41 protein-coding genes and 4 pseudogenes are annotated in these 45,119 nt (G+C 64.1%); 30 read left to right on the forward strand and 15 right to left on the reverse strand.

All coding sequences use genetic code 11. The features are described from left to right. Positions 1-115: 115 nt before the first annotated feature. The 17 genes from ACTIF6_RS25455 (at position 116) to ACTIF6_RS25535 (ending at position 13,713) form a co-directional block, all read left to right on the forward strand. A complete protein-coding gene (locus ACTIF6_RS25455) occupies positions 116-457 on the forward strand; it encodes a hypothetical protein (protein ID WP_439590526.1) in 342 nt (113 codons plus the stop codon). After that, positions 454-3,294, forward strand: coding sequence for a monovalent cation/H+ antiporter subunit A (locus ACTIF6_RS25460; RefSeq protein WP_204735639.1), 2,841 nt, complete (start codon positions 454-456; stop codon positions 3,292-3,294). The genes ACTIF6_RS25455 and ACTIF6_RS25460 overlap by 4 nt, the downstream gene beginning before the upstream one ends. Beyond that, positions 3,294-3,668, forward strand: a complete 375-nt coding sequence (locus ACTIF6_RS25465) for a Na+/H+ antiporter subunit C (RefSeq protein WP_204735650.1) — start codon at positions 3,294-3,296, stop codon at positions 3,666-3,668. The genes ACTIF6_RS25460 and ACTIF6_RS25465 overlap by 1 nt, the downstream gene beginning before the upstream one ends. Then, a complete protein-coding gene (locus ACTIF6_RS25470) occupies positions 3,665-5,248 on the forward strand; it encodes a monovalent cation/H+ antiporter subunit D (RefSeq protein ID WP_439590527.1) in 1,584 nt (527 codons plus the stop codon). Before ACTIF6_RS25465 ends, ACTIF6_RS25470 begins: the two co-directional genes overlap by 4 nt. Continuing rightward, positions 5,245-5,742 carry a Na+/H+ antiporter subunit E gene (locus ACTIF6_RS25475; protein ID WP_439590528.1) on the forward strand — a complete coding sequence of 166 codons (498 nt, stop codon included), beginning with the start codon at positions 5,245-5,247 and terminating at the stop codon, positions 5,740-5,742. The genes ACTIF6_RS25470 and ACTIF6_RS25475 overlap by 4 nt, the downstream gene beginning before the upstream one ends. A 2-nt stretch (positions 5,743-5,744) precedes the next feature. Further along, a complete protein-coding gene (locus tag ACTIF6_RS25480; protein WP_289509296.1) occupies positions 5,745-6,014 on the forward strand; it encodes a K+/H+ antiporter subunit F in 270 nt (89 codons plus the stop codon). Positions 6,015-6,018: 4 nt separating this feature from the next. Further along, positions 6,019-6,369 carry a Na+/H+ antiporter subunit G gene (locus ACTIF6_RS25485; RefSeq protein WP_439590529.1) on the forward strand — a complete coding sequence of 117 codons (351 nt, stop codon included), beginning with the start codon at positions 6,019-6,021 and terminating at the stop codon, positions 6,367-6,369. A 450-nt stretch (positions 6,370-6,819) separates the two neighbouring features. Further along, the gene (locus tag ACTIF6_RS25490; protein ID WP_439590530.1) at positions 6,820-7,218 is read left to right on the forward strand and encodes an HPF/RaiA family ribosome-associated protein; all 399 of its coding nucleotides are present in this window, start codon (positions 6,820-6,822) and stop codon (positions 7,216-7,218) included. After that, positions 7,215-7,895, forward strand: a complete 681-nt coding sequence (locus tag ACTIF6_RS25495; protein ID WP_439590531.1) for a Bax inhibitor-1/YccA family protein — start codon at positions 7,215-7,217, stop codon at positions 7,893-7,895. Before ACTIF6_RS25490 ends, ACTIF6_RS25495 begins: the two co-directional genes overlap by 4 nt. A 10-nt stretch (positions 7,896-7,905) precedes the next feature. Further along, a complete protein-coding gene (locus ACTIF6_RS25500; RefSeq protein ID WP_322275992.1) occupies positions 7,906-8,172 on the forward strand; it encodes a zf-TFIIB domain-containing protein in 267 nt (88 codons plus the stop codon). Positions 8,173-8,205: 33 nt separating this feature from the next. Continuing rightward, positions 8,206-8,733: a TerB family tellurite resistance protein gene (locus ACTIF6_RS25505; RefSeq protein ID WP_439590532.1), complete on the forward strand. Its 528-nt coding sequence runs from the start codon at positions 8,206-8,208 to the stop codon at positions 8,731-8,733. A gap of 248 nt (positions 8,734-8,981) precedes the next feature. Beyond that, entirely contained in the window at positions 8,982-9,242 is a 261-nt protein-coding gene (locus ACTIF6_RS25510; protein ID WP_439590533.1) for a hypothetical protein, read from the forward strand. A gap of 69 nt (positions 9,243-9,311) precedes the next feature. Continuing rightward, positions 9,312-9,791 carry a TerB family tellurite resistance protein gene (locus tag ACTIF6_RS25515; RefSeq protein WP_322275986.1) on the forward strand — a complete coding sequence of 160 codons (480 nt, stop codon included), beginning with the start codon at positions 9,312-9,314 and terminating at the stop codon, positions 9,789-9,791. 56 nt (positions 9,792-9,847) lie between these two features. Further along, positions 9,848-10,720 carry a Crp/Fnr family transcriptional regulator gene (locus ACTIF6_RS25520; RefSeq protein ID WP_439590534.1) on the forward strand — a complete coding sequence of 291 codons (873 nt, stop codon included), beginning with the start codon at positions 9,848-9,850 and terminating at the stop codon, positions 10,718-10,720. A gap of 240 nt (positions 10,721-10,960) precedes the next feature. Then, on the forward strand, positions 10,961-11,923 hold the full coding sequence (locus ACTIF6_RS25525; protein ID WP_439590535.1) for an IS5 family transposase: 963 nt from the start codon (positions 10,961-10,963) through the stop codon (positions 11,921-11,923). Between the two features lie 860 nt (positions 11,924-12,783). Then, the gene (locus tag ACTIF6_RS25530; RefSeq protein ID WP_204735907.1) at positions 12,784-13,056 is read left to right on the forward strand and encodes a double zinc ribbon domain-containing protein; all 273 of its coding nucleotides are present in this window, start codon (positions 12,784-12,786) and stop codon (positions 13,054-13,056) included. Positions 13,057-13,149: 93 nt separating this feature from the next. Beyond that, a complete protein-coding gene (locus tag ACTIF6_RS25535) occupies positions 13,150-13,713 on the forward strand; it encodes a mechanosensitive ion channel family protein (RefSeq protein WP_204735908.1) in 564 nt (187 codons plus the stop codon). A gap of 206 nt (positions 13,714-13,919) precedes the next feature. Here the strand turns inward: ACTIF6_RS25535 and ACTIF6_RS25540 are convergent. Then, positions 13,920-14,679: pseudogene (locus ACTIF6_RS25540) on the reverse strand (IS5 family transposase); the annotation flags it as partial. 161 nt (positions 14,680-14,840) lie between these two features. Here ACTIF6_RS25540 and ACTIF6_RS25545 point away from each other — a divergent pair. Together ACTIF6_RS25545 and ACTIF6_RS25550 are read left to right on the forward strand one after the other, a co-directional pair. Beyond that, complete coding sequence (locus tag ACTIF6_RS25545; protein WP_439590536.1) at positions 14,841-17,780, forward strand: Tn3 family transposase; 2,940 nt, start codon at positions 14,841-14,843, stop codon at positions 17,778-17,780. 268 nt (positions 17,781-18,048) lie between these two features. Continuing rightward, positions 18,049-18,255, forward strand: coding sequence for a hypothetical protein (locus ACTIF6_RS25550; protein WP_204735910.1), 207 nt, complete (start codon positions 18,049-18,051; stop codon positions 18,253-18,255). Here the strand turns inward: ACTIF6_RS25550 and ACTIF6_RS25555 are convergent. The 9 genes and pseudogenes from ACTIF6_RS25555 to ACTIF6_RS25595 all read right to left on the reverse strand — a co-directional run bounded on the left by ACTIF6_RS25555 (position 18,250) and on the right by ACTIF6_RS25595 (position 27,974). Further along, positions 18,250-19,973: pseudogene (locus ACTIF6_RS25555) on the reverse strand (phage integrase family protein). The gene ACTIF6_RS25550 and the pseudogene ACTIF6_RS25555 overlap by 6 nt on opposite strands. 528 nt (positions 19,974-20,501) lie before the next feature. After that, the gene (locus ACTIF6_RS25560; protein ID WP_439590537.1) at positions 20,502-22,931 is read right to left on the reverse strand and encodes a heavy metal translocating P-type ATPase; all 2,430 of its coding nucleotides are present in this window, start codon (positions 22,929-22,931) and stop codon (positions 20,502-20,504) included. A 76-nt stretch (positions 22,932-23,007) separates the two neighbouring features. Continuing rightward, the gene (locus ACTIF6_RS25565) at positions 23,008-23,199 is read right to left on the reverse strand and encodes a heavy-metal-associated domain-containing protein (RefSeq protein ID WP_439590538.1); all 192 of its coding nucleotides are present in this window, start codon (positions 23,197-23,199) and stop codon (positions 23,008-23,010) included. Positions 23,200-23,239: 40 nt separating this feature from the next. After that, positions 23,240-23,614 carry a copper-binding protein gene (locus tag ACTIF6_RS25570; RefSeq protein WP_439590539.1) on the reverse strand — a complete coding sequence of 125 codons (375 nt, stop codon included), beginning with the start codon at positions 23,612-23,614 and terminating at the stop codon, positions 23,240-23,242. A gap of 75 nt (positions 23,615-23,689) precedes the next feature. Beyond that, the gene (locus ACTIF6_RS25575) at positions 23,690-24,181 is read right to left on the reverse strand and encodes a cupredoxin domain-containing protein (RefSeq protein ID WP_439590540.1); all 492 of its coding nucleotides are present in this window, start codon (positions 24,179-24,181) and stop codon (positions 23,690-23,692) included. 38 nt (positions 24,182-24,219) lie between these two features. Then, positions 24,220-25,635: a multicopper oxidase family protein gene (locus ACTIF6_RS25580; protein ID WP_439590541.1), complete on the reverse strand. Its 1,416-nt coding sequence runs from the start codon at positions 25,633-25,635 to the stop codon at positions 24,220-24,222. A 22-nt stretch (positions 25,636-25,657) separates the two neighbouring features. After that, on the reverse strand, positions 25,658-27,082 hold the full coding sequence (locus ACTIF6_RS25585; protein WP_439590542.1) for a TolC family protein: 1,425 nt from the start codon (positions 27,080-27,082) through the stop codon (positions 25,658-25,660). Continuing rightward, entirely contained in the window at positions 27,079-27,432 is a 354-nt protein-coding gene (locus ACTIF6_RS25590) for a hypothetical protein (RefSeq protein ID WP_439590543.1), read from the reverse strand. Before ACTIF6_RS25590 ends, ACTIF6_RS25585 begins: the two co-directional genes overlap by 4 nt. Positions 27,433-27,548: 116 nt before the next feature. Then, the gene (locus ACTIF6_RS25595; RefSeq protein ID WP_439590544.1) at positions 27,549-27,974 is read right to left on the reverse strand and encodes a hypothetical protein; all 426 of its coding nucleotides are present in this window, start codon (positions 27,972-27,974) and stop codon (positions 27,549-27,551) included. Between the two features lie 339 nt (positions 27,975-28,313). On the opposite strand from ACTIF6_RS25595, the gene ACTIF6_RS25600 reads away from it, so the two are divergent. From ACTIF6_RS25600 to ACTIF6_RS25620, 5 genes are all read left to right on the forward strand, one after another. Then, entirely contained in the window at positions 28,314-28,757 is a 444-nt protein-coding gene (locus ACTIF6_RS25600) for a hypothetical protein (protein WP_439590545.1), read from the forward strand. Between the two features lie 59 nt (positions 28,758-28,816). Further along, on the forward strand, positions 28,817-30,250 hold the full coding sequence (locus tag ACTIF6_RS25605) for a TolC family protein (protein WP_439590546.1): 1,434 nt from the start codon (positions 28,817-28,819) through the stop codon (positions 30,248-30,250). Beyond that, a complete protein-coding gene (locus tag ACTIF6_RS25610) occupies positions 30,247-31,926 on the forward strand; it encodes an efflux RND transporter periplasmic adaptor subunit (protein WP_439590547.1) in 1,680 nt (559 codons plus the stop codon). The genes ACTIF6_RS25605 and ACTIF6_RS25610 overlap by 4 nt, the downstream gene beginning before the upstream one ends. Next, positions 31,923-35,093: an efflux RND transporter permease subunit gene (locus ACTIF6_RS25615; protein WP_439590548.1), complete on the forward strand. Its 3,171-nt coding sequence runs from the start codon at positions 31,923-31,925 to the stop codon at positions 35,091-35,093. Before ACTIF6_RS25610 ends, ACTIF6_RS25615 begins: the two co-directional genes overlap by 4 nt. Before the next feature lie 421 nt (positions 35,094-35,514). Next, on the forward strand, positions 35,515-35,820 hold the full coding sequence (locus ACTIF6_RS25620; protein ID WP_439590549.1) for a hypothetical protein: 306 nt from the start codon (positions 35,515-35,517) through the stop codon (positions 35,818-35,820). Between the two features lie 81 nt (positions 35,821-35,901). On the opposite strand, the gene ACTIF6_RS25625 is transcribed toward ACTIF6_RS25620, so the two are convergent. The 5 genes and pseudogenes from ACTIF6_RS25625 to ACTIF6_RS25645 all read right to left on the reverse strand — a co-directional run. Further along, positions 35,902-36,594 carry a TolC family protein gene (locus ACTIF6_RS25625; RefSeq protein WP_439590550.1) on the reverse strand — a complete coding sequence of 231 codons (693 nt, stop codon included), beginning with the start codon at positions 36,592-36,594 and terminating at the stop codon, positions 35,902-35,904. 4 nt (positions 36,595-36,598) lie between these two features. Then, positions 36,599-36,760, reverse strand: a pseudogene (locus tag ACTIF6_RS25630) (hypothetical protein); the annotation flags it as partial. Between the two features lie 6 nt (positions 36,761-36,766). Then, positions 36,767-37,147 carry a hypothetical protein gene (locus ACTIF6_RS25635; protein WP_439590551.1) on the reverse strand — a complete coding sequence of 127 codons (381 nt, stop codon included), beginning with the start codon at positions 37,145-37,147 and terminating at the stop codon, positions 36,767-36,769. After that, positions 37,148-37,291, reverse strand: coding sequence for a DUF3240 family protein (locus tag ACTIF6_RS25640; RefSeq protein ID WP_439590552.1), 144 nt, complete (start codon positions 37,289-37,291; stop codon positions 37,148-37,150). Between the two features lie 7 nt (positions 37,292-37,298). Next, positions 37,299-38,075, reverse strand: a pseudogene (locus tag ACTIF6_RS25645) (efflux RND transporter permease subunit); the annotation flags it as partial. Between the two features lie 112 nt (positions 38,076-38,187). Between ACTIF6_RS25645 and ACTIF6_RS25650 the strand changes: the two are divergent. The 6 genes from ACTIF6_RS25650 (at position 38,188) to ACTIF6_RS25675 (ending at position 43,976) form a co-directional block, all read left to right on the forward strand. Further along, positions 38,188-38,340 carry a hypothetical protein gene (locus ACTIF6_RS25650; RefSeq protein ID WP_439590556.1) on the forward strand — a complete coding sequence of 51 codons (153 nt, stop codon included), beginning with the start codon at positions 38,188-38,190 and terminating at the stop codon, positions 38,338-38,340. Between the two features lie 177 nt (positions 38,341-38,517). After that, positions 38,518-38,796 carry a metal-sensing transcriptional repressor gene (locus ACTIF6_RS25655; RefSeq protein ID WP_439590553.1) on the forward strand — a complete coding sequence of 93 codons (279 nt, stop codon included), beginning with the start codon at positions 38,518-38,520 and terminating at the stop codon, positions 38,794-38,796. Positions 38,797-38,805: 9 nt separating this feature from the next. Further along, entirely contained in the window at positions 38,806-40,122 is a 1,317-nt protein-coding gene (locus tag ACTIF6_RS25660; protein WP_439590554.1) for an MFS transporter, read from the forward strand. A gap of 331 nt (positions 40,123-40,453) precedes the next feature. Continuing rightward, the gene (locus ACTIF6_RS25665; RefSeq protein ID WP_439590555.1) at positions 40,454-41,437 is read left to right on the forward strand and encodes an IS5 family transposase; all 984 of its coding nucleotides are present in this window, start codon (positions 40,454-40,456) and stop codon (positions 41,435-41,437) included. A gap of 511 nt (positions 41,438-41,948) precedes the next feature. Further along, a complete protein-coding gene (locus tag ACTIF6_RS25670) occupies positions 41,949-42,956 on the forward strand; it encodes a porin (protein WP_204735911.1) in 1,008 nt (335 codons plus the stop codon). A 372-nt stretch (positions 42,957-43,328) separates the two neighbouring features. Next, positions 43,329-43,976: a cation transporter gene (locus ACTIF6_RS25675; RefSeq protein WP_305688145.1), complete on the forward strand. Its 648-nt coding sequence runs from the start codon at positions 43,329-43,331 to the stop codon at positions 43,974-43,976. Positions 43,977-45,119: the final 1,143 nt, after the last annotated feature.

The raw sequence follows: 45,119 nt of genomic DNA on the forward strand, positions 1-45,119 counted from the left end.
CTCGACCTCATGTTCCTAGGCTTCATCAGCTTCGTGCTCGTCGCTGATGGTCTGCGGTTGTGTTAACAGGCCCTAGAGACGGACGCTCCGAGCGGCGTCAGCCTATCGCTTCAACATGATGATCCAGATTCAGATTTTCTTCGGCGGGCTGGCGGCGCTGGTGGCCGGCGCCGACCTTCTGGTGCGCGGTTTGTCGCGACTGGTGCTCTCGTTCGGAATCTCGCAGCTGGTGGTGGTGGGCCTGACCATCGTCGCCCTGGACACCAGCGGGCCAAGACTCCCAGTGTCGTTCGGCACTGCGATGGAGGGGCGCACCGACATCGCCACCGGCAATGTGATCGGCAGCAACACCCTCGACAGCTGGGTCATGCTGAGTTTCATGCTGCCGCTCGCCGTAGTGACCTTGGTCCTGGAGATGCTGCAGCCGGCCCCGCCTGCGGTCACTTGTAGCCCATGAGCAGCGGCGCGCTGCTGCCCTGGCTGGCGCTGACACCCTTTGCGGGCGCCGCGCTGATCGCCGGCGTCGACAACCGCCAGCGGCGAACGGCCGCGTGGCTGGCGGGCGCCGTGACCTTGCTCGTGTTCATTGCGATGCTCGCGGCCGCGCCGGCCGTGTTCGGCGGCGAGGTGCTGCGCTGGTCCGTCGACTGGCTGCCGACGCTGGGCCTTAAGTTCGGCTTTCGCATGGACGGGCTGGCGTGGCTGTTCACGCTGTTGATCACCGGCATCGGTGCGCTGGTGGTGCTGTACGCCGCCTACTACCTCGCCGCGGAAGATCCCCCGGCCCGATTCTTTCTGTTCCTGATGTTGTTCATGGGCTCCATGCTGGGCGTGGTGCTGGCCGACAACCTGATCCTGCTGGTGGTGTTCTGGGAACTGACGAGCCTGTCGTCGTTCCTGCTGATCGGCTACTGGCAGCATCGCGCCGACGCCCGCGAAGGCGCGCGCATGGCGCTGACCGTGACCGGTGCAGGTGGGCTGTGCCTGCTGGCCGGCGTGCTGCTGATCGGGCACATCGTCGGCTCGACCGATCTCGACGTGGTACTGAAGTCCGGCGACCTGCTGCGCGCGCACCCGATGTACCTGCCAGCGCTGGTGCTGGTGCTGCTGGGCTGCTTCACGAAGAGCGCGCAGTTCCCGTTCCATTTCTGGCTGCCGCACGCGATGGCCGCACCGACGCCGGTGTCGGCCTACCTGCATTCGGCCACGATGGTAAAGGCCGGCGTGTTCCTGCTGGCTCGCCTGTACCCGGCACTGGGCGACAGCGAGCCGTGGTTCTGGATCGTTTCGCTGACGGGCCTGGCCACGCTGCTGCTGGGCGCCTACCTGGCACTGTTCCAGCACGACCTGAAGGGGCTGCTGGCCTATTCCACGATAAGCCACCTCGGCCTGATCACGTTGCTGTTCGGACTGGACGAGCCGCTGGCCGTTGTGGCGGGTGTGTTCCACATCCTCAACCACGCCACCTTCAAGGCCTCGCTGTTCATGGCTGCTGGCATCATCGACCACGAGACCGGCACCCGCGACATGCGCCGGCTCAACGGCCTGTGGAAGAGCATGCCGTGGACCGGCGCGCTGGCCATGGTCGCTGCGGGGGCGATGGCCGGCGTGCCGCTGCTCAACGGCTTCCTGAGCAAGGAGATGTTCTTCGCCGAAGCGGCGGCCAAACAGAGCACACCGCTCATGCAATGGCTGCTGCCGGCCGGCGCGACGCTGGCGGCGATGTTCAGCGTGGCCTACAGCCTGCGTTTCATCCATGACGTGTTCTTCAACGGCGATCCGGTGGGCTTGCCGAAGACGCCGCACGAGCCGCCGCGTTTCATGCGCGTGCCCGTCGAGGTATTGGTCGTGCTGTGCCTGGTGGTCGGCCTGATGCCCGCGCTGTCGATCGGCCCGCTGCTGGCCGTCGGCGCCAAGGCCACCCTGTTCGGCGGCTTCGAGGGCACGCTGCCGGCCTACACGCTGGCGATCTGGCATGGCCTGAATCTCGCGCTGGGCATGAGCGCGCTGGCGCTGGTGGGCGGTGTGGCGCTGTACTTCGTGCTGCAGCGGCGCGTCAACCTGCACACGCTGGAGCGAGCGCCCGCGACTCCGAAGACCGGCGGGCGCGATCTGTTTGCGCTGGCGCTGGACCGCGGCCGGGCGCTGGCACGGCGCGTCACCGGCGAGCTGCAGAACGACGCATTGCAGCGCTACCTGCTGGTGCTGGTCGTTTTTGCACTCATCGCGGGCGCGCTTCCCTTCGCGCTGGGCGGCACGCAGACGGCCGTGGACATGCCCGACGGCCCACCGGTGAGCTTCGGCTTCATCGTCGCCTGGGTCATCGGCCTGGCGACAACGTTGGCCACGGTGCGGTTCCACCGCCAGCGGCTGCTGGCGCTGTTGCTGCTGGGCGCGGTGGGGCTGGTGGTGAGCCTGGCCTTCGTGTATTTCTCGGCGCCCGATCTGGCGCTGACGCAGTTGCTGGTGGAGGTGGCGACCATCATTCTGATGATGCTGGCGCTGCACTGGCTGCCGGCCGAGTCGCCTGCGGCGCCGCGCGGCCAAGGGCTGCGGCGCGCTCGCGATGCGCTGGTCGCGCTGGCGGCCGGCGGCGGCGTCGCGGCGCTGGTGTGGGCGGTGCTGGCGCGGCCGTTCGAGCCGATCTCGCCGTACTTCCTGGCGACCACCCAGTCGCTGGGCGGCGGCGCCAACACGGTGAACGTGATCCTGGTCGACTACCGCGGCTACGACACGCTGGGCGAGATCACCGTGCTGGGCGTGGCGGGGCTGATCATCCAGGCGCTGCTGTCCGGTTGGCGCCCGACCCACCTCGCCGCCGTGCCGCCGCGGGCCCTGCGCGCGGAAGACCGCCACCCGCTGATGCTGGCGCTGATCGTGCGCCTGTTGCTGCCGCTGGCGGCCATGGTCTCCGCGTACCTGTTCCTGCGTGGGCACAACCTGCCGGGCGGCGGTTTCATCGCTGGTCTGGTGCTGGCGATCGCCCTGGTGATGCAGTTCGTCGCCAATGGCCAGGGTTTCGTGTCCGGGCGCATGAACACCGACTACCAGCCCTGGATCGGCGCCGGGCTGCTGGTGGCCGGGGCCACCGGCCTGGGCAGCTGGTTCTTCGGCGCGCCGTTCCTGACCAGCAGCTACGACTACCCGCTGTGGCCGCTGGTCGGTGCGGTGCCGCTCGCCAGCGCGGCCTTGTTCGACCTGGGGGTCTTTCTCACCGTGGTCGGCGCGACGATGACAGCATTGGTGGCGCTGGGAAACCTGAGCGCGGCCGGTGCTGCGGGGGTGAAGCCATGATGGCCGCGATGCTGGCCATCCTGGTGGGTACGCTCACCGCCGGCGGCGTCTACCTGATGCTGCGCGCGCGCACCTTCGACCTGATCCTGGGCCTGACCTTGCTCGGCTATGCGGTCAACCTGTTCATCTTCCTGATGGGGCGCATCAGGATCAATGCCGCGCCCATCGTCGATGGCCAGCGCGCCGCCACGCTGGCCACCTACGCCGACCCCTTGCCGCAGGCCCTGGTGCTGACCGCCATCGTGATCGGCTTTGCGTTGACGGCGGTGATGCTGGTGATCGCGCTGCGCACGCGGGCCCTGACCGATTCGGACCACGTCGATGGTGCCGAGCCGCAAGCGGACGAGCCGGCAGCACAAGGAGGGCGGCCATGAACCACTGGATCATCGCGCCGGTCGTCTTGCCGCTGATGTGCGGCGCCACTCTGGTGCTGATCGGCGGCCGTGCCCCGGCGCTGGCTGCACGCATCGGCGTCGTCGCCACCGCCGCCCTGCTGGCCGTAGCGATCGCCCTGCTGGTGCAGGCCGATCGCGGCGGTGTCCAGGCCTACCTGGTGGGCAACTGGGCGGCGCCCTTCGGCATCTCGCTGGTGCTGGACCGGCTGTCGGCGCTGATGCTGACGCTGACCGCCGGCGTCGCACTGGCAGCCCTGCTCTACGCCTGCGGCGGTGATGACCGGCGCGGTCCGCACTTCCACGCCCTGTTCCAGTTCCAGCTGATGGGCCTGAACGGCGCTTTCCTGACCGCCGACCTGTTCAACCTGTTCGTGTTCTTCGAAGTCCTGCTGATCTCGTCCTATGGCCTGTTGCTGCACGGGGCGGGCTTGGCGCGGCTGAGGGCGTCGCTGCACTATGTCGGCTTCAACCTCGCCGGCGCGGCGCTGTTCCTGATCGCCGTGAGCCTGCTGTACGGACTGACCGGCACGCTGAACATGGCCGACATGGCACAGCGCATGGCCCATCTGCCGGCGGATCGGGGGCTGCTGCTGCAGAGCGCTGCCTTGCTGCTGCTGGTGGTGTTCTTCGTCAAGGCCGCGCTGCTGCCGCTGTACTTCTGGCTGCCGGCGACCTACGGCGCGGCGTGTGCCCCGGCAGCGGCGCTGTTCGCCGTGATGACCAAGGTGGGCGTGTACAGCGTGTTGCGCGTCAGCACGCTGATCTTCGGCGAGGACGGTGGCCCGACGGCCGGGGTGGCCGGGCCGTGGCTGCCTGCGCTGGCGCTGGCGACCATCGCGCTGGCAGCGATCGGCGCGCTGGCGGCGCAGCAACTGCGCACGCAGATCGGCTACCTGGTCATCGGCTCGGCCGGCACGCTGCTGCTGGCGGTGGGCCTGGCGCAGCCCGACACCGTGGCGGCTGGGCTGTTCTACATGGTCAACAGCACGCTGGTGGCGGCGACCCTGTTTCTGCTGGTCGACCGCATCGCCTACGCGCGCGGACAGTCGGCCGACACCTTGCGCGCCGGGCCGTTCGACGGCTCCCGCCATCGCCTGGGCGTGACGTTCCTCGTCTGCGCCGTGGCTGCTGCCGGCATGCCGCCTCTGGCCGGTTTCATGGGCAAGGCGCTGCTGCTGCAGGCCGCTGGCCCGACCGTCTGGGGGGCCTGGACCATCGCCGTCGTGCTGGCCGGCAGCTTGTTGGTGATGGTGGCCCTGGCGCGCAGCGGCTCGGTGCTGTTCTGGAGCCCGGCGCCGGCGACGCCGGCGCCGGCATCATCCTCCATCGAAACCGGCGCGCTGCCGCCGCGCGCGGGCCACGGCCTGGCCCTGGTGCTGCTGCTCGCGGCCATGCTCGCCTGCAGTCTGGCCGCAGGGCCCTTGTCGCGCTACACGCAAGCCACGGCGGCACAGTTGTTCGAACGCCAGGCCTATCTGCGCGCCGTGCTCGGGGCGCAGCCGGTGCCCGCTGCGATCGACGTGCGGCGCGAGATGCGCGAGCGCGGGGGCAAGCCATGAAGCGACTGCTCCCCGCCCCGCTGCTCAGCGTCATGCTGTTCCTCGTCTGGCCGCTGCTGAACCAGTCGTGGTCGCTCGGCCAGCTGGCGCTCGGCGCCCTGCTGGCCCTGGTGATTCCCTGGTTCACCGAGGCCTTGCGTCCCAACAAGGGCTCACTGCGGCACCCGTTGAAGATCGTCCGGCTGGGCGGGGTCGTGTTGTGGGACATCGTCACCTCCAACATCGAAGTCGCCCGACGCATCCTGGGCCCCGAGGCGGCGATCCAGCCGGCCTTCGTCTGGCTGCCCTTGTCGATCACCGACCCGCACGGCATCGTGGCGCTGGCCGGCATCATCACGATGACCCCGGGCACGTTGTCGTCGGAGCTGACAGAAGACCAGCGTCACCTGTTGATCCATGTGCTCAACGTCGACGACGAAGCGGCGCTGATCGCCGGTATCAAGGCGCGTTACGAAGCGCCGCTGCAAGACATCTTCGAAGGGAGTGCCCGATGAACCTGCTCGCCACCGTCCTGCCCTGGGCCATGGCGGCCTTCGTCTTCGCAATGGCATTGAACGCCTGGCGGCTGCTGAAAGGGCCGTCGCTGGTCGACCGCATCCTGGCGCTCGACACGCTGTACATCAACACGATCGCGCTGCTTGTGCTGCTCGGCATTCAACGCGACACGCCGCTGTACTTTGAAGCCGCGCTGCTCATCGCAATGCTGGGCTTCGCCAGCACCGTCGTGCTGTCCAAGTACTTGTTGCGTGGCGATATCGTGGAGTGAAGCCGTGACCAACCTGCCTCTGTGGCTCGATGGGCTACTGGCCGCCCTGGTGGTGATCGGCGCAGCATTTGCGCTGATCGGCTCCTGGGGACTGGCCAAGTTGTCCGACTTTCTGAAGCGCCTGCACGGCCCCACCAAGGCGACGACGCTGGGCGTGGGCTGCGTGCTGATCGCCTCGTCGATGTGGTTCAGCGCGGCGCAGGGCACGGCCAGCCTGCATGAGTTGCTGATCGCCCTTTTCCTCTTCATGACCGCTCCGGTGTCAGCCCACCTGTTGATCAAGGCGGCGCTGAAGCTGGACCCCTCACTGCGGCCACCGGCGCCGCCCTCGGGGCCAGTTGATCCAAGGGTATGAGGCCCGGAACATGATCCGCTGACTGCGCTTCATCGCCGCTCCCGGGGTTGTTCCATGAAGGATCGACAACCATTCTGACGCGGGGGGCCGGCCGCCCCACCGGGAAGCGGGCCCCTGCGCTGACGGACCCGGTTCGCTCCGGGGTGTCCACACGTCGTCACGACTGTTACTTTGCACGCGAGCCCGCTGCCGAACCGGTTGCTTGCGAGAAATGCGGGCTCACTGGTTTCGCCGCCGCCCACCTGCCGACTACTGCAGAGGTCACCACGGGGTTGCCACCCAAGCGGCCGGCCTGTCCCAACCCGCTTGCGCGGTGCAAAACGGGCCAGTCCGGCGCTTCAACCATCCGACTTTTACGAATAAACATTCTAGATCTATCTGCTTTTTCTTTCTTCGACAGGCCCCTACATTCTCCATGTCGCCCCATCGGGTGACCGGAAAAGGAAACGCATGAACATCGATATCCACAGCCAGGGATTCCCGCTGACCAGCGCACTGGCCGATCACGCCAAGCGTCGGTTGCGCTTCGTGCTGACTCGGCACAGCGACCGAATCCAGCGCGTCGTGGTACGTGTCGGCGACGAGAACGGCCCACGAGGCGGCGTCGACAAGTTCTGCCGCATTCAGGTGCACTTGCTGGACGCACCGGTGGCGGTCATCGACGACATCGGAGCCGACCTCTACGCCGTCATCGATCGCGCGGCGGACCGCGTGGGTCGCGTGGTCGTCAAGCATCTCGACCGCTCACGCATCGATCGGCGGCCCGCTCGTGCCAACGCCCACCTCATCGCGCCCGAGGAACTTGCCCCGACACCCCACCCCGCACATCCAGAAGGAGAACGAGCATGACAACCGAGCGGACCTTGCCGATGGTGGTTGCCCAGACCGGCGCACCCAGCACGCTGAGCACCAACCGCGTCCTGCGCAACACCTACGGCCTGTTGTCGGCGACGCTGTTCTTCAGTGCCGCCATCGCGGCCACCAGTGCCGCGCTGAAGTTGCCGCATCCCGGCATCGTGCTCACCCTGCTCGGCTTCTTCGGCCTGCTGTACGCCACCACGAAACTGCGCAACAGCGCCTGGGGACTGGCGGCCGTCTTCGGGCTCACCGGCTTCATGGGATACACGCTGGGCCCCATCGTCAGCCAGTACCTGGCCATGCCCAACGGACACCAGGTGGTGATGATGGCCATGGGCGGCACGGCCACCATCTTCGTCGGCCTTTCCGCCTACGCTCTGACCACCCGCAAGGACTTCAGCTTCATGAGCGGGTTCCTGCTGGCCGGCATCCTCGTCGCCTTCTTGGCCGGGCTGGGCGCAATCTTCTTCCAGGTGCCTGCACTGTCGCTCACCGTCTCGGCGGCGTTCGTTTTGCTCATGGGTGGCCTGATCCTGTTCGAAACCAGCCGTATCGTCAACGGCGGCGAGACGAACTACATCATGGCCACGGTCGGCCTGTACGTGTCGATCTACAACCTGTTCAGCAGCCTGCTGGCGTTGATCGGCTTCGGCAACAACAACGATTGAGGTGCACACCATGAAATGCCCGAACTGCCCCGACTCCACCCTCGTGATGACCGACCGCCAAGGCGTCGAGATCGACTACTGCCCGCAGTGCCGGGGCGTGTGGCTCGATCGCGGCGAGCTCGACAAGCTGATCGAACGCGCCACGACAGCGGCGCCCGCAGCGGATCCGATCGGCGCCGGGCGATCGCGGCCCGACTTTGCCGATTCCGACCAACACCGTGGTCGAGACCCACGCAGCAACCGCAAGAAATCGTGGTTGAGCGAGATCTTCGACTGACCGCAGCAACGCCAATCCAAGGAACATTGGGCCATGCAACCCTACCCGACCAACAGCCCGCAGGCGGCTGCCCGCATCGTCGCGCTGGCCATGCTGGCCGACGGTGACATTTGCATGGCCGAAGTCGGCGTGCTCGATCGACTCGACGCGCACGCGCAACTCGGGCTTGGAACCGAGCAGTTCCATGTCGTCGTGCATGACTGCTGGAAGGAATTGCTTTCGGCGGCGCAGCTGACCTGGGCGGACGCGTGTCAGGTCGACCCTCGTTCGCTGGCCGAGCGGGTGGCCGAGATCACCGATCCCGGGCTGCGCCGCACGGTGCTGTGCCTTTGCGTCGCAGTGATCGAGGCAGACGGCCGCGTTGCAAAGGGCGAGTCGGTGGTTCTAGGGGCGGCGCTCGCGCTGTGGGGCATGCAGCCCGCGTCGCTGAGTTCAAGGCGCGGCGGCCCCGGGGGTCTCAGCTGCCCGAGGACGAGCACCTGGGATGATGAACATCAACCACCGGACTTGCTGATCGGCGCCTCACCGAGACAGATGGTCCGGCATTGTCCGAAAGGATGAACACCATGCCGGGAGTCCTTGTCCTATCCGACGGATCGCCCAGTTCGCAATACAGCGTGCGTCACGTCGCCAGCGAGTTCAGCGACTCCGCCCCCCCCCGACTCCGGAGGCACAACGCGACACGAACTCAGGCGACTTGCCCGCGAGGTCGGGCCGGGGCCCACGCAGCCCCCCAGGATTCCTCGCCACCGGATATCTATCCTCGACAGCATCTTCAGTTTCTTCTCTGCAACCCCAAGGAAATTTCAATGAAAGCCCAAACCTCGGTCCGCTCGCTCCGAAAGCCCGTCCTGTACACCGCCGGCTGGCTGCTCCTGGCCATCACCATCTGGCTATTCGGCTCGATCGCGAGCGCCCAGGCACAGACCCAAGCACTGGCCCAACAGGCGATGCCTGCGCTGTTCCTGGAAGACACCGGTCCCAAACCCCTGTTGCCCACGACCGAGACGTTCCGCGAGGCGGCCAAGGCCGCGGGCATCCAGGCCACGCTGAAAAAAATCGGCTCGTGACTGACTCCGTGCCAAGCACGCCCGGCCATAGGGCAGGGAGCCAACTCTGATCAACCAGAAGGGTCAACCATGAACAAGCATTCTTCCTCGACGCGCCGTTATCCCCGCAACAGCCCACAGGCCGCGGCCAACATCGTTGCCTTGGCACTCATCTCGAACGGCGAGGTCAAGCCTTCCGAGGTGGCCGTGCTCGAAGCGATGCGGGTCCACGAACAACTGGGCCTGACGCGCCTGGAATGGCACGACGTCGTCCACGAGTTGTGCATCGACCTGCTGTGGTCGGCCGCTCATGGCACAGACTGCCGGATCGACGGCCGGATGATCGAACAGATGCTCGCCGTTATCGACGACGTGGCACTGCAACGCCTGGTGCTGCGCCTGTGTACGGCGGTCGTCAATGCGGACGGCAGGGTCGACGACAGTGAGTCCATCGTCGTGCTGGCCGCCATCGACCATTGGGGTCTGCACCCCGATGAGCATGAATTGCTGGAACCCTTGCTGTACGGCCTCGACTTCCAGGTGACGGCCCGCAGCACCCGCCGGGTCTGACGGCCCATACAAGGGCAGTTCGCAAGGCCGTCAATTGAAACTTCGGGAGATGAATGATGAACCCCTGTAAACAAGCGCGCGAGGAGCACCTGACGAGCGACGCGTTCGCCTTGCCTGGTTACGCGGGCATGGGCGGGCGAAGCACCGTGGCCGACATGCTGAGACTGCTGGGTGATGAACCCAGCAACTCGAGAGCCGCGGAGTCAACTCCGGTCCTGATGCGTCAGCTGCACGCCGGCCACACGCTGTTTCACGAGGGTGCACGTGCGGAATCGATCTATGTCGTGTACACCGGCCACTTCAAGAGCCACCGCATCGCCGAAGACGGCGCCGAGCATGTGCTCGGGTTCGCTGGCCGTGCCGAACTGCTCGGCTTCGATGCCCTTTGCGTGGGTGCACATCCGACCTCTGCGGTCGCGCTCGAGGATGCGACCGTCTACGCGGTACCGGTTCGGGATCTGTCCGCGCTCGGTCAACGCATCAGAGGGTTCGATCGCGCCTTGCACTTCGCGCTCAGCCGCCAGTTGTCACGGCGCGACGAACAGATCGCGCTGATGGCTCCCATGGCTGCCGAGGTGCGCATGGCCCGCTTTCTCATGCAGCAGTCGCTGCACATGGCCGCCCGGGGGCAATCACCGCGCCTCTTCCACCTGCCCATGGGTCGGCGTGACATCGCCCGCTACCTGGGCATCGCGCATGAGACGGTCAGTCGCTCCTTCGGTTCAAGCTCGCTGCGGGAGTGCGTGCGTGTCGAAAACCGCGCCATCGCAATCCTCGACATGGACCGCCTCGCGGCCCTGGCGTGCAGCACCTGCCAGTTGGAAGGCGCACCCCATCGAACTCAGCGCCCGAGGCCCCAGGCGGTGGCACCCGACCTCACGGTCCGGGCCTCTGCTGCGGAAGGTCGACGGCTGCGATGCGTCGCGTGATAACGCCGGAATGCCGCGGCAGTTCGATCGGCGACGACCCAGAGGACCAGTCGATGGGCAGGCCGTTCGTCAGGGCCGCTTCGGGAATCCGATCGCGCGCGGCTGCAGTGCACTTGCGCTGCGCCTGCTGACAGAGCGCGGCTGCAGTCATCACGGACTCCGGGCTTAGGGCTACGCTGAATAAGGTCTGATGTGGCGAGGTGTTTGCATGTGCTGATGCAACCCAACAGGAAGGTGAACATGAAACAGCAAACCCTTGCGATGGCAGCCGATCAAAGCGATGAATTCGAGCACTACCGCAAGCCGACCAAGCGCGATGCGTTCCTGGCGACGATGGAGCAGATCGTGCCGTGGCAGGAGTTGTGCTCGGTCATCGAACCGCACTACCCCAAGGCCGGCAACGGGCGCCCACCGATCGGACTGGAACGCATGCTGCGGATGTACTTCGTGCAGCACTGGTTCAACCTGGCTGATGAGGCCTGCGAGGAGGCTCTGCTCGACAGCACGGCGCTGCGCCGCTTTGTAGGCATTGATCTGGGGCGTGAACGTGTGCCTGACGGGACCACGCTGCTGAAGTTTCGCCGCCTGCTGGAGAAGCACAAGCTGGGCGAGGCCTTGTTTGCCAAGGTGGGGGAGGTGCTGCAGGCCCGAGGCATGAAGGTGGGCACCGGCACCATCGTGGATGCCACCATCATCGGCGCGCCCAGCTCGACCAAGAACGCCGACAAACAGCGCGACCCGGAGATGCACCAGACCCGCAAAGGCCAGCAGTGGTACTTCGGCATGAAGATGCACATCGGCGTGGACAGCCGCACTGGGCTGGCGCACAGCGCTGTGGTCACGGCAGCCAACGTGCATGACAAACATCCATTGCCCGAGCTGTTGCACGGGAACGAGCAGCGTGTATACGGCGACAGCGCCTACGCCAGCCAGAGGGCGTTGATCGAATCGAAGGCGCCCCAGGCCAAGGACTTCACCAACCAGCGCGTGCGCAGGGATGGCGAGATCGACGAGGTCGAGCGCTCGAAGAATCACAACAAGTCCAAGGTCCGCGCCCGAGTCGAACACGTCTTTGCCGTGGTGAAGCGGCTCTGGGGCTTTGCCAAGGTGCGCTACCGAGGCCTTGCCAAGAACGCCACACGTTCGTTCGTGGTGCTGGGTCTGGCCAACATCTACCTGGCGCGGCAGCGCCTCGCGGCATGAGTGCGCCCGTTGCGCACTCCAAGTGCGCAAGCACGGCCGGTATGGCCGGGGAACGCGGTCAAACCGCGAGGCTTCCCCGCGTCAGCGACCCATTGGGCAGCGGATCGCTCAAATCGGCTACTTGTTCAGCGTAGCCTTAAGTGTTGGCGGGACGCGCTGACAGGACACTGGTCGAGCGCACCTAAGATCAGGTCGATGAGATCCACGCCGCGTTCAGATATCTCGAGCGCGCGCATTTGCGTGGACAAGCGTCATGTTCGCGCACATGTGCGAATGCAGCTCTGAGGCGTCAAGGGCAGCGCCTCCGGAGACTGTGGGCCACGAGTTGAGTATCGCGCCATCGAAGACCATAGGTTGTTGGCCGACCTGCCCGCAGATATTGATACCACGATACCGAGAGGCCCCTAAAGCTCTTGCTCCGAGACGCAAATCTCAGCGTCACCACCTGGAAACTCGGTCGAAATTGCGCCGTCGTGCCTAGAGGCCTGGCCGATGAGATCTTGAGCGTTACCACAATCTGGCACCGCGCGCGCCAACGCTGCTATTGGTACTCCGACTAGTCCTGAAGGCACCTTGCTCAGTGCAGTAGCCGGTGCTGTGCCCGCTGCTCTGGCAGGTGCGGCTCCCGGCCCGCCAAGATAACAAAAGCGTCATCGCCATGACGGTTGCCAAGCGAATTGGCTTTCTATACTTGCCTGTAAGAGACCAGATCAGAACACCACCAGAGATCGTCCGCCCATGACTACCGACCTTTGCGGCCCTCTTGAGGATCCGGAGGCGTTGACGATCGCTCGTTAACTTTGGATAAATGGTGGCTCGGCCACCTCTGAGTCCTGCTGGTTCACAGAAAGGAGCTACCAATGAGCTTGTGGAAGACCCTGCTTGGAGGTCACCATGGCAGCCGTCACGGAAGTTACGGCCATGGCGCGCCATCGCGCGACAGCAACCGCCCCGTGAGCGAACCTGCCGTAGCCGGAGTCGCGTGCCCGGCGTGTCGCGAAGCCAACGCAAACGGCGCGCGATTCTGTCAAAACTGCGGTACGTCGCTGCGTCCCAAAGCGTGCGTGCAGTGTGGAGCGACTATGGTCATGAACGCGAAGTTCTGCGGGCAGTGCGGAACTCAAGCACCTTAACGCCGCGGCCAGGGAAACGCGGCGATGGTTCGCCGCGGTGGCAGTTTTTTCCCATTTCTCCGGCGGCCCCTGAGCCTGCCCGATATCTCCAACATGACCAAATCGCTTCAGCAGATCCATACGCAATTGCCACGTTGGGCCGATCAATGGCTGGATACCATTGTCATTCTCACTCAGATCGCAGCTGTGACGCTCGTTGCTTGGCTGCTCATGCGTTTGGTCAGGCATTTGACCAAACGCATGGCTGCCAAGTATGGACTCCCCCCTCTAGTTGTCCTGCTGCCGCGGCGCGCCATCAACATCGCCATTGGCGCAGGCGCCTTTTTCTTGTCGCTGCAACGCCTCGGCGTGTCAGGCCCAGTGCTTTGGACAGCCTTTACCGGCTTCGTCACCGTGGGGGCTGTAGCCTTCTTTGCGGCTTGGAGCGTCTTATCCAACCTCTTCTGCACGCTGCTTATTTTCGTAACTGGTGCGTTTCGCCATGGCGACATAGTCGAACTTCTAGAATCAGGCGACAAACCCGGCTACAAAGGCCACGTCGTCGACATCAACCTCGTCTACACGACACTGCAGGACGCCACCCCAGATAGCGGAGGGGCCCTGCTTCAGATACCCAATAGCCTCTTCTTCCAGCGCGCCCTCAGGCGTTGGCGGTAAGCCGTTGGCTCGCAGTCCTTGCTAGTTGCGATGAAGGTAATTTCGCCACTCCGTGGTCAGTAGGGAAAGTCTGCACAACACCTGCAGGCGCGGGAGTTGTCATGCGCGATTTCAGATGACGGCAGCATTGGTCTGCCATAGGTGGGTTGCTGGACGATTTCGCCGCGACGGGCGACCTTGTAGCAGCATGCAGAGGCACTATCCATAGACAGCGCAAACAGCATGTGTAGCTGCGCCGTGTTCTTGAGCAGCCCGCGATAGCGCACCTTCACGTGCCCGAACCGGCGCCTCAGTGCCGGGAACAGGGTTCGACCTTGGACCGGATGCGCGCCTTGACCTGCTCCGCTTGTCCTTGGGCGTGGTTGGCCGCTGTACACACCAAGCTGTGCACAAAACCCGAGTTCGCGTCGACCCCAATGTGCCCTTCATCCTGACGTACCACTGGTCGCCCTTATTTGTCTGGTGCATCTCGGGATAACGGTCGCCACGGTTGTTCTTGGCCGACCTCGGCGCTTCGATCAGCGTAGCATCGACCATGGTGCCGCTTTTGAGCTGGAGTCCGCTGGTCATCAGCGTGGCAATGCCGGTGGCCAGGATCTACAAACTCAGGTTTGGGGCTTCGAGCAGGTTACGGAACCGAAGAATGGTGCTCTCGTCGGGCAAGCTGTCTTCGCCCGCATCCGTACCCAAGAACTCCTGGAACAGCGCCATGTCATACCTCGCCTCTTCCATAGCCGGGTCCGAAAGGTGGAACCACTACTGGATGGAATGAATACGCAGCAAGGTCTCAATGGAAAACGGCGTGCGCCCGCCTTTGGCGCCGGGTATCGGCGCGATCGGGCGATCAACGAGATCAGCTCTCGGCACACGGCACCACAGGCCCATCTCGTCCAGGAACTCGCGCTTGCGCGCCCTCTTCGTATCTCGCTCAAAACCGCTCTCGCACAGCAACCCACGCGCAAGCATTCAAAGCAGGGGGGTAAATCATCCACGGAGGGGTGATCTCGTTTTCGATGCCTGGATTTACTGCGGAGTCCGAGGGTAAACCCCATCACATCCAGGCGCACGTGGACACTTGACCCCATGACCGCCCGCCGGCCAATTCCCTCGGCCACTCGGGAGGGGCCATGTCAGGCTTTCATCAGCGCTTCGTCGGTACGACTGCATTCCCAAAGAACCTCACGGACATCGATGTCGGCCTTTGCTTTCGTCTTTCTACCGACGACGTCAAAGCGATCAAAGAGAAATACAAGGATCGCGCGCTTGGCCCTGCCGTGCTTCTTGTTTTCCTGCGGGCTTCCGGTCGATCGCTCGAGAAGCTCACCGCCGTCCCCTACATCGTCCTGAAGTACCTGTGCGCCGAGCTCGACATCAACGAGCGCCAGATCGCGACCCTCCGATCTCTCTATCAGCGCGCCGCCACCCTCACTGAGCACCGGAAATGGGTCCTTGAACATGCGGGCCTGCGAGACCCGGCGCAGAAGGACCTCGACGAACTGGAGGCTGCTCTCAGGGCGATTTTAGCCACCACCATCACCGCTGACGATCTGCGCAAACGCGCCGAGGTGTGGCTGCTTGAGCATCACCTCCTCATTCCCAGCGAGCGGGTCGTTCGCAGCATCACACACAAGGCCTCCGAAGCCGAAGTTGCAGTGGCCATCGAGGTTGTGCACACCAAGATTCCGGTTCCGCAACTGCGCAACGCCATTTCCGCCGTCTTCGGCGCACGCAAGGGTCGCAACGGCGGGACCATCCTTGAATGGTTGAAGGAAGCGCCCGGCAAGCACGGCCTGAAGTCGCTCAAGGAAGCCAGTCAGAAGATCACCTACCTGAAAGCGCTTGGCGTGCACGACTGGGATATCTCCGCCATCGGTGGTGACCGCATTCGCGCCTATGCCCGCGCCGTGATACATAGGCCACCGAGCGCGACGCGTCTGCTCGCCGAGAACACGCAGGCCCTCGAACTCTCATGCTTCCTGAGGGCCACGCTGCTCGAGTTCACCGACAACCTGTTCTATATCGGCGGCCGCCAGATCAATCGGATGATCGGGCATGGACGAAATCGCGTGCAGTCGACACGCGCAAAGTCGGCAACCGAGTATGCGCAGCGCGAGACGCAGGTGCGCGCGCTATTGCATTCCAAGAACACGACCGACCGCCACAAGGTCGAGGCTCTGCAGGCCATGTACCCGGAGGATGCGCCATCGAACAGCCTCTCCGGCTCTGCGGTCGTGCGTGACTACCTGGCCGGCGAGCGGCTGGCAATGGGCGCTGTGCTTCAAGCTTTCAACGGCATCGCCATCATGGGACCTGATGGTGATGACGCACTGGCCCAGGCCCAAGCCTTGCGCGACGTCCAGCAGCAAGGGGCCAGAGAACTTCCAGAGGGCTTCGACGCATCCATCACCTCCAAGGTCTGGCACGACCTGATCAACGGGCCCGACCGCAAGCGCGCACTCGGTGCGCTGCAGGCATCGACTGCGATGGCCATCCACAAAGGGCTGCGCGGCGGAACTCTCTGGATCGATCACAGCTGGAAGCACCGCAACCGCGAGGACTTCCTGATCCCCCACGACGAGTGGGAACGCGATCGCAAAAAACTCATCGGCGCGATGGGGCTGTTCTCCGACCCGAAGCTGTACCTCAAACGCGTGCGCCACAACGTCGACAGTGGCCTGCAGGCGGTATCGGAAGCGCTCAAGGCTGGCAAGCTTGAGATCAACCAGGAGCGCAACGTCAGCCTGCCCCGCCTGTCACCACAAGACATCGATCTTCAGGTGACGCGCAGCCGTGATGCCATCTTCAAGATCATCGGTCAGGAGCGGATCGAGAACATCGTCATCGAGGTCGACGCCAAGAGCAACTTCAGCGAGGCGTTGCTCGGGCGCAGGGCCAAGACCGTATCGGAGCTGATCGCGCTGTACGGTGGCATTTTCGCGATGGGCACCGAGAACGACGCCGCCGGCGTCGCAGCCATGATCCCTGGCGTTGAGGTGTCGCACATCGCCGCTGCAATGCGGACGTTGGAAAACGCTGAACGGGTGCGACAGGCCAGCGAGCGGGTGCTGGTCTTCCAGATGGAGCACGCGATCGCCGCGCTCTGGGGCAAAGGCGATAAAGGCTCCTCCGACATGATGGCTCTGGACGCGAGCAACCGCCTCTTCAACGCCCGCGTCGATCCCTGGCGACGCACTTTTGCAGTGGGCCTCTACACCCACGTGCTCAACTCGTACGGCGTCTTCTACGACCAGCCGATCGTGCTCAACACCCGCCAGGCCGCCGCAGCGGTGCACGGCGCCCATTGGTACAACACAAAGCAACCAACTGATCGGCGTCTGGCCTGGCTGGCGGTGGACACCCACGGCTACACCAACGTAGCCATGGCCACGGCGAAGCTGTGCGGCTTCGATTTGTGCCCGCAGTTGCGCAACCTCTCCGAGCGCAAGTTGATGTTGCTGCACGGAATGGAACTGCCCGAGAACATGGAGCGCCTCAATGTGAAAATCGTGACTGAGAAGTCGATCCTCGAAGGCTGGGATCAGGCGATGCGGGTGATTGCGTCGATCCACACCGGGCGTGTCTCCCCAAAGGATCTACTGGAACGGCTCGGATCCAATGCTTCTGGCTCGCCGGTCTTCAAGGCCTTGGACAGCCTGGGCCGGCTGTTGCGCACGGTCTTCCTGTGCGACTACTTCGCCAACGAGAGCTTCCGCCGCGAAATCCACACCTTGCTCAACCGCGGCGAGTCGGTACACCAGCTCCAGCGCTCTATCTACTTCGGTCGGATCGCGCCAAGCCGTGGCCGCCGTGAGGACGAAATGGCCGCCATCAGCGGTTGCCACGCGTTGCTGACAAACGTTGTGATCGCCTGGAACACGCACAGGATGCAGGAGGTGGTTGACCGGTTTGCAAAAGACAAGCACCCGATCGACGACGACTGGCTGGCGCACATGGGGCCGGTCCACTTCAGCGGTATCAACTTCCGCGGAACCATGGACTTCACGGTCACGCCCTACGCAGATGCTCTGCTGGACCGGGTTACGCGCCGTCGTCAGGCTGCTGGCTGATGCGCGGCAGGAAGGGCCGACCGCAAAAATCCGCAGCTGAAATGACTTGCCCAAAAATTGAGCGGCGCGCAATCGAGGGCTAAGCTGTTGATTTTGTTTGGGTCTGATGAGTCCGACCGCAAAAATCTGCAGCTGAAATGATGGTGCTCGAAAATTAAGCACGCAACCGGTAGTGGTGCGGGGTTCTTGCGCATCGGCTTTGGCGCTGGCAAGCTGACGCGGTCCGCAGCGCGTCGGCGCCGATGCCTCTATCAGGAGAACTACCTTCATGATCGACAAGCCTTTGCCCCCACCCCCCGGCTACGCCAGCTGGCTCGACTATGCAGTCGAATGTTTCAGCACCCGTGACCCTTGGCTCGATAGTGTCTTCGCAGGCATGTTCGATCCGTCCGTGCCGGAGCTTGATCGGGAGCAGATCCGCGAATCCGCGCGGATCGAGCTTTGTGCATTGCGCAAGGCCGCTGCGGGGTCATGAACGCCGGTCGCGTCCCGCGAACGCTGCATCCATCTGCCGCGCCCGCTTCACCTCATCGCCATGCAGGTAGATCGAGGTGGTCTGGATCGAGGCGTGCCGCAGGTTGTCCCGCACGGTGGTCAGTTCCGCACCGCGCGCCAGCGCGTGCGTCGCGTGCGTGTGGCGCATCCAGTGCGGGCTGGCGCGTCGTAGCTTGTCAGCGGTCATCGGGCTGTCGGCTTCGATCACTTCGGCGACCTTTAGGAAGAAGCGCCGCAAGATGCTCCACAGCCTGGCGGTCGTGATGCTGGCCGCGCTGTCCGGCCTTATGCTGCCGATCAATGGCGTACGTGGGTCCCATTTCGTGGGCGTGATCGGCAATTGGCGGTGCATGAGATAGTGATCGAGCGCCGCGCGTGCCATCGCTGGCAGGGCCACCTTGCCCGCCTTCCCGCCCTTGCCGACCAAATGCAGCATTGGTCGCCATGGCCGTCGACCTCGATCTGCCCTAGCGTGGCCGACACCAGCTCGCTGATCCGCAGGCCAGTGGCATATGCAAATTCGAGCACGAAGCGAAGGCGTTGCGCTGCCGGAACTTCCCACTGATGGCCCCATTCCAATCCCTCGGCCACGGCCTGGATCAATGACCATTCGCCATCGCTGAAGACCCGTGTGACAGCGGTCGATTCCGAGCGCGACGCCCCCCGCACCTTGATGCCAGCGAAGGGGTTGGCCAAGGTGTAGCGTTGCTGGATCAGCCAGCGGAACATCGCACCCACCACCGACAAGGCATAGGCGACGGAACGCGGGGCAAGGCCACCCGTGAAGGGCTTCCAGTCGTTGGCCGTGCGCGGCCGCGCCGGCCCCACCCAGCGCCGGGATGGCGTGGGGTGCCGCAGGAACGCGCGATACGCGATCGCGTCTTCCGTGGTGAGTGAGGTCAACGCCCGGCCGCGCTCGAGCACAGCCCAGAGGATCAGCCGTTCGGCCTCCTTGCGGTAGGCACGCTGAGTTGCGGCCGACTCGTGCAATCCGAGCCACGCATGCACCGCCTCGTAGTCGTTGCCCGCGCTCAGCGTGCTGGTGGCCGCTGGTGCCCGGAAGGTTCCTTGCGAGCCGTCGACATCCTGTGGAACGTAGAGCCGTTCCCAAGGAACCACGTCATGCTGCGCAGCGACGGGGACCAGCGCCCGTGCCCGCTCAGTCAATTCCGGGTGAGCCGCGAAGAATGCCTCAACTTGCCGGGCGCTGGTGGCGCCAAGGCCCGGGACTGCAGCCCACCAGCGACGCCGGCGCGGCACCCGCACTGTCAGGTCGGCCAAGGTCTTGATGCCATGAGCTTTGAGCGCCCGAGCCGCCCGCATTGGCAGCCAGTCGTCCACACCATCGGTCACCAGTGGCGCCGGTGTTGGTAGAAGGCGCACCGTTTCGATGCCTTGCAGAACGTCGCGAGCGCGCTGCAGCCGCTCGGCGGCCGGATGCTCCAGCAGCGCGGCCAAGTCCTCGCGATGACGTGCTCGGGAAAACGCGGCCAGTTGCTTGCGAATCGCGCTCAACATCGCTCGCGAGGACTGGCCGTTCGCCTTGTCATGGCCGAGGTACTGAGCGACGCAGGCGCGAGCATTCAGGCCCGCATACCAGGCACGCAATGCAGCCAGGGAAGCTTGCCCCGGGAATCCGATCGGAGAGCCGGCTCGTGCCGAGCCAGCTTCAATCCTTGTGACCTGGTGCGTTCTCATCGCGCCAGTTTAATCAAGCAAAGAGCCTGTTGTGATAAGAAAGATTATCTGAATAGACGCATGAACGTATTCTCTCCGCAGAGGGAGCGAGCAGAGGGCGCCCCCTCACCTCGCTGACGTAACTGTTGTAGCGAGCCCTGGTCCATGCGCATTGCTCAAGTTGTTGTGCTGTCCTGCGCACTCGTGCCGTTGCGTAACACCAGGACCGTGCTTGCTCACCAGTACCTGTGCGAGCAGGCCGGTGCCGGCATGCAACGGTCGATAGGGCGGCTCGGCGCTGGTGCCTGCGTGATCGTGTTACAGGTGGCGCAAGCGACCTTGGGGCGAACGTGGCGTACGACGTGGAAAGTGCCGGGTTCGTATGGGCGCACGCGTCGATGGCGCACAGCAAGTGCTCTGCAACCGCCCACTATTGCTGTTGGACGTTCTCCTGGCAGATGTCCAGCAAATTCTGCTCGAGCAACTTAGATTTAATAGGACATCTCTCGCACGGAGCGAAGCCGCCTGGGCCGCACACCCCTAGATCGATCATTCGCCGGTGTGGGACGCCTGCACGTCGCTCTTGGCTCCACGTAAGCGCAAGGCGTTGGTGATGACCGAGGCCGAGCTCAGGCTCATCGCCAGCGCCGCGATCATCGGCGACAGCAGCCATCCCGTGAACGGAAACAGCACACCCGCAGCGAGTGGTACGCCGAGGGCGTTGTAGAGGAAGGCGAAGCCGAGGTTCTGCTTCATGTTGGCGATCGTCTGTTCGGAGATGACACGTGCCTGCGCAATGCCTCGCAGGTCGCCCTTGACCAGCGTCACCTGGGCGCTGTTCATCGCGACATCGGTGCCGGTGCCCATCGCCACGCCGACGTCGGCCTTGGCCAGCGCGGGGGCGTCGTTGATGCCGTCGCCGGCCATCGCGACGATGCGGCCTTCGCGCTGCAGCTTGTCGACCAGCGCTAGCTTGTCTGCGGGCTTGACTTCGCCGTGCACCTCATCGATGCCCAGCTTCGCGGCGACGGTCCGGGCCGTGGTCAGTCCGTCGCCCGTGGCCATGATGACGCGCAGGCCTGATGCCTTGAGCGCGGCCAGCGCCTCCAGGGTGGTGGGCTTGATGGGGTCCGACACCGCGAGCAGGCCGGCTGGCTGGCCGTCCACCGCCAAGAACATGACACTCGCGCCCTCGGCCCGCAGGCCTTCGGCTTGCGGCTTGAGGTCGTCGACCCGTACGCGCAGCTGTTCCATGAGCGCCGTGTTGCCGAGCGCCAGCTTCCTGCCGGCCACGGCGCCGCTCACGCCGATGCCGCTACTGGATTCGAAAACCTCCGGTGTGTCCAGCGCCAGGTTGCGCTCGCGCGCCGCCCGCACGATGGCGTCGGCCAGCGGGTGTTCGCTGCCCTGGTCCAGGCTGGCCGCGAGGCGCAGCACCTCGTCTTCGGTGAAGTCTGGCGCAGGCACCGCGCGCTCGAACTGCGGCCTGCCTTCTGTCAGTGTGCCGGTCTTGTCGACGATGAGCGCATCGACCTTGCGGAAGTTCTCGATCGCCGCAGCATCGCGGAACAGCACGCCCTGCATGGCCGCCTTGCCCGTCGCCACCATGATCGACATCGGCGTCGCGAGGCCGAGTGCACAGGGGCAGGCGATGATGAGCACCGCCACGGCATTTATGAGGCCGTAAACCCAGCTGGGTTGCGGCCCGAAGAATCCCCAGGCGAAGAACGTCAGCACCGCGATGCCAATGACGGTCATGACGAAGTAGCCGGCCACGTGGTCGGCCATGCGCTGCATCGGCGCCCTGGAGCGCTGGGCCTGCGCAACCATCTGCACGATGCTCGCGAGCACGGTTTGCGAGCCGACCTTTTCCGACTGCATGACCAGTGCGCCGTTGGTGTTCAGCGTCGCGCCAATGAGCTTGTCCCCGACGCGCTTGGTCACGGGCAACGGCTCCCCGGTGAGCATCGACTCGTCGACGGCGCTGGTGCCTTCGATCACCACCCCGTCCACGGGCACTTTTTCCCCCGGCCTGACGCGCAGCTTGTCGCCAACATGCACATGGCCGATGGGCACGTCTTCTTCGGTGCCGTCGGCACCGATCCGGCGTGCCGTCTTGGGCGCTAGACCCAGCAACGACTTGATGGCCGCGGAGGTTTGCGAACGTGCCTTGAGTTCGAGGATCTGCCCCAGCAAGGTGAGCGAAATGATCACCGCGGCCGCTTCGAAGTAGACCGAGACACGCCCCATCGATACGAACGACGCGGGAAACACGCCGGGCGCCACTGTGGCGACCACGCTGTAGGCGAAGGCGGCGGCCGTGCCCAGGCCGATCAAGGTCCACATGTTCGGGCTGCGGTTCGCGACGGACTGCACCGCACGCTCGAGGAATGGCCAGCCGGCCCACAGCACGATCGGCACGCTGAGCACAAGCTCGATCCAGCTCTGCGTGCCTATCTCGAACCACTGCAGGCGGTGGCCAGCCATGGCGAGCACGGTGACGACAACGGTAAGCGGCAACGTCCAGATGAAGCGCCGCTTGAAGTCGTTCAGCTCGGGGTCTTCGCCCTCGCCGAGCGTCGGCATCTCGGGTTCCAGCGTCATGCCGCACTTGGGGCAGTTGCCCGGATGGTCCTGCCGGACCTCCGGGTGCATGGGGCAGGTGTAGATCGTGCCGGCGGCATCCGCCTGCGCGGTGGGCTCGATTTCTGGGACCGATGACGCATCAGGCTCGGAGGCGGCCTTTGCGTAACTCGCCGGATCAGCCTCGAATTTCGCCTTGCACCCTGCGCTGCAGAAATAGACCGACTTGCCCTCACGCTGCAAAACGTGAGGCGATTGCGCGCTCACCTTCATCCCGCAGACTGGATCTTTCAGCGATCCTTCGAGCACATCGGTCGAGCTCGCCGCTGGGGAGTGCCCATGCGAAGCATGGCGATCATGCTGATGTTCTGTTTGTCTGGCGGGCGTGTCGTTCATTCGAAATCTCCGACAGGAAATAAAGAGATGGCGGGCTGGAGACCCATCTCCGGCCCGCAGTACTTCACCGGGGCAGTTACGTCGGCCGATACCCCGCTTGCGCCAAGGCTGCAGCGGCGGATGCGCGGTCCTCCGTGGTTTCGATGCGCACCGTCCGGGTTGGCATGTCGATCTCGATCCTCGCTTGCGCATCGAGGTTCTTGACCGCTTGAACCACCCGGTTCGCGCAGCCGCCGCAGGACATCGACAGGATCTCGAACTCTTGCATGGAGACTACTGCACTGCTGCCTACGAAGTTCTTGTCGAGATCAGCGGGCCGCTTCGATCTTGGTGACCACGATCTTCCCGTCGATCTTTTCCGCCAGGAAGCGGACCTTGGCCCCCGTCTCGACCTTGTCGAGCATGGCGTCGTCCATGACGCCGAACACCATGGTCATGCCGGGCATCTCCAGATTCCTCAGCGGACCGTGCTTGATCGTGAGCTTCTTGTTGTCCTTGTCCACCTTGCGGACCTCGCCTTCGGCAAGCTCCGAGGCCGCGGCGGCATCCGAGCCGCTGGCTGCCGGCGCCTTATCGGACATGCCTGGCATGTCCGACATCGATTTGGAGGATTGCGCGCTGGCCGCGCCAGCAAACGAGAAGGCGGCAACGAATGCTAGTAGTGCGATGCGAATGTTCGACATGAAATTCTCCTTGGACATGAATGAATTTGCAGTCCCGCCGCATCCCGGTGAAGGCCTGCAGCGGGAGCAGCGCACTTACTTCCCAGTCTTGGTCACCTTCACGGCGCCCTTCATCCCGGCGTCGTAGTGGCCTGGTTGCAGGCAGCCAAAGTCAACCTTGCCGGCCTTTGTGAACTGCCAGACGATCTCGCCGGTCTTGCCGCCGGCCAAGGTCACCATGTTTGGATCGGCATGCTCCATCTCGGGGTTCTTCTTCATGACCTCGTAATGCTCCTTGAGCTCCTTCTCGGTGCCGAGCACGAGTTCGTGCTTGATCTGCCCCGAGTTCTTGATCACAAAGCGCACGGTCTCGCCCTGCTTGACTGTGATGTCGGCAGGCGTGAAGCGCATGCTGTCCGTCATGTCCACGTTGATGGTACGCGTGGCCTTGGCAGCGACGCCGGGCTTGCCGATCGCCTCGTCGGCATCGTGACCATGGCCGCCGGCATGCGTGCCCGATGCGAAAGCGCCTGCTGCAGCCAGTGCCATCAAGGCAGCGAGTGCGGTGCTGCGGAGAGTGTGTTGCATGTGTTTCCTTTGAGAGTTGGACGGGAACGGAGAAAAGATCAGTGGTTGGAATGACCACCGGTGGGTTTGCGAATCTGGACTTCAATGTTTCTGGCGGGCATGTTCTGGGCGGGCATCGCAGCTGCGCCCGCGCCGCCGTGGCGCGAGGTCTCGGGCGCCGCACCATCGAACTCGTAGGCCACAGTGCCAGCGGGATGCTTGAACCAGCCGGGATTGGAGTAGTCACCGGCCTTCTGTCCTTTGCGCACCTTGACGACGCTGAACATGCCGCCCATCTCGACCGAACCGAACGGACCTTCGCCGGTCATCATTCGCGCGGTGTTGTCTGGAATCGGCATTTCCATTTCGGCCATGTCAGCCATTCCACGCTCGCCCATGACCATGTAGTCGGGCACCAGTTTTTTGATTTGGTTGGCCACGTCCTTGTGGTCCAGTCCGATCATGGTGGGTACGTCGTGACCCATGGCGTTCATCGTGTGATGGCTCTTGTGGCAGTGGAAGGCCCAGTCTCCTTCCTCATCGGCGAGGAATTCAATCTGGCGCATTTGGCCAACCGCCACGTCGGCGGTCACCTCGTACTGACGCGAAGACTTGGGCGTCGGTCCACCGTCGGTCCCTGTGACGAGAAACTCGTGTCCGTGCAGGTGCATCGGATGGTTCGTCATCGTCAGGTTGCCGATGCGAATGCGCACCTTGTCGTTGAGCCCGACGTTGAGCGAATCGATGCCGGGGAAGATCCGGCTGTTCCAGGACCACAGGTTGAAGTCCAGCATCGTCATGATCTTGGGCGTGGCGCTGCCGGGCTCTACGTCGTAGGCATTGAGCAGGAACACGAAGTCGCGGTCGACCTTCTCGATCAGCGGATGCTCGGCTTTGGGATGGGTCACCCAGAAGCCCATCATGCCCATGGCCATCTGCGTCATCTCGTCTGCATGCGGGTGGTACATGAAGGTGCCGGGCCGGCGCGCGACGAACTCGTAGACGAAGGTCTTGCCGGGCCGGATGGGCGGCTGGTTCAGGCCCACCACCCCGTCCATGCCGTTGGGCAGCCGCTGCCCATGCCAGTGGACGCTGGTGTGCTCGGGCAACTTGTTGGTCACGAAGATCCGAACCCGATCGCCTTCCACCACTTCGATGGTGGGTCCAGGCGACTGGCCGTTGTAGCCCCACAGGTTGGCCTTGAAGCCGGGCGCCATCTCACGCACCACGGGTTCGGCCACGAGATGGAATTCCTTGACGCCATCGCGCATGCGCCAAGGCAAGGTCCAGCCGTTGAGCGTGACCACGGGGTTGTAGGGGCGCCCGCTCGCGGGCATCAGCGGCGGCATGGTGTTGGGCGTGGTCTGAAGCACGGGCTCGGGCAGCGCGGCCATCGCCACCTTGCTCACGCTCGCGGCCGCGAGGGCGCCCGTGATGGCACCGGCGCCACTCAGAAAATTGCGTCTGTTTGTCATGTTGATTCAATCGGTTGTGAGCTCAGTGGGCTGCGCCAGCGGAGGCGCCTGCGCCACCTGAACCGGCCATCGAGGCACCCACGGACGTGGGCTTGCCCATCACAGAAGCCGCCAACGCAGCATCGGCCAGCCAGAACTGTTGCTGGGCATTGATGGCGTTCGTCACGCTGGAGATCTGGTCGCGCGCTTCGGCGAGCAGTTCGAAGACGCCGATCAGCATGCCGTTGTAGCGAAGCACGTTCTCGTCGGCCATGGACTGGCGCAGCGGCACGATCTCGTCGCGGTAGTGCCGCGCGATGTCATAGGCCGTGCGGTAGGCCGAGTAGCCTTCGCGCAACTGCGAAGAGGCGCCGCGCACGGTGGCGTCGTAGCGGTTGGCCGCGGCCAGAGACTGCGCATTCAACATATCGCGCTGCGCCGATCCCCAGTCGAACAGCGGCAACCGAATGTCGAGTTCAAAGCCGCGCCGCGCGCTCTTGGTGCCCTGCGCGTTGTCGAATACCGTGTCGCGACGACCACCCACTTCGACGTCGGTGAAGGTCGACAGCAGGTTAATGCCTTGTGATTTGCCAGCCACGTCCAGCTGGGCGCGCGCGATCTGGACATCGAGACGCTGCTCGGTCGCGGTGGCTGCGACTTCATTTCCTTCGCGCGGTGCCTTCGGCAGGTCGGGCAGGCGTTCAGGCAAGGTCAGCTTGGCGGCCTGGGCATCGTCCAGGCCCAGGACACGCACCAATTCCTCGCGCGCGGCCGTGGTGGCGTGCTGCGCCGAAGCCAACTGCGTCGTTGCATCGGCATAGAAGACCTGCTGGCGTGCGCGCTGGAGCTTGCTGAAGTTGCCGATCATTTGCATCCTGCGTGCGAGTTCGGCACTGGCCTGGGCCGACTTGTTGACCTGCTCCGCGTACTGCAGCGATTGCTGTGCGGCGACGGCACGCACCCAGGACTGTCGGACCTGCGTGACCTGATCGACGACGGCACCGGTGAGCTGCACCTTGGCCTGATGCGCCTGGCTTCGCGAGATGGAAAGGCGCTGCGGCAGCAGGATGAGGTCCACGAGCCCGAAGGACAGCAGCCGACCAAGCTCGAGTTCGCTGTTCAGGCGCATGCGCTCGAAGGTGAAGATCGGGTTGGGCAGCCGGCTGGTCTGGTTCGACGCAGCAATGTCGCCCCAGCTTTGAGCGATCAGGGCCTGGACCGATGGGCTGTTGGTCAACGCGAGCTGCACTGCGTCGTTCTGCGACAGCGGCTTGGCCAGCAGTTCCTGCGCCAGCGCGGCGCGGCGGTCACGCTGCTCCTGAGTGCGGCTGAGTTCGAGCTTGCCGCCAGTGAACTGCTGCCCACTGGTGTTCGTGTCCTTCAAGGCGTCGTCGATACCGACCGACGCGCAGCCCGCCAGGAAAGCGGCAGCAGCGGCAATGGCCGTCAAACGCAAAGCGCGCTTCATGGCTTCTCCTTCTTGGCAGGCATAGGCATCGAGTGGCCTGACTGTGCAGGCGGTGCAGCGGCTGCGCCCTTGGGCGATTCGGCTCGTGCCGCGCCCGTTCCCTCCGATGCCTCCTTGGCGTAGGCCTGCCAGCCACCGCGGCGGTGGACCGTCTCGTTGGCCTCTTTCCAGGGAATGGGCTTTTCGTCCGCAAAGGGGCGATAGCCCTCAAGCGCGGATTTATAGATCAGGGTTGGCGGCGGTGCCGTCGCAGCTACGGGGCCCGGCGCGGGCGCAGGCTGGGCCACGGCAGCCAGCGCTGCAATGGCAGGAAAAGCAGCCAGCCAACGGGCCAGCGATGAATGGAACATGGAGTCCTCGCAAGTTCATGAACGAAATGCGTCAGAACTGCCTTCAGAGGCATGACGCAGGCGATACATGAGCGTTCGCTGCGACCCGTGACGTAGGTCACAGGCGCACGAACGCGTTACGCGCGAGGAGGTTTGTCGAGAACGCGGGGCGCGAGCGTGACCATCGTGATGGCGGGCTCCGCCAGGTCGGCGCGGGGAAGATCGCAGAAGACGGACAGTTCCAACGTACCGATCAAAGCCGTAGCATGGCACGCGCCGCAAATGCCGCACTTGTGCATCGCGTCAGGTTCCGCGCTTGCAAACGTGGCGGGGCTGTCCTTGACAGGTTGCTTGGCGTCCTGTTCGATCTCGTGGTGCTGGTCCGCATGCCCGTCCAGATGTGGATGTTGGACAACGTCGCGCGCCGCGGGCAGCTCGGCGGACATTTCTGCACTTGCACCAGCGTGTCCGGGTCCGCAAAAAACCATGGCTGCCGCTGCGTACCCCTGGAAGGGCACGGCAACCATCATGATCCAAAGGACGAACAGGCGAACCCGGTGCATTCGGCGAATTCTAAATGAAACGGTGCATCAGGCGGTCTAGTCTTCGTTCCAGTCGTCTGCACCACGCGACAGGGGGCGGGGGCGGTTCCAACCATCAGCCGATGATGGGGTTGCGCGCGGCCCAGTAGCGCGCAATGTCAAAAGTCCCGCGTATTGCCGCCATCTGCGGCCGTTCTTCAACGACTAGAACTAGAATTCGTGCAGCCACCCCACACGCACCGAATCCGTCAAAGCGTTTTACGCATCTTTCATGGCCCCTACAGCCATCCATGCCAAGCACGGTCGTAGCGCCCCTCGCGCTACCGATGTGCTTTGGGCGGCCTTGTCCAGGATGTGGTCATGACACGCCGCCTGGTGCAGCTGATCGCCCGCGGCTTGATCGGTGTGCTGCTGTTTGCGCAATTGGCGATTGCCGCCTACGCGTGCCCAGCGCTGTCCCTGGGCGCCATGGGCTCGGGCTCTGCTTCCATGGAGATGGCCGGCAGCACGGTCCCATTTGTCGATGCAAGCGTTGACACCGCCACGCAGGCCCCCCCTTGCGGCGACATGGCCAGCATGGCAGATGCAGGGTCTGCCAACCTATGCGCCGAGCACTGCAAGTTCGGCCAGCAAAGCGACCATGCATCCACGCTGACCATCCCCGTCGCGTTGCTAGCGCCGCTTCTCCTGACCCCCTGGGCACCCGAGGCGACACAGTCCCCACGCCCTGCGGCGACTTCCTTGAGTGCACTGGTTGCGGCATCGCCCCCGCACGCCATCCTTCACTGCGTCTCCCGAACTTGATCCACAGATCGACGTTGCGCTGACGGCTCCTTCGAGCCGGACGGCGCTTCGGTCGTGGCTTGCTGTTCTCACCGGTTCTCCTGGTGGCGCGCAGCGGCCCGACATCGCCCCCCCGGGGTTTGTCGTCAGGAGATCTCATGTTCACAGTTTCTTTTCCCGCCAAGTCGACCGCACGACGCTGGCCCCGCCACTGGGCCGTCGCAATAGCGCTATGCGCCGGCACCCTCAGCCTCGGCGCCCAAGCGCAACAGACCCCGCAGGCGCTCACCCTCGATGCGGCCTTGCGGCTTGCCGAAGAGCGTTCGCGCCAACTCGTCGCCCAGGACGCGGCCGGGGGCGCCGCGCGCGACATGGCCGTTGCCGCCGGGCAACTGCCCGATCCGGTGCTGAAAGGGGGCATCAGCAACTTGCCGGTCAACGGCAGCGACCGTTTCAGCGTCACGCGCGACTTCATGACGATGCGCTCGATCGGCCTGATGCAGGAGTTCACCCGCGCGGACAAGCGCTCTGCGCGCTCTGCGCGCTTCAACCGGGAGGCCGAAGCGGCCGAAGCCGCCCGCGTGGTGGCCTTGACCAATTTGCGGCGTGACACCGCCATGGCCTGGCTCGCGCGTTCCTTCCAGATGCGCATGCGCGACCTGCTGCAGTCGCAGCGCGCGGAATTGACGCTGCAGGTCGAAGGCGCGGACGCGGCCTACCGGGGTAGCCGGGGCACGCAGGCCGACGTCTTCGCGGCCCGTTCGGCCCTGGCGCAACTGGACGACCGCATCCTCCAGCAAGATCGCCAGATTGCCACGGCCCAGACGCGCCTGACGCGCTGGATCGGCCCCGGCCCAATCCAACCGTCGGGGAAGCTCCCCGAACTGGGCACTGTTCGGCTCGATGCCGACCAGTTGGAGGCCCAGATCCAAGCGCATCCGCAAATTGCGTTGATGGCAAGGCAGGAAGCCGTGGCACGCGCCGAAGCCGACATCGCGCAGAGCAACAAGCACTCTGATTGGACCGTCGAGCTGATGTACAGCCAGCGCGGCCCGGCCTACTCGAACATGGTGTCGCTCAACGTGTCGATCCCGCTGCAGCTCGACCAGAGGAATCGCCAGGACCGGGAGCTCGCGGCCAAGCTCGCGACGGTCGAGCAGATGCGCGCCCAGCGAGAAGAGATCACCCGCGAAAGCACCGCAGAAGCGCTCTCCCTGTTGCAGCAATGGCAAAGCAACCGCAATCGCCTCGCGCAGTACGACAGCATCCTGATCCCGCTGGCGGCCGATCGCATCCGTGCGGTACTGGCCGCCTATCGTGGCGGCGTGGCCAACCTGAGCGCAGCACTTGAGGCCAGACGCATGGAGATCGACACGCGCATGGACCGCCTGCGCCTCGAGATGGACACCGCCGCGCTGTGGGCCCAGCTTGAGTTCTTGATTCCCGTCGATCGCCCGGCACTCGCTGGCAACGCGTCCACAACGACCGTGGACGCCTCGGAGCCACAACAATGAAAGCCAAACCCTTCTTCTTTGGGCTGATCGCTGCGGCGGTCCTTGCCGCCGCCGCCTTTGGCGCATACAACTTCGGGCTGCAACGTGGTAAAAACATGGCGCCAGCACCGGCGGCGCTGCCTACAGTGAGCGCTCCGGATGCTTCGTCAGAAACTCGCAACGAAACCGGGGAGGACGCCACCCGGCGCCACATCGCGGCGGGTCTGAAGGCCGGCGACACCGACCCCGCCAACGGCAAGAAGATCCTCTACTACCACGACCCGATGGTGCCGGGCAACCGGTTCGACAAGCCGGCCAAATCGCCCTTCATGGACATGATGATGTCCCCGGTCTATGCCGGTGGCGACAGCGGCGACCAGAACAACGTGACCGTGAGCCCGCGCGTCCAGCAGAACCTCGGCGTGCGAACTGCGCCGGTGTCCGAAGGCATCCTCGCGCCGCAGGTGGCCGCGGTCGGCAGCATCGCCTTCAACGAGCGCGACCAGGTCATCGTGCAGGCGCGGTCCACGGGCTATGTCGAGCGCCTCCATGTGCGTGCCACGCTCGACGCGGTGAAGAAAGGCCAGGCCCTGGCCGAGCTCTACGTGCCCGAGTGGATCGCGGCACAGGAGGAATTCCTGTCCGTGCAGCGCATGCGCGGCATCCAGATGGAGCCACTGGTCGACGGCGCCCGCCAGCGCATGCGCCAGGTCGGCATGAGCGACGGCCAGATCGAACTCGTAGCCCGCAGCGGCCGCACCCAGCCTCGCATCACGCTGGTTGCGCCTATCGGCGGGGTGGTCACGGAGCTGGCCGTGCGCGAAGGTATGACGGTGATGGCTGGTGCGACCTTGTTCCGCATCAACGGGCTGTCCACCGTCTGGGCCAACGCCGAAGTCCCGGAGAGCCAGGCCGCGCTCGTGCGTCCGGGCGCCAAGGTGCAAGCCCGATCACCTGCCGCGCCCGGCGAGGTATTCGACGGAAAGGTCCAGGCCATTCTGCCGGACGTCAACCCGGCCACCCGCACCCTGAAGGCGCGCATGGAGCTGGCCAATCCGACCGGCCGGCTGGTGCCTGGCATGTTCGTCTCGATGCAGTTCGCCGACACGCAGGCGCCGAAGGCGCTGCTGGTTCCGACCGAGGCGGTCATCCAGACCGGCAAGCGCACGGTCGTCATGCTGGCAGAAGACTACGGACGGTTCCGACCGGTCGATGTCGAAATCAGCATCGAAAGCGGCGGCCAGACGGAGATCAAGCGCGGGCTTCAAGCCGGCCAGCGCGTCGTGGTGTCCTCGCAATTCCTGATCGACTCGGAGGCGAGTCTCAAGGGCGTCGAGGCACGGCTGAACGCCGTACCAGCTGCGGGCGCCGCAGCACCTGCGACGGCTTCGCCCTCAACGTCAACGCTTCCGACGAGTGCGGCCTCGCCCAGGCATGTGGGCGAAGGCAAGGTGGAAAGCATCACCGCGGACACGATGACCTTCTCACACGGACCGATCCCGACGATGAAGTGGGGCGCGATGACCATGGACTTCAAGCTGCCACCCGGCGGTGCACCGGGCAACGTGAGGGCTGGTGATCGCGCGAGCTTCGAATTCTTCATCGACAAGGACGACCTGCCGCAGCTCACCCGTGTGACGCCGGCCACGCCCGGCACCGCGCCCGCCACACCGGCCAAGCCAGGGGGCAAGCCATGATCGCCAGGCTCATCCGCTGGTCCATTGCCAACCGCTTCCTCGTTCTACTGGCCACGCTGATGCTCAGCGCCTGGGGCGTGCACTCGGTTCTGCGTACGCCGCTGGATGCCCTGCCCGACCTCTCGGACGTCCAGGTCATCATCCGCATCACCTACCCGGGCCAGGCGCCGCGCATCGTCGAGAACCAGATCACCTATCCGCTCACGACCACCATGCTGTCGGTGCCTGGTGCGAAGACGGTGCGCGGCTATTCGTTCTTCGGCGATTCCTTCGTCTACGTGCTGTTCGAGGACGGGACCGACCTGTACTGGGCACGCTCGCGGGTGCTGGAGTACCTGAACCAAGTCCAGTCGCGCCTGCCCGCCGGTGCCAAGGCCTCGCTCGGGCCTGATGCCACCGGTGTCGGCTGGATCTACCAGTACGCGCTGGTCGACCGCGGCGGCACGCAGGACGCCTCGCAGCTGCGCGCCCTGCAAGACTGGTTCCTCAAGTACGAGCTGAAGACCGTACCCAACGTCGCTGAGGTCGCGTCGATCGGTGGCATGGTGCGCCAGTACCAGGTCGTGCTCGATCCCGACAAGCTGGCCGCCTACCGGATTGCGCACACGCAGGTCGTCGACGCCATCCAGAAAGCCAACCAGGAAACCGGCGGCTCGGTGCTCGAGCTCGGCGAGGCCGAGTACATGGTGCGGGCTTCGGGCTACCTTCAGGGCCTGGAGGATTTCCGCAAGATCCCCTTGATGACGACCGATGCCGGTGTGTCCGTCCGCTTGGGCGACGTGGCCCGCATCCAGATCGGCCCGGAGATGCGCCGCGGCATCGGCGAGCTCGACGGCGAAGGCGAAGCCGTCGGTGGCGTGATCGTGATGCGCTCGGGCAAGAACGCGCTGGAGACCATCACCGCCGTCAAAGAAAAGCTCCAGACCCTGCAGGCCAGCCTGCCCAAGGGGGTGGAGATCGTGCCGACCTACGACCGGTCCAACCTGATCGAGCGGGCGGTGCGCAACCTCGGCTTCAAGCTGCTCGAGGAATTTCTCGTGGTGGCGGTCGTGTGTTTCATCTTCCTGTTCCACCTGCGCTCCGCCTTTGTCGCGATCGTCTCGCTGCCGATCGGCATCCTGGCGGCCTTCATCGTGATGCGCTACCAGGGCGTCAATGCCAACATCATGTCACTGGGCGGCATTGCGATCGCCATTGGCGCGATGGTCGATGCGGCGGTGGTGATGATCGAGAACGCCCACAAGCACATCGAGAAGTGGAACCACGACCACCCCGGCCAGAGCCTGCGCGGCGAGAGCCACTGGCGTGTCGTGGCCGACTCGGCGGCCGAAGTCGGGCCCGCCCTGTTCTTCTCGCTGCTCATCATCACGCTGTCGTTCGTTCCAGTCTTCACGCTCCAAGCCCAGGAAGGACGCATGTTCTCTCCGCTCGCCTTCACCAAGACCTACGCCATGGCGGCCGCCGCCGGGCTGGCGGTGACGCTGATCCCGGTGCTGATGGGCTACCTGATACGCGGCAGGATCCCCGACGAGAAGACCAACCCGCTCAACCGGCTGCTGATCGCGGTCTACCGGCCGCTGCTGAACGCGGTGCTGCGCTGGCCCAAGCTCACGCTGTTGGGCGCCGTGGTCGTGCTGGTGCTGAGCCTATGGCCACTGCAGCACATCGGCGGGGAGTTCATGCCGCGCCTGGACGAGGGCGACCTGCTCTACATGCCTTCGGCGCTGCCGGGCCTGTCGGCGGGCAAGGCCGGCGAACTGCTGCAGCAGACCGACCGGCTGATCAAAACGGTTCCCGAGGTGGCCAGCGTTTACGGCAAGGCTGGGCGCGCCGAGTCGGCGACCGATCCGGCGCCGATGGAGATGTTCGAAACGACCATCCAGTTCAAGCCGCGCGAGCAATGGCGCACCGGCATGACGCAGGACAAACTGGTCGAGGAGCTCGACCGCATCGTCAAGGTGCCGGGCCTCACCAACATCTGGGTACCGCCGATCCGCAACCGCATCGACATGCTGGCTACCGGCATCAAGAGCCCGGTGGGCGTGAAGGTGGCGGGCACCGACCTGGCCACCATCGACCGCATCACGGGCGAGATCGAACGCGTGCTCAAGGGCGTGCCGGGTGTCTCCAGCGCGTTGGCCGAGCGCCTCACCGGCGGTCGCTACGTGGATGTGAACATCCAGCGCGACGCGGCGGCGCGCTTCGGCATGAACATCGCCGATGTGCAGTCGGTCATTGCCTCGGCCGTGGGCGGCGAGAACGTGGGCGAAACAGTGGAAGGCCTGCAGCGCTTTCCGATCAACGTGCGCTACCCCCGCGAGATCCGCGATTCGCTGGAGCGGTTGCGGACCCTGCCGATCGTCACCGCGCGCGGGGCACGGCTGGTGCTCTCCGACATTGCGGAGATTCGCGTCGCCGACGGGCCGCCGATGCTACGCAGCGAGAACGCACGGCTGTCGGGCTGGGTCTACGTGGACATCCGCGGGCGCGATCTGCGCTCGGCGGTGCAGGACATGCAGCGCGCGGTCGCGAAAGATGTGAAGCTGCCGCCGGGCTACTCCGTCTCCTGGTCCGGCCAGTTCGAGTTCCTGGAGCGGGCCACCGCCAAGCTGAAGGTGGTGGTGCCGTTCACGCTGCTCATCATCTTCGTGCTGTTGTACCTGACATTCAAGCGCTTCGACGAAGCGCTGCTGATCATGGCTGCGCTGCCGTTCGCGCTGGTCGGCGGGATCTGGCTGCTTTACCTGCTCAGCTACAACCTGTCCGTCGCGGGGGCGGTCGGGTTCATCGCGTTGGCCGGCGTATCCGCGGAGTTCGGCGTGATCATGCTGCTGTACCTCAAGCACGCCTGGGACGACCGGGTCGACGACGGCAAGACAAGTACCGGCGACCTGCTGGATGCGATCCGCGAAGGGGCAGTGCTGCGCGTACGGCCCAAGGCGATGACGGTCGCCGTCATCCTGGCAGGCCTGTTCCCGATCATGTGGGGAACAGGCACCGGCTCTGAGGTGATGCAGCGCATCGCCGCGCCGATGGTGGGCGGGATGATCACTGCGCCCTTGCTGTCGATGTTCGTGATCCCGGCGGCATACCTGTTGATGCGCCGACCGCGGGAGCCCGCAGCCTCGCAGTGGATGTTCTGGAGGCGTCGTCGTGTCGCCGCTTGAGCGTTCGAACTCACGCCGCATCTGGTGGTCGCCCGTGCTTGGCCTATGCCTGGCGTTGCTGCTCGGTGCTGCGGCGCGTGCGGCGGGCTCCGTTGAGATGCGTCCCCAGGCCGGGTCGATGATGGTTGCGTCAAGCGCTTCGGACTCCCAGCCCGCAAGCGCCGAGGATTGTCGGACATGCGCCGCTTGTGCCATTGCCCCCGCGCCCTCGGGCTACGGCTTCACCGGCGAAGCAGAAGCCAGGGAGAACGAACCCGAAACCTGGAGCAAGCGGGCTGTCTCGCAACCGGCTTCAGCCTGGTACTTCGACGCAGGAGACGGACGTCTGCGATGGCCGGTACGCATCGCGTCCTGCCGATGGTTGGATTGATCAGATGGGTTTCCTCGAACGCTCAGATCCGATCAACCTCAGGAGAACATCATGAAAAAGCTGCTTATTTCCCTCATCGGCGCCCTGACCTTGAGTGCGGCCTGGCCTGCACTGGCCGGTCCCGACTTCCAGGTCATCGAGAAAGCGCGCGCGAACAGGCAAGCGGCCGTGGCTGCCCAAAGTACCAGCACGGTCAGAGTCGACAGCACCACAGGCCAGCCGGTGAAGTGCCCGCCCGATCCTCTGGTGCTGCCGCTCGACCACGGCCCCCGTGCGCTGACGACTCCGGGCGAAAACCAAATCCGCAAGGCGCGCTACGAGGCGCAGTTGAAGGCCTGCGCGGACCCCGTGTTGTGAGCGCCTGAGATCGCTTTCACCGTAGGGACTCGCCGCAGGGCGAGTCCTGCCAGGTTTGCATCGCAGACCTTCCAGTCATCGTCAGAGCGGGACTTGCGGCCACAACGCACCAGCGCCGAGCAGCAGGCGGTATCGTGCGCGCAAGGCCGATGCGCGCGCATCCTGGGCGGCGGTCGCCGCGCTCAGCGCCTGGCGCCGGACCAGAAGCAACGCCTGCACGTCCAGCTCACCGGCCGTGTACGCACGCTGGCTTAGCCGCGCGGTTTCGCGCAGCGCTGTGGCGGCTTGTTCGGCGAGCCGCCAGCGTTCGACACTGCCGACCACGTCCTGTAGCTGGGCTGCCACTTGCAGATCCAGTTCGCGCCGCTGCACTTCCAGGCCGGCGCGGGCGACGTCCACCTGGCGCAAGGCCTCCAGGGCGGCAGCCTGCCGGTAGGTGCCCCCCAGCGGAATGCTGAAGCTGACGCCGACGATGCGCTCTGTGCGCCGCGCCTCGGATGCCATGAAAACACCAACCGTGGGGTTCGGCGTTCGCTCGGCGCGCAGCTCCGTCATGCGCAGGTTCTGGGTCGCCGCGAGCATCAGCGGATGTTCGGCGACCATGCGCTCGCGCCACGCCGTGTCGCCGGCCTCGAACGAGGTCGGGTCGGGCAGCGGTGCGGCACGCAACGGCAGCGCCGGATAGCGCAGGCGCAGGCCCTCCGCCGCCTTGGCTTCGTTGGTGCGCTTCAGCTGCCTGCCGCCGCGCCTCGGCCATATCCCCCTGTGCCACATTGACGTCCAGGCGCGACGCGTCGCCGGCCTTCTGCCGCAGTTCGACGGTGCGCTGATTCTCTTCGGCGATGCGCAGTTGATCGTCGAGGGATGTCCGGGCCTGCGAGGCGGCCTGCCAGTCAAGCCAGCTGTCCAGCAGCGTGCGCGCCGCTGACGTGCGGGCCACGGCCAGCTACGCCCGGGCCAGGGCCAGGCTCGACCGGCCAAGCTTCCGGTCGAGTTCGGCTTTGCCGCCAATGCGGATGGGCCGTTCCAGCTGGATATTCCACTCGTTCGAGTTGCCGTTGCCGTCGACCCGGCGCCGCTGCGCCGTGCCGCAGACCGTCCACTCGTAGGGTCCGGCGGAAAGCATCGCCGCGCCGTGGCTTGCGGCTTCCAGGGCCGCGCGGGCCTGTGCCACGCTCGGGTCCTGTGCGACGGCGGTGGTCGTCTGTTCCGCATCGGGCAGCTCCACAGGTGCCATGGGTTGGGCCTGGGCCATGCCGCAGACCAGGGAAAGCAAGGCCGCCGCGGCGAACGCGCATGCGCTGGCTCTGAAATTCATCCGTTTCATTCAAAACTCTCCGGCTTGGGCCAACGGCGTGACCCAGTAGCGCAATGGGGTGCCCGCGAAGGACGGGCGCAGGCCGTCCAGCAGCGTAGCCAACTGATCCGAGGAAACGAGCAACTGGACCTGCGTCCAGCTGCTACGCCCCATCACCTGTTCAGCGTTGCTGGAACGGTGGTTCGACGCGCCGTGTGGGCAGCAGAATCAGCGTCAGCGCCGTCGCGGTGATGAGGCCGCCGATCACGACGATGGCGAGCGGACGCTGGATCTCCGAGCCGGGACCGGTGGCGAACAGCAGCGGGATCAGGCCGAAGGCCGTGATGGACGCCGTCATCAGCACGGGCCGCAGCCTGCGCTTTGCCCCCTGCACGACGCAGTCCAGGGGTGACAGCCCGTCGGCATGCAGCTGGTTGAAGTTGGTCACCAGCAGCACCCCGTTGAGCGCTGCAATGCCGAGCAGAGCGATGAAGCCCACCGAGGCCGGCACCGAGATGTACTCCCCGGTCAGCCACAGCGCGACGATGCCGCACACCAGCGCGAACGGGATATTGCTGAGCACCAGCAGCGCTTGCCGGACCGAGCCGAACGTCGTAAATTGGATCACAAAGATGAAGGCCAGCAACAGCGGCACCACCAAGCCCAGCCGCGCGGCTGCGCGCTGCTGGTTCTCGAACTGCCCGCCCCAGGCGATGCGGTAGCCGGTGGGCAGGGTGACGGCTTGCGCGACCTTGGCCCTGGCTTCATCGACAAAGCCGACCAAGCCGACCAAGTCGCGGCCGGTGACGTTGGCGATCACCACGCTGTAGCGGCTGCCCATCTCGCGGTCGATCTTGACGGGGCCGCTGGTGCGCTCCAACCGGTCCAACGTGCGGAGCGGCACGCTTTGGCCGTCGGACGCCGTGATGCTCAGGGCCTCGAACTCCGCTGGCGAGATGCTGCAAGCGGACCAGGGCTGTGTCCGGCACCCAGGCAGGAGCGTGGAGGCCCCAGCTGGGTGGACGAGTGTGTGACCATGGCGGCTGCTCGGCGAGCAGCTGCGCCTTTTCGTGGCTGTGGTCACCCGTGTGGTAGTCGTGCTGCGTGCTGACTTGCGCGCCCGGCTCGGCCTGCGCTTCATGGTCGGCTTCTTCGTGGTCACAGTGACCCGCAGGCAGGCAGGCTTCGTGGCCGGCAGAGGCCGGTGCCGCAAGAGCGTGTGAACGGGTCAATCCCAACATGGACAGCATCAGTCCCGCAAGGATGAGCAGAAGCATGCACACCCGCGCCCGCATCGCCCGCTGAAGCGGGGCGACATGAGGGATGGAAGGAGCAACGTGTGCATGGGCGCGCAGATTATCTGCTGATCATAGTATCCTTAGGGGGAGGATAGTAGTGCCATGACGACGATTCATACCCACCAGTCCCACGCAGCCATCGCCAAGCGGCTCAAGCGCGCGCAGGGGCATCTCGGCAGCGTAATCCAGATGATCGAGCAGGGCCGGGAGTGCCTGGACATCGCGCAGCAGCTGCAAGCCGTCGAGAAGGCGGTCGCGCACGCGAAGAGGGCGCTGGTCCAGGACCACATCGACCACTGCCTGGAGCACATGGTTCAGGGATCCGGGAGTGCCCAGTCGCAGTCCCTGGAAGAGTTCAAGCAGATCACCCGCTACCTTTAGGAAGCCACCATGCTTGGCGTTCTGCGCAACCGGACATATCGGCACCTGTTCTGCGCGCAGGTGATTGCCTTGGTCGGAACCGGTCTGGCAACGGTGGCACTGGGGCTTTTGGCTTTCGACCTCGCCGGCAAGGATGCCGGCGTCGTTCTGGGCACGGCGCTTGCGATCAAGATGCTTGCCTATGTCGGTGTGGCGCCGGTGGCGTCCGCACTGGCCCACAACTTTCCGCGTCGCGCTGTGTTGGTGGCACTGGATCTCGTGCGCGCCGCGGTGGCCGTGTTGCTGCCCTTCGTCACGCAGATCTGGCAGGTCTACGTGCTGATCTTCGTCCTGCAGGCCGCTTCGGCCGCCTTCACACCGACCTTCCAGGCCACCATCCCCGATGTTCTGCCTGACGAGCGCGAGTACACCCGTGCGCTGTCGTTGTCGCGCATGGCCTATGACCTCGAAAGCCTGTTGAGCCCGATGCTCGCGGCGGCGCTGTTGACGGTGATCAGTTTCCACGACCTGTTCGCAGGAACCGTCGTGGGCTTCCTGGTATCGGCTGCCCTTGTGGTGTCGGTGACCTTGCCGTCGCCGCCCGTGCAGGAGAAGCGCGGCATCTACGACCGCACCACGCGCGGCTTGCGCATCTTCCTTGCGACGCCGCGTCTGCGCGGCCTGCTGGCTGTGAACGCCGCTGCTGCGGCAGCCGTCTCCATGGTATTCGTGAACACCGTCGTCATGGTCCAGGCCTTGTGGGGAATGCCGCAACGCGCTGTGGCTGTTGCTCTGGGGGCATTCGGTGCAGGCTCCATGCTCGCGGCGTTGAGCCTGCCCAAGCTGTTGGACCGTTGGCCAGACCGGCCTGTCATCCTGTTCGGCACCGGGATGCTGGCAGTGATCATGCTGGTGGCAAGCCAGTTCTCCAGCTACGAAGCGCTGCTGGTGCTCTGGTTCCTGGCCGGCGTGTGCTATTCGAGCGCACTGACACCATCGGGCCGACTGCTCCGGCGGTCATCCGCACCCGGCGATCGGCCAGCGCTGTTCGCCGCCCAGTTCGCGTTGTCGCACGCGTGCTGGCTCGCGTTCTATCCGCTCGCGGGCTGGGCCGGTGCCAACCTGGGTGTTCCCATGACTTTTGTGTTGTTAGGCGTTGCGGCCTTGGCTGCGACTGCGGTCGCATTCTTGCTGTGGCCCGCCAGCGATCCAGAGGTCGTCGAACACGAGCACACCGATTTGCCGCTCGACCACCATCACCTGCGCGAGTATGGCCATCGTGCTGGCGCGCGGCATGCGCACGAATTCTGGATTGATGATCAGCACCTGTACTGGCCCCGCTCCTAAGTTCAGAAGAGCGCAGCGCGGTCATAGGCCCGCATTCGACCAACAGTGACGATGGGCCTCCTAAGTACCGCGGCACTACCGCGCCGCGCCCCGGAATCGTGGCGTCGCGGCGGTCATCGGCGCTTGAACCTGATGTCAAACGTCAGGTAGACCAGCTGAAGCAGTCATAGGCAGGCGCAGTTGCACACACCGTTCGCACTGTTCAACCGGTCGTTGGCACGGCGATCTTTGATGGGAGTGCGCGCACGAATAGGCCTGCAAACCTCGGCGACGCTTCTAGGGAAGGTCTGCACAACCGTGGCCCACGTGCCTGATGTGAGACATTGACGAGATGAAACAAATGAGCCTGGGCGAGAGCGGTTTTGACCGCAAGACGAAGAGGACGCGCAAGCGGGAGTTCCTCGATGAGATGAACCTGGTGGTGCCGTGGGCCGAGCTGGTGGCGCTGATTGCGCCGTACGCGCCGGCACTCGGGGCCAAAGGTGGTCGCCCCCCGTTTGCGGTGCAGACGATGCTGCGCATCCACTTCCTGCAGCAATGGTTCAACCTGTCGGACCCGGCGATGGAGGAAGCGCTGTACGACACGGCGCTGTTTCGCGAATTCGCCGGGCTGGACATGGGAGAAGACAACCTGCCCGACGAGAGCACCATCCTGCGCTTTCGCCACCTGCTCGAAGCCCACAACCTGAGCCTGCAGATACTGGCCACGGTCAACGCCACGCTCACGGCCAAGGGGCTGCTCTTGAAGAGCGGCACGGTGGTCGATGCCACGCTGATCGCAGCGCCAAGCTCGACCAGGAACAGCAGTGGTGAACGAGACCCCGAGATGCACCAGACGAAGAAGGGCAACCAGTGGCACTTCGGGATGAAGGCGCACATTGGGGCCGATGCGGACTCGGGTCTGGTGCACAGCGTGGTGGGCACGGCGGCCAACGTCAACGACGTGACGCAGGCCAGCGCGCTGGTGCATGGAGAAGAGAGGGACGTGTTCGCTGACGCGGGCTACCAGGGCGTGAGCAAGCGCGAGGAGACGCAAGGCATTGATGCGAACTGGCACGTGGCGATGCGCCCGGGCAAGCGCAGGGTGCTGGACAAGGACAAGCCGATGGGCGCGATCCTGGACAAGCTCGAACAGACAAAGGCACGCATTCGGGCCAAGGTCGAACATCCGTTCCGGGTGATCAAGCGCCAGTTCGGGCATGTGAAGGTGCGCTACCGGGGACTGGCCAAGAACACGGCGCAGTTGCACACGCTGTTCGCTTTGAGCAACTTGTGGATGGTGCGCCGAACGCTTTTGAAAGAGGTCCGGGGATGAGTGCGCCCAAAGCGACCCGAGGGGCCGCCAACGGGTCGCAAATCGGCTTTCAAATGACCCAAATCGCGCTGCAGTTGCCACCATCTGAAATACCACCTGTCAGCACTCGTCGCGTTGAGTGTTGTGCAGACCTTCCCTAGGTGTTTACTCTCAATGGAAGCCGCAAATTTCTGCACTGAAAACAAGATCACCCCACGGAGCAAGCGCAGAGCTTAGGTCGGCGTCAACGGAAGCGGCGGCAGCCCTGCCCTACAACTGCGCTAGCTCAACGCGGGTCGCGCTCACCTCATTGAGCGTCATAAGTGTGCTCATCTGCCTCTCAGAAATTGGCGATGCGCGGGCATAGATAACGCACCAATAACCACTCGATGACATCTTCGTCACAGCGGCACAAACCAACCCGTCTCGCACAGAATCTCGGCACAGATGTTGCTGATCATTTCTTGAACTAAAGCGATGCGGTATCGGAAAGTTCATCACAACAATCTCACCAAGCATAGGAATCAATCTCATGAAAAATCAATGCAATCGCAGTGTTCTAGCCGGCGCTGTGTTAGGTCTTGCGACCCTGGGGGCACAGGCTCAGAGTTCCGTCCAAATCTATGGGTTAATCGACATGAGCGTCGGCTCAACCAAAGCTCCCGGAGGCACGTCCGTGACAGGCGTCGATAGCGGGAAAATGAGCACGAGTTACTACGGCTTCAGTGGCAATGAGGACTTAGGCGGCGGGCTGTCTGCCCAGTTCAAACTTGAGGGGTTCTTTCGCGGCGATACCGGAGAGCAAGGCCGTTTCACCGGGGATGCTCAGTTTGCCCGAACGACTTCAGTAGGCTTGTCGCACAAGAACTTGGGGACAGTCAGCCTAGGACGTACAACGACGCAATTGTTCGTATCCACCTTGCTCTTCAATGCCTTTGGCGACTCGTTTGGTTACTCGCCCAGCATTCGTCACTACTTCTCCTCAGGCGCTGGCTCCGTCACGGGTGACACGGGCTGGAATGACTCGGTTGCCTACTCCAGTCCGAACCTCGGCGGATTCCGCTTTGGCACGACGATAGCGACGAAGGAGAGCACCACGGGCACCGGCAACGGCGGCAACTGGAGCGTGGGCATGAGCTATAGCGGTAGCGGTCCGTTTGCGGCTAGCTTGGTGCATCAGAACGTGAAGAAGGACGCCGCCGGCGCGACTCCGGATACGACAACCAGCCAGCTTGGCGCGTCATATGACTTCGGCGTGGCAAAGGCGTTCCTGCAGTATGGCCAAATCAAAAACACCACCCTGAGCACGAGCACCAAAATTACTGGAGCAGGCGTCCGAGTCCCGGTAGGCGCAGGCGCCGTGGTTGCTCAATACAGTGCAATGAACCCGAGTGCGAGTGCGGACCGCAAGACCCTCTCGCTCGGGTACCTGCACACTCTCTCGCGTCGGACCGAACTGTATGCGGTAGCCATGAGTGACAAGCTAGATGGACTGTCGAGCGGTGGTGGTTACTCACTTGGTATGCGTCACCGCTTTTGATCGCTCGCCACAAAATTGGCCTGCCGTTCGTCACACGCTCTCACACGACATGTCATGTCTGCAGGCCTTGACACCGCATTGGGCATGACAGGACGCTTGCGTCCTGTCATAGCTCGAGGGCATGCTTGCGAGTCTGTGCAGTCTCATGAAGTGGGACTGTGGATTTGCGTAGTGCTTAGCAAAGAGACTGGAGTTAGGCAGCCAGACTCTGCGACAACTTAGGCCGAAGCATCGCGCTGTCATACCCGCATGCCGATTTACTTTCTCATTTCCGCAGCCAAGCGAGAGAGCCTGCCGAGTAGCATAGACACGGCAATCTACAAGAGTGTTCTCGGCCTCTCTAGCAGTTGATTCCCTCTTTGCGTCGCCGCCTTGAAAGAACGAATAGTGGCTAAAACTGACAATACCGAACTAGCTGGCCTCGACACGAGCAACGCAGCGGATCAGAGGATTTTGGTGAAGGTATTGCTCATCAACCTGGGGCAGTCCGTAGCTGGCATCGGATTCGGCATATGGGCTGCGTCAACGGCACTGATGGGCGCCGGCTTGGACAATCTCGCGGACGCCTCGGTCTATGCGGTCAGTCTGTACGCGATTGGTCGAGCAGCAACAGTGAAGGTACAGGCAGCACGCCTATCTGGTGTGCTTCTGATCGCACTTGCCGTTCTGCTGCTGGTCGAAGTTTTGCGCCGCTTTGCGGGAGGTGAGGAGCCTGTGGGCTTGGCGATGATGGCAATGGCTGCTGTCAATGCCGCGTTGAACTTAGTGTGCCTTCGGTTGCTTCGGCGACATCGCGGCGAGGACGTGAATTTCAAAGCGTCAGCGATCTTCACTAGCAACGACTCCATCGTCAATGGCGCCATCGTACTTTCAGGGGCATTAGTCATGTGGCTGGGATCCAATGTCCCAGACCTCATCTTGGGCGTCGTGGTGGCCGCCATCGCGGCGAAGGGGGGGCGGGATATTCTGCGAGAGGCATCGGAAACAGAACGGCGGACAGCCTCCGGGCAAGCAGTTTGATCAATTCACGGATCGACGTCTCTTCTGCGCTCTACTCCCAGCACCGAAAATGCATGTGCGGGAATTGAGCTTGGTCAATACCACAACGTCAGTCATGCCCTGCACAATGCTACGGCATTCTCCGCACCCCATTGGCCATGCTCGGCAACGCACCACCAAACACTTGCGTGGGCATTCCATGTGGAGCGACTTACCTTCTGGGAAAGCGTGCCGGAAGGGTCGATGTCCTTGCAGCGGTCTTGCCAAGGACCCTCGTACACCATGTTGAGATGCTGGTTTGTTGAGATGCTCGTTGAATAGCCGTTGCGATACTGAAAATGGTCAGCGACCAATTCATGGATCTCACGGTCTGGAAATTTGCTGGGGTCTCCGAAGGCTGTTGAGGATGCCTGAACAGCTACCGACAAGGCATCCGTACACCTTCGCAGCGTTGCTCTCGAATGTCTGGCTAAGGACCTTGCTGACTCGGCTTCCACCAAGTCACGTCCAAACTACTCACTCAAGGCGAGAAGAAGCCGTGAATTTGATGTGGTGGTATTTTTGGTGGTATTCAAAAAATCACAATCAAAAAATCCTAGTATCTATGCGGGCTACAGCCTGACATTTGAACGACGCCCTCTTCCGCCAGAAAGTAAGCAAAATTGCGGCCTCCGGGCCGCTTTTTTGTTTCCTTCCACCAATACCTCTACCAATTGGCAAAGCGCTTGGCAACGCCGTGGGAAGAGTGACAAACACCCACTGAGCTGAGTCAGCTGAACAGCTCTCCGTCCAAGCAGAGCCAACTGGCATCGATTGATATCTTGTCTTGCCGACAACGCTGGGCGCACTGCAACTGATCGGCAGAAGCTTACGCAACCTTCAGGCTGTCCAATCTGTCAAGCATGAGCGGTCACCGCTGCGAACCCGGTGATGCCTGTTTGGACCACCAAGCCGCAACCAAGGCCTTCCTGCCTCCAGGAAGAAGATCGCACGAGAACCATCGTAAGCGGCCTTCGACAACGATCGCCCTCCTCTCCAGCGTTTCGGAAGGCAGTTGAGCTATATCCGATCACACACGAGCTGCGAATGTTGATTCATTTCCAAAGCTGGGCCATTTCGGGACGCTTTCACGTTGAAATCTGAGCCACGTTGCCGCTCTATCCT

This window comes from Hydrogenophaga sp. (assembly GCF_051860785.1).
GTDB lineage: Bacteria > Pseudomonadota > Gammaproteobacteria > Burkholderiales > Burkholderiaceae_C > Hydrogenophaga.

Bases quoted from the DNA above. Each gene is read 5' to 3' on its own strand.
- ACTIF6_RS25585 (WP_439590542.1), bottom strand. From the start codon at position 27,082: ATGAAGCGCGCTTTGCGTTTGACGGCCATTGCCGCTGCTGCCGCTTTC.
- ACTIF6_RS25565 (WP_439590538.1), bottom strand. From the start codon at position 23,199: ATGCAAGAGTTCGAGATCCTGTCGATGTCCTGCGGCGGCTGCGCGAAC.
- ACTIF6_RS25615 (WP_439590548.1), top strand. From the start codon at position 31,923: ATGATCGCCAGGCTCATCCGCTGGTCCATTGCCAACCGCTTCCTCGTT.
- ACTIF6_RS25575 (WP_439590540.1), bottom strand. From the start codon at position 24,181: ATGCAACACACTCTCCGCAGCACCGCACTCGCTGCCTTGATGGCACTG.
- ACTIF6_RS25610 (WP_439590547.1), top strand. From the start codon at position 30,247: ATGAAAGCCAAACCCTTCTTCTTTGGGCTGATCGCTGCGGCGGTCCTT.
- ACTIF6_RS25580 (WP_439590541.1), bottom strand. From the start codon at position 25,635: ATGACAAACAGACGCAATTTTCTGAGTGGCGCCGGTGCCATCACGGGC.
- ACTIF6_RS25655 (WP_439590553.1), top strand. From the start codon at position 38,518: ATGACGACGATTCATACCCACCAGTCCCACGCAGCCATCGCCAAGCGG.
- ACTIF6_RS25525 (WP_439590535.1), top strand. From the start codon at position 10,961: ATGAAACAGCAAACCCTTGCGATGGCAGCCGATCAAAGCGATGAATTC.
- ACTIF6_RS25635 (WP_439590551.1), bottom strand. From the start codon at position 37,147: ATGAAACGGATGAATTTCAGAGCCAGCGCATGCGCGTTCGCCGCGGCG.
- ACTIF6_RS25640 (WP_439590552.1), bottom strand. From the start codon at position 37,291: ATGGGGCGTAGCAGCTGGACGCAGGTCCAGTTGCTCGTTTCCTCGGAT.
- ACTIF6_RS25495 (WP_439590531.1), top strand. From the start codon at position 7,215: ATGACAACCGAGCGGACCTTGCCGATGGTGGTTGCCCAGACCGGCGCA.
- ACTIF6_RS25600 (WP_439590545.1), top strand. From the start codon at position 28,314: ATGACACGCCGCCTGGTGCAGCTGATCGCCCGCGGCTTGATCGGTGTG.
- ACTIF6_RS25470 (WP_439590527.1), top strand. From the start codon at position 3,665: ATGAACCACTGGATCATCGCGCCGGTCGTCTTGCCGCTGATGTGCGGC.
- ACTIF6_RS25475 (WP_439590528.1), top strand. From the start codon at position 5,245: ATGAAGCGACTGCTCCCCGCCCCGCTGCTCAGCGTCATGCTGTTCCTC.
- ACTIF6_RS25535 (WP_204735908.1), top strand. From the start codon at position 13,150: ATGACCAAATCGCTTCAGCAGATCCATACGCAATTGCCACGTTGGGCC.
- ACTIF6_RS25560 (WP_439590537.1), bottom strand. From the start codon at position 22,931: ATGAACGACACGCCCGCCAGACAAACAGAACATCAGCATGATCGCCAT.
- ACTIF6_RS25455 (WP_439590526.1), top strand. From the start codon at position 116: ATGATGATCCAGATTCAGATTTTCTTCGGCGGGCTGGCGGCGCTGGTG.
- ACTIF6_RS25570 (WP_439590539.1), bottom strand. From the start codon at position 23,614: ATGTCGAACATTCGCATCGCACTACTAGCATTCGTTGCCGCCTTCTCG.
- ACTIF6_RS25460 (WP_204735639.1), top strand. From the start codon at position 454: ATGAGCAGCGGCGCGCTGCTGCCCTGGCTGGCGCTGACACCCTTTGCG.
- ACTIF6_RS25530 (WP_204735907.1), top strand. From the start codon at position 12,784: ATGAGCTTGTGGAAGACCCTGCTTGGAGGTCACCATGGCAGCCGTCAC.
- ACTIF6_RS25660 (WP_439590554.1), top strand. From the start codon at position 38,806: ATGCTTGGCGTTCTGCGCAACCGGACATATCGGCACCTGTTCTGCGCG.
- ACTIF6_RS25665 (WP_439590555.1), top strand. From the start codon at position 40,454: ATGAAACAAATGAGCCTGGGCGAGAGCGGTTTTGACCGCAAGACGAAG.
- ACTIF6_RS25595 (WP_439590544.1), bottom strand. From the start codon at position 27,974: ATGCACCGGGTTCGCCTGTTCGTCCTTTGGATCATGATGGTTGCCGTG.
- ACTIF6_RS25550 (WP_204735910.1), top strand. From the start codon at position 18,049: ATGATCGACAAGCCTTTGCCCCCACCCCCCGGCTACGCCAGCTGGCTC.
- ACTIF6_RS25520 (WP_439590534.1), top strand. From the start codon at position 9,848: ATGAACCCCTGTAAACAAGCGCGCGAGGAGCACCTGACGAGCGACGCG.
- ACTIF6_RS25505 (WP_439590532.1), top strand. From the start codon at position 8,206: ATGCAACCCTACCCGACCAACAGCCCGCAGGCGGCTGCCCGCATCGTC.
- ACTIF6_RS25620 (WP_439590549.1), top strand. From the start codon at position 35,515: ATGAAAAAGCTGCTTATTTCCCTCATCGGCGCCCTGACCTTGAGTGCG.
- ACTIF6_RS25490 (WP_439590530.1), top strand. From the start codon at position 6,820: ATGAACATCGATATCCACAGCCAGGGATTCCCGCTGACCAGCGCACTG.
- ACTIF6_RS25590 (WP_439590543.1), bottom strand. From the start codon at position 27,432: ATGTTCCATTCATCGCTGGCCCGTTGGCTGGCTGCTTTTCCTGCCATT.
- ACTIF6_RS25625 (WP_439590550.1), bottom strand. From the start codon at position 36,594: ATGTGGCACAGGGGGATATGGCCGAGGCGCGGCGGCAGGCAGCTGAAG.
- ACTIF6_RS25515 (WP_322275986.1), top strand. From the start codon at position 9,312: ATGAACAAGCATTCTTCCTCGACGCGCCGTTATCCCCGCAACAGCCCA.
- ACTIF6_RS25500 (WP_322275992.1), top strand. From the start codon at position 7,906: ATGAAATGCCCGAACTGCCCCGACTCCACCCTCGTGATGACCGACCGC.
- ACTIF6_RS25545 (WP_439590536.1), top strand. From the start codon at position 14,841: ATGTCAGGCTTTCATCAGCGCTTCGTCGGTACGACTGCATTCCCAAAG.
- ACTIF6_RS25670 (WP_204735911.1), top strand. From the start codon at position 41,949: ATGAAAAATCAATGCAATCGCAGTGTTCTAGCCGGCGCTGTGTTAGGT.
- ACTIF6_RS25510 (WP_439590533.1), top strand. From the start codon at position 8,982: ATGAAAGCCCAAACCTCGGTCCGCTCGCTCCGAAAGCCCGTCCTGTAC.
- ACTIF6_RS25465 (WP_204735650.1), top strand. From the start codon at position 3,294: ATGGCCGCGATGCTGGCCATCCTGGTGGGTACGCTCACCGCCGGCGGC.